48 protein-coding genes and 4 pseudogenes (1 of these 52 running past the window's edge) are annotated in these 53,559 nt (G+C 58.8%); 28 read left to right on the top strand and 24 right to left on the bottom strand.

Translation table 11 applies throughout. The annotated features are described in order from the left end of the window. The 4 genes and pseudogenes from HLH36_RS20295 to HLH36_RS15500 form a co-directional block, all read right to left on the bottom strand. On the bottom strand, positions 1-97 hold a 97-nt coding region (locus HLH36_RS20295), incomplete at its 3' end, for a helix-turn-helix domain-containing protein (protein WP_408871907.1). Positions 98-274: 177 nt separating this feature from the next. Next, a complete protein-coding gene (locus HLH36_RS20290) occupies positions 275-439 on the bottom strand; it encodes a transcriptional regulator domain-containing protein (protein ID WP_408871906.1) in 165 nt (54 codons plus the stop codon). A 310-nt stretch (positions 440-749) separates the two neighbouring features. After that, positions 750-1,430: pseudogene (locus HLH36_RS20195) on the bottom strand (DNA methyltransferase). Between the two features lie 220 nt (positions 1,431-1,650). Further along, positions 1,651-2,361: a DUF2726 domain-containing protein gene (locus tag HLH36_RS15500; RefSeq protein ID WP_338030470.1), complete on the bottom strand. Its 711-nt coding sequence runs from the start codon at positions 2,359-2,361 to the stop codon at positions 1,651-1,653. A 128-nt stretch (positions 2,362-2,489) separates the two neighbouring features. On the opposite strand from HLH36_RS15500, the gene HLH36_RS15495 reads away from it, so the two are divergent. From HLH36_RS15495 to HLH36_RS20330, 4 genes and pseudogenes are all read left to right on the top strand, one after another. Further along, positions 2,490-2,699 (top strand): hypothetical protein, encoded by a 210-nt coding sequence (locus HLH36_RS15495; RefSeq protein WP_246376923.1) that lies wholly within the window; start codon positions 2,490-2,492, stop codon positions 2,697-2,699. A 101-nt stretch (positions 2,700-2,800) separates the two neighbouring features. Continuing rightward, positions 2,801-3,124: a type II toxin-antitoxin system HigB family toxin gene (locus HLH36_RS15490; RefSeq protein WP_182987235.1), complete on the top strand. Its 324-nt coding sequence runs from the start codon at positions 2,801-2,803 to the stop codon at positions 3,122-3,124. Next, positions 3,114-3,494 (top strand): helix-turn-helix domain-containing protein, encoded by a 381-nt coding sequence (locus tag HLH36_RS15485; protein WP_025825656.1) that lies wholly within the window; start codon positions 3,114-3,116, stop codon positions 3,492-3,494. The genes HLH36_RS15490 and HLH36_RS15485 overlap by 11 nt, the downstream gene beginning before the upstream one ends. Positions 3,495-3,507: 13 nt before the next feature. After that, positions 3,508-3,825 (top strand): annotated as a pseudogene (locus HLH36_RS20330) (recombinase family protein); the annotation flags it as partial. 58 nt (positions 3,826-3,883) lie between these two features. Here the strand turns inward: HLH36_RS20330 and HLH36_RS20325 are convergent. After that, positions 3,884-4,174 carry a hypothetical protein gene (locus HLH36_RS20325; RefSeq protein ID WP_456305457.1) on the bottom strand — a complete coding sequence of 97 codons (291 nt, stop codon included), beginning with the start codon at positions 4,172-4,174 and terminating at the stop codon, positions 3,884-3,886. Here HLH36_RS20325 and HLH36_RS15480 point away from each other — a divergent pair. The 5 genes and pseudogenes from HLH36_RS15480 (at position 4,058) to HLH36_RS15465 (ending at position 10,284) form a co-directional block, all read left to right on the top strand. Next, positions 4,058-5,218, top strand: coding sequence for a recombinase family protein (locus HLH36_RS15480; RefSeq protein ID WP_456305456.1), 1,161 nt, complete (start codon positions 4,058-4,060; stop codon positions 5,216-5,218). The two genes, HLH36_RS20325 and HLH36_RS15480, sit on opposite strands and share 117 nt — an antisense overlap. A gap of 179 nt (positions 5,219-5,397) precedes the next feature. Beyond that, a pseudogene (locus tag HLH36_RS19875) lies at positions 5,398-5,642 on the top strand (IS701 family transposase); the annotation flags it as partial. Positions 5,643-5,958: 316 nt separating this feature from the next. Continuing rightward, positions 5,959-7,461, top strand: coding sequence for a S10 family peptidase (locus HLH36_RS15475; RefSeq protein ID WP_182987234.1), 1,503 nt, complete (start codon positions 5,959-5,961; stop codon positions 7,459-7,461). 193 nt (positions 7,462-7,654) lie between these two features. Then, a complete protein-coding gene (locus HLH36_RS15470) occupies positions 7,655-9,148 on the top strand; it encodes a S10 family peptidase (RefSeq protein WP_182987233.1) in 1,494 nt (497 codons plus the stop codon). Positions 9,149-9,327: 179 nt separating this feature from the next. Beyond that, the gene (locus HLH36_RS15465; protein WP_182987232.1) at positions 9,328-10,284 is read left to right on the top strand and encodes a LysR family transcriptional regulator; all 957 of its coding nucleotides are present in this window, start codon (positions 9,328-9,330) and stop codon (positions 10,282-10,284) included. Between the two features lie 111 nt (positions 10,285-10,395). On the opposite strand, the gene HLH36_RS15460 is transcribed toward HLH36_RS15465, so the two are convergent. The 13 genes from HLH36_RS15460 to HLH36_RS15400 form a co-directional block, all read right to left on the bottom strand. Continuing rightward, complete coding sequence (locus HLH36_RS15460) at positions 10,396-11,397, bottom strand: D-2-hydroxyacid dehydrogenase (protein ID WP_182987231.1); 1,002 nt, start codon at positions 11,395-11,397, stop codon at positions 10,396-10,398. 15 nt (positions 11,398-11,412) lie between these two features. Further along, positions 11,413-12,579, bottom strand: a complete 1,167-nt coding sequence (locus HLH36_RS15455) for an FAD-dependent oxidoreductase (RefSeq protein WP_182987230.1) — start codon at positions 12,577-12,579, stop codon at positions 11,413-11,415. A 24-nt stretch (positions 12,580-12,603) separates the two neighbouring features. Next, on the bottom strand, positions 12,604-13,569 hold the full coding sequence (locus HLH36_RS15450; protein ID WP_182987229.1) for an oligopeptide/dipeptide ABC transporter ATP-binding protein: 966 nt from the start codon (positions 13,567-13,569) through the stop codon (positions 12,604-12,606). Further along, the gene (locus HLH36_RS15445) at positions 13,566-14,549 is read right to left on the bottom strand and encodes an ABC transporter ATP-binding protein (RefSeq protein ID WP_182987228.1); all 984 of its coding nucleotides are present in this window, start codon (positions 14,547-14,549) and stop codon (positions 13,566-13,568) included. The genes HLH36_RS15450 and HLH36_RS15445 overlap by 4 nt, the downstream gene beginning before the upstream one ends. A gap of 128 nt (positions 14,550-14,677) precedes the next feature. Beyond that, on the bottom strand, positions 14,678-15,544 hold the full coding sequence (locus HLH36_RS15440; protein ID WP_275943811.1) for an ABC transporter permease: 867 nt from the start codon (positions 15,542-15,544) through the stop codon (positions 14,678-14,680). 2 nt (positions 15,545-15,546) lie between these two features. After that, positions 15,547-16,509 (bottom strand): ABC transporter permease, encoded by a 963-nt coding sequence (locus HLH36_RS15435; protein ID WP_182987226.1) that lies wholly within the window; start codon positions 16,507-16,509, stop codon positions 15,547-15,549. 5 nt (positions 16,510-16,514) lie between these two features. Continuing rightward, positions 16,515-18,047: a peptide ABC transporter substrate-binding protein gene (locus HLH36_RS15430; RefSeq protein ID WP_182987225.1), complete on the bottom strand. Its 1,533-nt coding sequence runs from the start codon at positions 18,045-18,047 to the stop codon at positions 16,515-16,517. Between the two features lie 300 nt (positions 18,048-18,347). Then, complete coding sequence (gene glnT / locus HLH36_RS15425; protein ID WP_182987224.1) at positions 18,348-19,712, bottom strand: type III glutamate--ammonia ligase; 1,365 nt, start codon at positions 19,710-19,712, stop codon at positions 18,348-18,350. A gap of 45 nt (positions 19,713-19,757) precedes the next feature. Further along, the gene (locus HLH36_RS15420; protein WP_220792876.1) at positions 19,758-20,540 is read right to left on the bottom strand and encodes a creatininase family protein; all 783 of its coding nucleotides are present in this window, start codon (positions 20,538-20,540) and stop codon (positions 19,758-19,760) included. After that, entirely contained in the window at positions 20,537-21,682 is a 1,146-nt protein-coding gene (locus tag HLH36_RS15415; RefSeq protein ID WP_182987223.1) for an aromatic ring-hydroxylating oxygenase subunit alpha, read from the bottom strand. Before HLH36_RS15415 ends, HLH36_RS15420 begins: the two co-directional genes overlap by 4 nt. 321 nt (positions 21,683-22,003) lie before the next feature. Continuing rightward, entirely contained in the window at positions 22,004-22,423 is a 420-nt protein-coding gene (locus HLH36_RS20285; RefSeq protein ID WP_408871905.1) for a c-type cytochrome, read from the bottom strand. Position 22,424: 1 nt separating this feature from the next. Next, positions 22,425-23,936 (bottom strand): flavin monoamine oxidase family protein, encoded by a 1,512-nt coding sequence (locus HLH36_RS15405; RefSeq protein WP_182987221.1) that lies wholly within the window; start codon positions 23,934-23,936, stop codon positions 22,425-22,427. A gap of 207 nt (positions 23,937-24,143) precedes the next feature. Next, positions 24,144-26,513, bottom strand: a complete 2,370-nt coding sequence (locus HLH36_RS15400; protein WP_182987220.1) for a TonB-dependent receptor — start codon at positions 26,511-26,513, stop codon at positions 24,144-24,146. A 342-nt stretch (positions 26,514-26,855) separates the two neighbouring features. Between HLH36_RS15400 and HLH36_RS15395 the strand changes: the two genes are divergently transcribed. After that, a complete protein-coding gene (locus HLH36_RS15395) occupies positions 26,856-28,976 on the top strand; it encodes a S9 family peptidase (protein WP_182987219.1) in 2,121 nt (706 codons plus the stop codon). A 282-nt stretch (positions 28,977-29,258) separates the two neighbouring features. After that, positions 29,259-30,437, top strand: a complete 1,179-nt coding sequence (locus HLH36_RS15390) for an amino acid aminotransferase (protein WP_182987218.1) — start codon at positions 29,259-29,261, stop codon at positions 30,435-30,437. A gap of 208 nt (positions 30,438-30,645) precedes the next feature. Here the strand turns inward: HLH36_RS15390 and HLH36_RS15385 are convergent, their stop codons facing one another. The 3 genes from HLH36_RS15385 to HLH36_RS15375 form a co-directional block, all read right to left on the bottom strand. Continuing rightward, positions 30,646-31,662: a zinc-binding dehydrogenase gene (locus tag HLH36_RS15385; RefSeq protein ID WP_182987217.1), complete on the bottom strand. Its 1,017-nt coding sequence runs from the start codon at positions 31,660-31,662 to the stop codon at positions 30,646-30,648. After that, positions 31,659-32,651, bottom strand: coding sequence for a major royal jelly family protein (locus HLH36_RS15380; protein WP_246376930.1), 993 nt, complete (start codon positions 32,649-32,651; stop codon positions 31,659-31,661). Before HLH36_RS15380 ends, HLH36_RS15385 begins: the two co-directional genes overlap by 4 nt. Before the next feature lie 74 nt (positions 32,652-32,725). Continuing rightward, positions 32,726-33,166, bottom strand: a complete 441-nt coding sequence (locus tag HLH36_RS15375; protein ID WP_182987215.1) for a cupin domain-containing protein — start codon at positions 33,164-33,166, stop codon at positions 32,726-32,728. A 286-nt stretch (positions 33,167-33,452) separates the two neighbouring features. On the opposite strand from HLH36_RS15375, the gene HLH36_RS15370 reads away from it, so the two are divergent. Continuing rightward, positions 33,453-33,869, top strand: coding sequence for an SRPBCC family protein (locus tag HLH36_RS15370; protein ID WP_182987214.1), 417 nt, complete (start codon positions 33,453-33,455; stop codon positions 33,867-33,869). Here HLH36_RS15370 and HLH36_RS15365 read toward each other — a convergent pair. Continuing rightward, positions 33,821-34,783: a LysR family transcriptional regulator gene (locus HLH36_RS15365; protein ID WP_182987213.1), complete on the bottom strand. Its 963-nt coding sequence runs from the start codon at positions 34,781-34,783 to the stop codon at positions 33,821-33,823. The genes HLH36_RS15370 and HLH36_RS15365 overlap by 49 nt on opposite strands. Before the next feature lie 122 nt (positions 34,784-34,905). Between HLH36_RS15365 and HLH36_RS15360 the strand changes: the two genes are divergently transcribed. From HLH36_RS15360 to HLH36_RS15345, 4 genes are all read left to right on the top strand, one after another. Beyond that, on the top strand, positions 34,906-35,895 hold the full coding sequence (locus tag HLH36_RS15360) for a TIGR03571 family LLM class oxidoreductase (RefSeq protein ID WP_246376918.1): 990 nt from the start codon (positions 34,906-34,908) through the stop codon (positions 35,893-35,895). 32 nt (positions 35,896-35,927) lie between these two features. Further along, entirely contained in the window at positions 35,928-37,040 is a 1,113-nt protein-coding gene (locus HLH36_RS15355; protein ID WP_182987211.1) for an alkene reductase, read from the top strand. Continuing rightward, on the top strand, positions 37,037-37,942 hold the full coding sequence (locus tag HLH36_RS15350; protein ID WP_182987210.1) for an NAD-dependent epimerase/dehydratase family protein: 906 nt from the start codon (positions 37,037-37,039) through the stop codon (positions 37,940-37,942). The genes HLH36_RS15355 and HLH36_RS15350 overlap by 4 nt, the downstream gene beginning before the upstream one ends. A 116-nt stretch (positions 37,943-38,058) precedes the next feature. Beyond that, positions 38,059-38,733, top strand: coding sequence for a GNAT family N-acetyltransferase (locus HLH36_RS15345; RefSeq protein ID WP_246376917.1), 675 nt, complete (start codon positions 38,059-38,061; stop codon positions 38,731-38,733). A gap of 90 nt (positions 38,734-38,823) precedes the next feature. Here the strand turns inward: HLH36_RS15345 and HLH36_RS15340 are convergent, their stop codons facing one another. Continuing rightward, positions 38,824-39,717 carry a LysR family transcriptional regulator gene (locus HLH36_RS15340; protein ID WP_182987208.1) on the bottom strand — a complete coding sequence of 298 codons (894 nt, stop codon included), beginning with the start codon at positions 39,715-39,717 and terminating at the stop codon, positions 38,824-38,826. Positions 39,718-39,830: 113 nt separating this feature from the next. Here HLH36_RS15340 and HLH36_RS15335 point away from each other — a divergent pair, with 113 nt between their 5' ends. Together HLH36_RS15335 and HLH36_RS15330 are read left to right on the top strand one after the other, a co-directional pair. Beyond that, on the top strand, positions 39,831-40,571 hold the full coding sequence (locus HLH36_RS15335) for an SDR family oxidoreductase (RefSeq protein WP_182987207.1): 741 nt from the start codon (positions 39,831-39,833) through the stop codon (positions 40,569-40,571). A 61-nt stretch (positions 40,572-40,632) separates the two neighbouring features. Beyond that, positions 40,633-41,526, top strand: coding sequence for an SDR family oxidoreductase (locus HLH36_RS15330; protein WP_182987206.1), 894 nt, complete (start codon positions 40,633-40,635; stop codon positions 41,524-41,526). 263 nt (positions 41,527-41,789) lie between these two features. Here the strand turns inward: HLH36_RS15330 and HLH36_RS15325 are convergent. Next, positions 41,790-42,029: pseudogene (locus HLH36_RS15325) on the bottom strand (integrase core domain-containing protein); the annotation flags it as partial. A 653-nt stretch (positions 42,030-42,682) separates the two neighbouring features. Here HLH36_RS15325 and HLH36_RS15320 point away from each other — a divergent pair. The 10 genes from HLH36_RS15320 to HLH36_RS15275 form a co-directional block, all read left to right on the top strand. Next, the gene (locus tag HLH36_RS15320) at positions 42,683-43,348 is read left to right on the top strand and encodes a GntR family transcriptional regulator (RefSeq protein ID WP_182987205.1); all 666 of its coding nucleotides are present in this window, start codon (positions 42,683-42,685) and stop codon (positions 43,346-43,348) included. A 578-nt stretch (positions 43,349-43,926) separates the two neighbouring features. Continuing rightward, a complete protein-coding gene (lhpH, locus tag HLH36_RS15315) occupies positions 43,927-44,934 on the top strand; it encodes a trans-3-hydroxy-L-proline dehydratase (RefSeq protein ID WP_182987204.1) in 1,008 nt (335 codons plus the stop codon). A gap of 136 nt (positions 44,935-45,070) precedes the next feature. After that, on the top strand, positions 45,071-45,892 hold the full coding sequence (locus HLH36_RS15310; RefSeq protein WP_246376916.1) for a transporter substrate-binding domain-containing protein: 822 nt from the start codon (positions 45,071-45,073) through the stop codon (positions 45,890-45,892). Between the two features lie 232 nt (positions 45,893-46,124). Next, positions 46,125-46,787: an amino acid ABC transporter permease gene (locus tag HLH36_RS15305; protein ID WP_182987203.1), complete on the top strand. Its 663-nt coding sequence runs from the start codon at positions 46,125-46,127 to the stop codon at positions 46,785-46,787. A 10-nt stretch (positions 46,788-46,797) separates the two neighbouring features. Next, positions 46,798-47,451 carry an amino acid ABC transporter permease gene (locus tag HLH36_RS15300; protein WP_182987202.1) on the top strand — a complete coding sequence of 218 codons (654 nt, stop codon included), beginning with the start codon at positions 46,798-46,800 and terminating at the stop codon, positions 47,449-47,451. Next, positions 47,448-48,170: an amino acid ABC transporter ATP-binding protein gene (locus tag HLH36_RS15295; protein WP_182987201.1), complete on the top strand. Its 723-nt coding sequence runs from the start codon at positions 47,448-47,450 to the stop codon at positions 48,168-48,170. The genes HLH36_RS15300 and HLH36_RS15295 overlap by 4 nt, the downstream gene beginning before the upstream one ends. 156 nt (positions 48,171-48,326) lie before the next feature. Next, on the top strand, positions 48,327-50,564 hold the full coding sequence (locus tag HLH36_RS15290) for a N,N-dimethylformamidase beta subunit family domain-containing protein (protein ID WP_182987200.1): 2,238 nt from the start codon (positions 48,327-48,329) through the stop codon (positions 50,562-50,564). Beyond that, entirely contained in the window at positions 50,512-51,606 is a 1,095-nt protein-coding gene (locus HLH36_RS15285) for an Ldh family oxidoreductase (protein WP_246376928.1), read from the top strand. Before HLH36_RS15290 ends, HLH36_RS15285 begins: the two co-directional genes overlap by 53 nt. A gap of 51 nt (positions 51,607-51,657) precedes the next feature. Next, positions 51,658-52,095 (top strand): GNAT family N-acetyltransferase, encoded by a 438-nt coding sequence (locus HLH36_RS15280; RefSeq protein ID WP_182987198.1) that lies wholly within the window; start codon positions 51,658-51,660, stop codon positions 52,093-52,095. A gap of 281 nt (positions 52,096-52,376) precedes the next feature. Then, positions 52,377-53,559 carry the start of a TonB-dependent receptor gene (locus tag HLH36_RS15275; protein WP_182987197.1) on the top strand. The gene runs 1,259 nt beyond the window's last position, so 1,183 of the gene's 2,442 nt are visible here — the first part of the coding sequence; the start codon lies at positions 52,377-52,379; its stop codon lies beyond the right edge, outside the window.

Raw genomic sequence — 53,559 nt, 5'->3', positions numbered from 1 at the left:
CGGCGAAGCGTCGCCGCCAGGTCGTGACCGTCACGCGGGTGACGCCGAGCCGCTTTGCGATCGCCAGGTTGCTGATGCCTTGGGCCGCCAACAACACGATCTCGGCCCGCAGGCCCGCATGGCATCAGCGCGGGACACCTTGCGTCGCCGCAGCCGCGACGCAAGCTCGGCCGCCTCAGCGTCCGACACATCGATTGCAACCGCCCTTGGTGTCGCCACGTCCCCGCCTCCTGCGCCATGAGGAACCCAGTGAATCACAGTCACATCCAAGTGACTAGTTATTGCTCGGCCAGGACACTAGCTTCGGAGCCGCAAGCGTTTTCGTTCGCTGGAACGCGCGACGATAATCGTCGTCACGTCGAAGATATTCCCAGGCCATGCCGGCAGCAGCAATGTCTTGTGCGTGTTCGTAAGCGGCCGGCGACTGCCAATCTGACATCGGCATCGCGTTACCTTTCCTCTTGCGCCTGCTTCTGGCAGCAGGAACATCAGGATGCGCAATGGGAAGATTTTGTGCAGACTGTGTTTGGAGATATGTCGATCTGGTAAAGCGATCGCACGACGTTATGGCGTTCGTCCGCGCGTGCCAGAATATTCCGCGAGCCGGGCACTCGCCCGGCGAGCGGCGCTTATTTTCCATCTTCCCGCTGCCGATCCGCGAAGTCGGATCGGCGCAAATTTGTGCGGACAGACAGGACAAGGAAGAGGGCACCGCAGAACCGAATTGTCGGCCCTGCGGCGTTCACTCCCTATGCCGCTATTTTCTTCGCCGCGTACCCGGCCAGTCGCCGGGCCGCCGTTGCCGCATGTTCGGCGTCCAGTTCCATCCCCAGCCAGTCGCGGCCAAGATGCTGCGCCGCCACCAGCGACGAACCCGAACCGGCAAACGGGTCCAGCACCAGGCCACCCACCGGGCAGAACGTATCCACCAGGGGCAGCAGCGCCGCCACGGGCTTCTGCGTCGGGTGCAGCTTGTTGCCCGAATACGGCATGTCGATCACATCCGGCACCGGCTGTCTGGGCCGCCTCACGCTCCCTTTTGCCTAAAGGTAGGCGCTTTCGTGTTCGTAGCGAAGAAAACCCGAAGACAAGGCGTAGGATTTGCGGAATACGATATGCCCGACCATGCGGAACCCGGCCGCTTTCCAGGCGTCGGCAAACAGGTCAATCTTGTTCCACCCGTAAAAACTTACGGCAAGACCGCCCCATTTCAGGACACGGTGCATCTGGTTGACCGCCGGACGGAGCCCGCGCGCATTGTCGTCGTTGCGAACCTTGCGCCCGTCCCTGCCCTGATAGTTCACCAGGTAAGGCGGATCGGTCAGAATGAAATCCACCGAATTGCGCGGCATTACCCGCATCAGTTCCACGCTGTCGCCGTTGAGAATGGTATTCCGGAAATCGGTTGCCGTGTTGGTGTTGCCAGTCATGGTCTTTGCCCTTTGTTCCGCGAGGAACAGCCCCCGCTGTTCCTCTGCCTCGCGGCGAGCAGCGGGGTAGCAACGGCAAGGGCGACCGATGGGGAGGGGTATCACCCGGTCTGCACGGAGCGCAGCGCAGGAAGATCGGGGACACCCGATCGGGCGGCGTCAGCCTGCTGACGCGCACCCTTGCCGGCGCGGGGGCGGAGCCCTTAGCCTGTTTTTACCTTTAATGCCGCCCCGGCGGCCTCGGAAATGGCAGCCATGATTTGCGCCCTGGCCATTTTTTTTCGGGGATTTCGAGCAGCGGAATACCAGCCTTCTGCAAGGCCAGACGCTTCACCGCCATGCGGTCATCCGCATCGCCGGACAGATCGTGGCCTGTGCCATGATATTCGATCACCAGAACTGGCAGTCCATAGCGATCGATCAGCAGGAAATCGACACGCTTGCCGCTATAGGAGCTGAAAGCCTGCTTCTGGCGCGGATCTTCCGGGTCGTAAGTCGTTCTGATGAACCCACCCATCGAAACCTCGAAGGCGAAACGCCAGTCGGGCTGATATGTCCTGATCCACTCGTCGAGCGCGTACAGCACCTGCACAGCCTCTTTATTAACGGGACGAACGGCCCGCAGACTGCACTGACTGATGAAGTGTAACTGGTTTTGCGTGTTGGACAGATCATTATCCTGAAAATATTGCCGCCGACGGTCTGCGTCCTTCTTCTGGTCGGCGGCCTGTGTTTCCAGCGTGGAAATCCGGCGGCGCAGCGACGAAAGTTCTGCATCGCGTCCAGCGATCTGAAGATCCAGAGCCTGAAGTCGCGCATTCCTCTCGGCAACCTGTCGCCCTGCCTGTGCCAGATCGGCCGTCGCACGACGCCCCCGGATGTAGAATCCGATGGCATATCCAATCGCCAGAAGAATGATCACCTTTTCCACGACCGATAAGCCTCCCTTTTCTGCGCGATCACCGCCGATTACCGCATGGACCGGCGCATGGTCTTCTCAAATCCCCTTGTCCTGTCATTCATCGTTCCTGTCGCCCGATGACCGGGAAGGTGAACAGGATGGCAGGCAGACCCGACAGAATCAGGATCGAGGTGTTCGGCCCCACCGAGGCGGTGGAAACAGCCGAAGACGCATTCCGTCCATCCAACGAAGCCATCCGGTCCCTCGCCCGCCTGATCGGCCGTCAGATGGCCCGCGAGCAGTTCGAGCGTGCCCGCGCGCTGGAGCGGAAACAGGCTCGACAGAACCGATCCGGTCCTCTGCGGTAGCCTCCCCTTCCCGGCTGCGTTTCCCCCGGTGAGAGCCCCCTCGCCGGGCAGTCGTGTATTTTTCTTGTGACCATTATGGTCTCGCGATATAAGGTCAGTCAATGAGGATCATTGCCCGTCGCACGCTGAGAGAGTTCGTCGACAGTCTGGCGGGCCAGAAGGACCAGCCGGCCGTGAAGGCGGCGCTGGACGCCTGGTTCGCCGAAGTCGGCAAGGCCGCCTGGACGAGCACCGCCGATGTGAAGCGGCTTTATGCCACGGCCAGCATCGTCAGCGCGGAACGGATCGTCTTCAACATCAAGGGCAATGCCTATCGCCTGATCGTGGCGGTCGATTTCGAGAAGAGCATCGTCTGGATCAAATGGATCGGCACGCACAAGGCGTATGACAGGATCGACGTGACGGAGGTGGAACATGACGGCTGATCTGAAACCCATCCGCAACGAGGCGGATTATGACGCGGCACTCGAAGAAGTCGGCCGGCTGTGGGGTGCCAAAAGCGGCACGCCGGACGGCGACCGGCTCGACGTACTGGCGACGCTGATCGACGCCTACGAAGCCAAGCACCATCCGATCGACCCGCCCGATCCGGTCGAGGCGATCCGCTTCCGCATGGAGCAGCAGGGCCTCACCCGCAAGGATCTGGAGCCGATGATCGGCCCGCGCAACCGGGTGGCGGACGTGCTGAACCGCAAGCGCGGCCTGTCGATCGACATGATCCGCCAGTTGCATGACGGCCTCGGCATCTCGGCCGAGGTGCTGATCCGGCCCAGCCGGATGGACAAGGTCGCCTGATAAGGAACATCCCATGACGCGCGCCGCCCTGTATGCCCGCTATTCCTCCGACAACCAGCGCGACGCCTCGATCGAGGACCAGTTCCGCATCTGCCGCGAACACGCCAAGCGCGAGAAATGGAAGGTCATTGGAGCCTACAAGGACGCGGGCATTTCCGGCGCCAGCATGATTCTGCGCCCCGGTATCCAGACCCTGTTACAGGATGCGCAGGCCGGACGCTTCGACATCGTGCTCGCCGAGGCGCTGGATCGCATCTCGCGCGACCAGGCCGACGTGGCCATACTGTTCAAGCACCTGAAATTCGCGGGCTTGCCGATCGTCACCCTGGCCGAGGGCGAGATAAGCGAACTGCATGTCGGCCTCAAGGGCACGATGAACGCCCTGTTCCTCAAAGACCTGGCAGCCAAGACGCATCGCGCGCCTGCGTGGCCGGGTCGAGGATGGCAAGTCCGGCGGCGGGCTGTGCTATGGCTATCGCGTCGTCCGGCAATTCGACGCAAAGGGCGAACAGATCCGGGGCGATCGCGAGATCGACGCGCAGCAGGCGGAGATCATCCGCCGCATCTTCCGCGACTTCGCCGCCGGCATCGGCCCGCGTGCTATCGCCAAAACCCTGAACGACCAGGGCATCGCTGGTCCCGAAGGCAAGCTGTGGAGCGACACCACCATCCGGGGCCATGTGAAGCGCCGCGCCGGCATCATCAACAACGAATTGTATATCGGTCGTCTGGTCTGGAACCGGCAGCGCTATGTGAAAGACCCGTCCACCGGCAAGCGCGTCTCACGCCTGAACCCGAAATCAGAATGGGTGGTGACAGACGTGCCCGAATTGCGGATCGTCGACGACGCATTGTGGCAGGCGACAAAGGCTCGTCAGAGCGTCATCGCCGAGAAATATGTCAACGTCACCGAGGCTGTTCGCGCCCACCATAAGCGCAACCGGCTTAATGGCACGCGTCGACCGAAATCGCTCCTGTCGGGTCTGCTGTTCTGCGGCCAGTGCGGTGGTCCCTACACGCTGCGAGGTTCCGACCGTTTCGCCTGCTCATCCCAAGTCACCAATGGTTCCTGCACCAACAGTCGCACAATCCCCCGTCCTGATCTGGAGCGCCGCGTGCTCTCCGGCCTCAAGGACCGGATGATGGCGCCGGAGATCGCGGCCGAGGCGATGCGCGCCTATGCCGAGGAAACCAACCGCCTCAATCGCGAGCGTCGGTCCAACACCGATGTCTGGCAGGTGGAACAGGTAAAGGTCGAGAAGCAGATCCGGGGCATCATCGAGGCCATCAAGGAGGGCATGTTCCATCCCAGCATGAAGGCGGAGATGGATACGCTCGAAGCCCGCAAGGCCGAGTTGGCATCCCTGCTCTCCGACGTCCCTGACGACGTGCTGGACATGCTGCCCAGTGCCTCGGCAATCTATGCCCGCAAGGTCGGCCGTCTGACCGACGCCCTCAACCGCCCCGAAGAACGGCTGGAAGCCGCCGAGGCGCTGCGGGCGCTGATCGAGAAGGTCGTGCTGACGCCCGGCCCGAACCGGGGCGAGATCGACGCGATTCTGTATGGGGAACTGGGAACGATCCTGACCTGGATCGAGCGGCAAGCCATTGGAAAAGCTAAAAAAAGAAACACTCCCGGAGTGGTACTCACGGGAGTGTCGGTATCGTTGGTTGCGGGGGCTCACAAGCACCGATTCCCACATTCACTTCAGACGGCAATATAATTATTTAATATCAATAAATTAGTCTTTCGAATCACGCCTAAGACGTGGCTTAAGTCTTCCAGAACGGCGCCCCGTGGATGAAACGGCCGTTCATGGGGCTACGCGCCGTCTGTATCCGGTCCGCACATCCCGATCGAAATATCATTGCACGTATGCAGCGCGCGCCAGGCATTGAGGTGATCGAGGGCACGTGTTGGAAGATCGAAGAGGGGTTCGAGACCGCCAAGAACGAATTCAGACTCGACCATAATGAAACCCATTCCTGACATGGCTCGCACTGCCACGTCTCGCTGGTCATGCTGGCTTATGCCATGATGGCTGGGGTACGGTCCAGGGCCGATGCCATAGAGCAAAAAAGAGCCAACTTCACAAATTCGGCGACACATCCGCTAGTCGATCCAGGCAATCCGTCTCCTCGTCGTGAAGATTACCCAAAACCGCGTCTCAATAGAGTATATTCTCCGATGGTCGTTCTTCGACGCGCTCATCGAGCCACAACCTACCCGCTCGCGCATCAGATCAACAGCGCAACTGTATTACCAACAATTCAACAGCCGCTTCTTCACGGTGAAAACGATGTCTATGACTGTACAGCCTACGTCAAGGCGCCCTGAACCCTTATCACTACCACTTGCAGTGTCTGTCACGCGAAGCTGATGCCCATCTGGTGATTGGATTCTGTGGTGAACTATTTGTTTCGATATCAAATCTTCAGTGTGCAAAGGATAGTAGTAAACAAAATGTTCGAGCGGACCATTCTGACATTTTTTTTGGCCACAGTGGTGCTGGCCCCTCGCCCGACAGCCGCAGCGCTGGCCGCCGAGGGGGGAACTTCAGTAACGACGTCTACACTGCAGCAAGCGGTCCTGCCACCAGGTAGAGCGATCGAGTCATCCATTCGGCTTGGCAGTGGCACCATCCAGTATAAGAGTGCCGTGCAGATGGTCCCGGTTCGGGACGAGAATGGTTCAATGATCGCACAGGTGGTGACAACCGTATACTTAGCTGCGAACAGAAAGCCATCCCAAAGACCCGTGACCTTCGTCTTCAACGGCGGACCGGGCGCCGCTTCCGTTTTTCTTAATTTTGGCGCACTTGGACCCCTGCGCATTCAATTCGGGGCCACAGGCGACACGCCATCGGATCGCATTGTCTTACGGGATAATCCAGGCACCTGGCTCGATTTCACGGATCTCGTGTTTGTGGACCCGGTCGGAACAGGCTATTCGCACTCCTTCCTGGGGCAAGAGGAAACTCAGAAAAAATTCTGGGGTAACGCCCAGGATGTTGAGTATCTCGCCCGAGTGATCGCCGACTGGCTAATCAGCAACAACCGACTGTCTTCCCCCAAATATCTGGCCGGCGAGAGCCATAGCGGATACCGCTTGCCGCGGATCACTCGACTGCTACAGACTAGGATCGGCATCGGCGTGAAGGGGTTGATCCTTATCTCGCCCATTCTGGACAGCGCGCAGGATTTCACAGGCGATCTCGCGCCAATGCCGTGGGTCGTGCATCTCCCTTCGATGGCTGCTGCGCATTTGGAGACTCTGGGCCAACTGGATGCCACGCATATGAGGCCCATCATAGACTATGCACTAGGCGACTATCTCGTGGGTCTCGTGAAGGGGCGAACTGATCCCGCAGCCATGGCCACGATGGCCGACAAAGTGTCTAGGCTGACCGGGCTAAATCGCACCTTTGTCGAGGAATCGGGAGCACGCATAGACCCACAGGTCTATGTTCGTGAGTTGCATCGACGAGCAGGACGCCTGGGCTCTGGGATGGACAGCAATCTTACCTTCGTCGACCCTTTTCCATATGCGTCGACCGGCGGAAACGATGACCCTTTGATCGAGGCTGTCGTGCCGCCTGCAACCAGCGCGATCGTCGATTTTTATCAGCGAAAACTCGGTTGGGAAGTCGATGCCGACTACCAGGCCTTGAGCCGTGACGCCAACAATGCCTGGGACGAGGGGCAGGAAACACAATTTGAGAGCTACACCGATCTGCGAAAGGCGGTTTCCCTCGATCCTGGCCTTAGGGTACTGATAGCCCATGGATGGGACGATCTGTCCTGTCCCTTTCTCGCTTCAGAGATGCTCATTGACCATCTTCCTGCGGGCGAGGATCCAGGGCAGGTGCGCGTCGTCGAATATCCAGGCGGTCACATGTTCTATAGTCGGCAGCAGAGCCTCATGGCTCTGCACCATGACGCAGCGGCTCTCTATGCTGCGCATTAGAGCATCTTCACCGAACACAGGTTCGGTGAAGATGCTCTAGAGCCATATCCGTTCACACTGGTTCACGGATATGGCTCTAGATCATTGTTTTATCAGGCATCTTTATCCGACCGAATGAGTCCATTCGATCGGATGATGCTCTAGCTTGCACCGGCACGAGCGCCCGGAACACCTTCTGAAGGCGAACCATACTATGCGTTTTTTTTCCATTATTGCGCTTGCCGGAGCATATCTATGCGCAAGCAGCGGTGGCGCATCCGCCGCGACCCCGGCCAAGCTGCCGGACACCGCGGTCAATCGGCAGCTTCTTCCCCCTTATGCCCAAGCACATCAATCGATCCGCTTCCGCGGGGAAACTCTCCGTTACACAGTGACGGTAGGCGCTCTCCCCGTTCGGGACGCAACTGGCCAACTCATCGCGCAGGTCGCCTACACCGCCTATTTGCGTGATTCAACCGACCCGGATGGACGACCGGTTACCTTTGCCTTGAACGGGGGACCCGGTGCCTCGTCGGCTTTTTTGAATTTCGGCGCGCTTGGCCCAAGGAGACTCCAATTTGGCGCGACGGGCGACAGGCCGTCCGATTCGATCGCGCTTCACGACAATCCCGGCACTTGGCTCGACATGTCGGATCTCGTATTCATTGACCCGGTTGGCACCGGCTATTCTCGATCTTTTCTGAATGATGCCGAAAGCCTCAAGGCATTTTACGGAACTGACGTAGATATTCGGTATTTATCACGGGCAGTTTACGACTGGCTGTCGCGGAGTAAGCGGATGGCGTCTCCCAAATACCTCGTTGGCGAGAGTTATGGCGGCTTCCGGGTGCCGCGCATGATTCGGCTTCTCCAGACCGAATTTGGCGTCGGGATCAACGGTGCCGTTTTGGTCTCCCCATTTCTCGACAGTGGCGCAGAATTCGATCCGACCTTTTCGCCGATGCCATGGGTGATCACGTTGCCCAGCATGGCGGCGGCCCGGCTCGAACGGGAGGGAGCGCTCGACAAAGCGCACATGCAACCGATCATCGACTATGCCCGGGGAGACTACCTGCGCGATCTGGTGAAGGGCCGGTCGGATCCAGAGGCGACCGAGCGGCGCATCGGTCATGTTACCGCCTTGACTGGGCTCGATCCAGCCTTCGTTCGCCGGGCCGGCGGGCGGATCGAAGTGGAGGCATTTCTCCGGGAGGCGACACGTGAACAGGGCAAGATCGCAAGTAGCGCGGACAGCAATTTTCTTATATTCGACCCTGCCCCCGATGCGCCGGATCTTCGCGCGGGCGACCCTCTTGTGGAAAGCGTATTGGCTCAGACAACGAGCGCAATGGTTGACTTTCTCTCCCGCGAGGTTGGCTGGCACGTTGGTGCCCCCTATTACACAATCAATTTCGATATCGAGGACCGTTTCCAATGGCGCGGCGAGCATGGCGAGCAGGTCGATAGCCAGGATCTCAGACGCGTCACAGCACTCAATCCGAAGTTGCACATTCTGATCGCCCACGGTTGGAACGATCTGTCGACACCATTCATGGCGTCTGCTCTTCTGGTAGATCAACTGCCTGCCGCAAGCGCGCGGGACCAGGTGCAGGTGAAAGAATATGTCGGCGGCCACATGTTCTACAACCGGATGCCGAGCCTTCTAGCATTTCACGACGATGCCGAGGTTCTCTACCGATTCAATTGAATTCAACAGCTCGATATGGTGCAGATTGAGTGGCCGGGCGGACCTTGATCGTCAAGATTCGAGACAGACCGCGTTAGGCGCGGAAAATAACTTCTTTTCCAGTATCCTGGCCTTTTTCCACACATGCACAGCGGTTAGTCTGCATTCGATGATGGTGAGACGGAGGCTCTAAGCGCACCATGGAATGGCTTAAGACTGACCTAAATCTGCTCAAAGTCTTCCACGCGGTTTTGACCGAGGGTAGCGTTAGTGGCGCCGCGCGCAAACTTCATCTGACACCGTCCGCAATCAGCCATCAACTTGGGCGCCTGCGCGCGAACACTGGCGACCCACTGTTTATCCGCGTTGGTCAGGGTATGGTGCCGACAGCTCGGGCGCTTGAGCTGTCGGGGCCATTGTCCACAATCGTCTCTGCGCTCTCGGAACCTGAGATGCGAGGCAACCAGGGAAATCTTAGCAGCATCAGGCGAAGCATCAGGATCGCCATGCCGCCGACGCTGGAGGCGGTGCTTCTTCCCCTTCTCTATTCCAGGCTCGGCGAGGTCGCGCCTGGGATCGATCTGGTGATCCTGCCTTTCGAGCGGCGGTCTTACAGCCGCGACCTCTTGCAGGGGATCATCGATTTCGTATTGTCCGTTGGTGGCGATTACGGGACAGAGTCCGGGATCACCCACGATCTTCTCTATTCCGACACGCTCACAAGCGTGGTCGGGCCTTCCTCACCGCTGCACGGACTACCCCTGCTCGATATCGAGTTGTGGCTCGACCAACCCCACATCTACAGTGTTCCCTGGCCACTGCAGGATAATTATCTGGACCAATGGCTGGCGCGCAACAAACGGCCTCGACGGATCGCGGTATCGCTCTCCCATTATGGCGCCATACCCCACCTTTTACAGTGTACCCGGCTCGTGGCGACATTGCCTGGAAGGCTTGCCTCGGTTTTGACTGCCACATGGCCAGAACTGCGCATGTTGCCGTTGCCAGCAGAGGTCGCATCAGGGCAAGTCTTTCTTGAGTTTGCCCAGAATTTCGCCGATCAACCGGCTCTTGCCGCGACGAGAGAGTTTATCGTAGACGTGGTTGGCAACGAATTGCGCACCCAGCCTCATATGCGCTCGGCCGCAACCACCTAAATTCCGCAGGTTCCGACAGTTGGGGGATCTGCTCCCTAATCCTCTTGTCTTTCAAGCGATGTGTAGTCATCCAACCGAGTCGTGACTCAAGAATCGCCAAGCGACGGACCTTCATAGATCCACAGCTCGAACGCTCCCGTTCCTCTGCGAGGGGACAAGCACGCGATTGCGCAGAGGCAGACCGTCACGGAAACGCATGATGTTTTCCTTGCAAAGCTCAATAAGACGATCGAGCGACCTGCCTCCCAAAGCAGCGATATGCGGCGTCAGGATAACGTTGTCCTGTAGCCAGAGTGGGCTGCTCGGGCAGAGTGGCTCATCTATCGCGACATCGAGGCCAGCACCGCCGATGGCGTTATTCCGAAGCGCATCGATTAAGGCCGACTGATCGATCAGACCGCCGCGTCCCACATTGATGAGGAGAGACGACGGCTTCATGATATGAAACCAGCTGGCATTCGCCATGCCGCGGGTTTCATCGTTCAGTGGCAAAGCTAGTACTAGAATATCGAGCTCCGGAAGGACAGAGCAGATTTGGTCCAATATGCAGACATGATCCACATGTTCAAGCGGTCGTGGACTCCGCACGACCCCAATCACCTCGGCACCAAAGGGCCGTAGGCGCGCCGCGATCCCCCGACCAATATCGCCAGCGCCGACGATTCCAACCTTCATGCCTTCAAGGCTACGAAGGTGCGGAATCACATGGCTGGCATCCCACCGCGCCCGCAGTCTTTCCCGTTCCATCAAAGGCACAGCACGGAGCAGACCAAGAATCAGCGCCATGGCATGTTCGGCGACCGTCGGCCCCCAGGCAGAACCTCCGTTGGTGAGCAGGACATGATCCGATAGCCCATGCTCGAGTACCGTCTCATAACCGGCCGAGGCAAATTGCAGCCAACGCACAGGCGAGGCGCCGGAAGCCAACCGTTCCGCGAGGCGGGCAGAATATCTCGCGCTGTTCAGCATCAGGGCTTCGCAGTCCAATGCGCGTTCCTCAAGCTCATCCTGCGTGTCGGCGACGACAAGCTCAATCCCGGCGATATCACTGCAGGCATCAATCAGTTCGGCGCCCTGTAATCCGCCCTTGCTTATTCCGATGCGCATCGTCATTCCCTTTACCGGAGATTACAGAGTCAAATCTGTCGAGCCAGCGATTACTGGTACCTCGATGTTCCAGGCCATGTCGATGGCCCGGCCAGCCGCTATCGGAGGAAGAGTCTCAGGATCCATTTCCCCGGTGATGGCGCGGGCGGTCAGCTCGCCCATCAGTGGTCCCAGCTTGAAACCGTGGCCCGAACAGGCACTGATGACCCAACCGCGAGGTCCCGTTGGGCGGACCTGAAACTCTTCGCGATCATGCACTGTGTAGAAGCAGGCTTTTCGCTCAAGGAGCGTATAGCTTTCGAAGTCGCGCAGTGCCGTACGCGCCGGCCCCCAGAGTCGTTCGAGGTCAAGATCCGTTGCGAAGCGATCATCATCCGGATTACCGCGTCGCGAGAAACTGTGATCGCCGATCTTGAGCCTGGTCCCGCAGCGAGGCGGAAGGGCGTAGAGCCCCCCCCCTGCCGCCGCATCAATCATCACGGGAGCCTTGCTCCAGGCTTCAGCGAGAGCAGGCGGAGGCGCTAAATAGAGGACTGCCTGCCGGGAAGGAAGAACGGCCGGGCGCAGATCAGACACCAGTCGATCTGCCCAAGCTCCGCCTGCCACGACGACGACGTCACCTTCATGAATTGTCGAGCCAATTCTAACGGTTCCCTTCACCGGATCGACCTCGTCGACACGGCAATGACTATGGAGACCAATCCCAAGGCCGCCAAGCAGAACCACTAAGTCGGTGAGGATCGGGATGGGAAATAGTATACCCGCCCCCCCGGTCTCGACAACGCGAACCAAGCCGTCCTCCCGTATCATCGGAAAGCGGGTCGACACCTCGTCCAACGCCACTTCGTGGTGGTCGATCGAGAGCTCATCGAGCGACCGCGCCACAACATCATACCAATCATCATCCTGCCGCAGGAACACGACAGTACCGCAGGGCTCGTAGTGTGATCGGCCCGTTGCTGCCCACAACCGCTCCCAAATCCGATAAGCTTCCGGCATGAGGCGCGTGTAGCCAGCCATTCTTCCATAAGCATGCCGGATGACCCGATGTTCATCGAACGAAGAACTGCGTGGGTTAGGCAGAGCGCCCTGTTCGAACAACTCAACGGCCATTCCCCTTTGCGCGCACGCCCAGGCGGCCGAAAGGCCGGCGATTCCGCCGCCTACGATTAATACCTTCTTAACCACCGATAATCCTTTTCCCGAGTGCGACTAGACGTCGACATTGTGGCAGGCGACCGCCGTCTCGTCCGGCAGGGTCCGGAGCGGAGGGACGTCAGTCAGGCACCGCGGTCCGACGAGCGGACAGCGCGAATGAAATGGGCACCCTCGGACCACCTCTGTGGGATCGGGCGACTCGCCCCTGACCGCCAAACGGGTCCTGACGCGTTCAACGCTCGGGTCCGGAACCGGGACGGCGGCCAGGAGGATTTGGCTGTAGGGATGGCGAGGCGCACGTAACAGCGTGGCAGCCGGCGCGATTTCGACCAACCGGCCGAAATACATGACCGCGATCCGCTGGCTGAGATGAGCGAGAACCGTCAGGTCATGAGAGATGATGAGGCTCGACAACCCAAGATCACGGCGTAGGTCACTGAAGAGATTGATGATCTGCGCTCGGGTTGAGCCATCAAGCGCCGATACCGGCTCGTCTGCGACGATGAAGTCTGCCTCGGTGCCAAGTGCTCGAGCGATGAGTACCCGCTGCTTCTGCCCCCCGCTCAGCTGATGCGGGAAGCGATCGGCATGGCAGCGCGGAAGACCGCACAAATCCATGATCCTTCCCACCCGCTGCGCGATGCGCGCGCGCGAGCCGTAGGCCTGGACATGAAGATGCTCTGTCAGGGTCTCAGCAACCGTCATACGCGGATTAAGAGCAGAGGTTGGGTTCTGGAAGACGAATTGTATTCGATGCCGAAGCCAACGTATCTCCTCTTGGTTTGCGCGGAGCATGTCCACCCCGTCGAACAGAAGCGTCCCCAGGTCCGGCTGGTACGCGCCCGCCAGACAACGTCCTAATGTGGACTTGCCCGATCCGCTCTCTCCAACAAGACCCACGGATTCTCCCTTGGCAATGTCGAGGTCAACCCTGTTGACAGCGCGCAGAATTGGGGCCTTGCGGGCGCGCCCGAGTTTGAAGTGTTTCTCGATACCCTGGGCGCTAAGCAGCGTCGTCATCGCGCATCGGCCCCGGCGGTATCGGTCGTCACCCAGCACGCGACTTCGTGACGGTCGCCAATACGCCGGGATGGTGGACGGGCCGAATGGCATCGATCGACGGCGACGTCGCAGCGTGGTGCAAACTGACATCCGACGAGAGCATGAGCGCCCGCGACATTTCCGGGAATGACGGGCAACGGTTCCCCCACTCCAATGTCGACCCGCGGTGCCGTATCCAGCAGCGCGCGGGTGTAAGGATGGGCAGGTAGTGCATAGATCGTCTCGGTTGGCCCGATCTCGACGATGGCTCCCGCATACATGACCGCGACACGATCCGCAGCACCGGCAATAACACCCAGATCGTGCGAGATCAGGATGACCGCCATACCAGACTCCGCGCTGACATCCAGCAGAAGATCCATGATCTGCGCCTGCACGGTTACGTCGAGGGCCGTCGTAGGTTCATCCGCCAACAGCATACGCGGCCTACAGGCGATTGCCATCGCGATCATCACGCGCTGGCACATGCCGCCGGAGAGCTCATGCGGGTAAGCCGCAAGACGCCGTTCAGGCGCAGCGATCCCGACGCGCTGGAACAGGCTCAGCGCCAGCGTTCGCGCGGCAGATCGAGAGAGCCGGCGGTGCGCCCGGATCATCTCCACGACTTGGGCGCCGACCGGTATGAGAGGGTGCAGGGCGGTCGTCGCGTCCTGGAAGATCATTGCAATCTCACCTCCACGGACAGACCGGATGGCCCTCGCATCCAGCGTGAGCAACGAGCGTCCGTCGAGCGCGAGGTGGTCGGCCGACACATGAACCCCGCCTCCCTCCAGCAACCGCATCAGAGCGAGTGCGACGCTGCTCTTACCGCATCCGCTCTCCCCCATGATCGCCAGGCGCTCTCCATCGGCGAGATCGAAGCTGACCCCATCGACGGCGCGAAAGGGGCCATCCTCACCATGAAAATCGACACAGAGGTTCCGAACCGACAGCAGCATTAGATCAGAAACCCCTGGATCGTGGCGAGCGGGCGTATCGGCCACAGGGATAGTCCGGCGTCGACCCATCGGAGTTCGACCCCTACATGTCACTATGCCTCGTGCGTTCCCGTCGCTTGGGTGGGCGCTCATCGGCTTTTCAATCGCACGTCGAGCATGTCGCGCAGTCCGTCGCCAATAAAGTTGAGACTAGTGACCGCAAGCGCGATGGCTGCCCCAGGAAAGACGGCCAGCCACGGATCGATCGCGAATTCACTTTGGGCATAGGTCAGCATATTGCCCCAGCTCGCCTGTGGTGGCTGGATCCCGTATCCTAGAAAACTGACATAACTTTCAAGAAGTATGGCGTTGGCGGTGTTGAGTGCTGCGGCCACAAGCATCGGAGTCATGCTGTTGGGCAGGATCTGCCGCATGATGATCCGAACGTTAGATGCCCCAGCCAGACGGGCGGCCTCAAGGAAATCGCGCTGTTTGAGCGAGCGGATCTGACCATGTGAGATCCGAGCGATCTCCATCCAGGACGTCAGCCCGATCAGTGCAGCCAGTGAGACACGAGAGGGTGGGACGAATACTGCGACGAAAAGCAGAAGAAAAATATTAGGAAAACACAAAAGCATATCGGTCAGTCTCATTAGGATCGCATCAATCCATCCACCACAATAGCCGGCGAACGCCCCCACGAGAAAACCCACGATCAGCGTCATAAGCATGGCCGACACACCGATGAGGAGTGACACGCGACTGGCGCTCAACAGCCTGCTCAGCACATCGCGCCCGAGGTCGTCTGTACCCAGGATGTGGTCCGCCGACAGAGGAAGGATGTAACGCTGCGCTACGTCGATCCGATCGGGATCGAAGGGAGAAATCCAGGGCGCGAACAATGCAGCAACTGTCATGGCTAGTAAGACCAGCAATCCCACAACGGCAAACCGGTGACGACTGAAGCGTCGCAAACCAGCTTGGACAGGCCGACGGGGCCTATGGGCAAAACCCATGCTCATGCTGATCTGCCCAGGCGAATGCGCGGATCTGCAAGCGCGGAAGCAATGTCTGCCAGAAGATTGCCCATGACCGCCAGCAGCGCACTCAGCATCAGCAGAGCCATCAGCACGGGATAGTCTCGATAGGAGAGCGCATTGACGAACAGAAGTCCCATGCCGGGCCATGCGAACACGGTCTCAGTCACTAGCGCGCCTCCTACCAGCATAGGTAGTTGCAGCCCGGCGAGCGCAATCAGAGGCAGCATCCCGCTGCGCAGCCCATGGCGGATTAGGATCCTCAACGGCGATAGGCCCTTTGCAAGCGCTGTCCGCATATAGTCCTGGCCGAGCACGTCCAGGATTGCGGCCCGGCTGTAACGGCTCCACTGGGCGGCAATTACCGTGGCCAGCACGCCGACGGGCAGGACCAGATGCGTGACATGACCGGCAATGTCCTCACCAGCTCCCAAGGTCGAACGGCCACCGACCGGAAGCCAACCTAGGCGTTCACCAAAGACGAAGATGGCCAGAAGACCGTACCAAAAGGTCGGCAGCGAGAGCGCCAGCATCGCCCAGAGTGTGACGAGATGATCGAACAGCGAATCTTTCCGGACGGCAGCGACCACCCCTATGCCGGTGCCGGCGAGCATGGCCAGTGCCATGCTGAGCCCCATTAGTTCGAAAGTCGCCGGCAATCGCTCGAACACCAGCTCGCGCACCGGCCTGCCGCCGAAGAAACTATACCCCCAGTTCCCGCGGAGCATGTCGGAGGCCCAGAACAGGTATTGCATGGCAACCGAACGATCGAGCCCAAACGCATGCTTCATCTGAACAAGATCCGCTGTGCTGACGCCGGGGCTGTTCGTATAGAAGGCCAGTGGACCGCCAGGCGCCAGATGCATCAGCGTGAAGCCGATGACTGACACACCGATCAGAAGCACCGCCGCCTGCACAAGTCGGGAGAGAATGAGACTGCCCATAAGGTCTAGCTCATCCTCCACTGTGCATTGTTCCAGCTATTGCAAGGTGTATAGGGATTGGGGACGAAGTTTTTCAGCTGCTTCGAGACGCCGAGAGCAGAGCGATAGGAAAATATCGGTATGAACGGAAGTTCCTCCAAGAGGATCTCCTGGATCCGCCAATAGATGCGGCGACGTTCTTCCTGATCAAGGGTTGCGAGCCCTTCGCGGCACAACTGATCCACCTCCGGATGGCTGAATTGTGAATAGTTCGCCCCACGCCCCGTTTTAGCCGGAATCAGATGACTGGCGACCCGTTCGCTATAATCTGGATCGGGATAAAACATCGGGTCCCAGCCGACGAGAACCATGTCAAATTCGGAGTTCGTGGTGTAGTCGCCGTAAACCACAGCACCAGGCATATTGTGAATCGCCATCTCCATGCCGATGTCCCGAAGATTCTGCTGAAGGAGAAGCTGGGCCTCCTCCCGGGATTTCTCGCCTGCTGCGGTCGAGCAGGTAAAGGTCAAACGTACGTCGCCCTTGGCACGTACGCCGTCGGATTGGATCAACCAGCCCGCCGCGTCGAGAAGCTGACGCGCTTTGTCTAGGTCGAAGGGCGGCGCCTTAAGCATGTGGTTGTAAGCCCAGTGACTGGTCGGGAGATAGCTCAGCGTTGCTTCCGGCAGCCCATAATAGAGCTGATCCACCCAGGCCGTCCGGTCGACTGCATAATGGATCGCATGGCGCACCTGTTTATCTGCAAATTGCGGGCGGCCTAGATTGAAATAAAGGAACTCGACATAGGGTGCCGGCGCCAGCACTACGTTAAACCTGCCGTCCGTGCGAGATCTCTCATACAGGTCCGCGGGAATGCCTTTTCCGTCCAATACAGTAACCGCACCCGTCTGCAGCTGCGCGAACAGGGTTTGCTGGTCAGGAATATATTTTTGGATGAGCCTGCCGATCGCAGGTTTGCCGCCATGATAGTCTAGGTTGGGCAGGAACGCGATATAATCGCCCGCAATGTGCTCCTGGAACCGAAAGGGACCGGTACCGATCGGCCGACTATTGAAGGGTGCGCGTGTCAGATCCGGCTCCATCGCCAACAGATGTTCGGGGATGATACTCGTCCGTTCCAAGGCGACCATATAGGCTGCGAATGGGCGGCTAAGCCTGATCCGCACCGTATGCTCGTCGAGCGCCGAAAGTGCCTCGACATTTGTTTGGCCGTTACGGCTGCGTACAGGGATGGCTGGGTTCATCAGGACTCGCAGCGTAAAAAGAACGTCGCGCGCGGTGAAGGGTTTGCCATCGTGCCAGCGGACGTCGCGACGCAGCTGAATCGTCCAGTCGAGGCCGTCGGAGCTAATACCGCCATTGCCCACAGTTGGGATCCTCTCCGCTAGATTCGGGACATACTGGCCTGAAGGATCAATCTTCCAGAGCGTGTCGAAGACCGAATACTCAACCGCGGTTTCCGGTCCTGCCTCCATATAGAGGAGCGGGTTGAAATTGACGGCCTCATGCAGGAAGGCATCGACACACTGGTCGGACAACGCCAGTTGGCCAGGAGCCAGGTGCCGATCACGGAACCGGTAAGAGAAGCCGCCGACCGCGAATGCCGCGATCGCCGCGCCACCGGCCGTGAGATGTAGAAGTGTCCGTCTTCCGTACCCCTGCCCAGACGCCTCACTTGCTGCCTCTGCTACGCCCCTTCTCTCTTTCCTCATTGTGAGCCCCCCACCGATGCAACGCTACGCACGCCAGGCAGCGATCGAATGTGCCGGCCGCTCCAGTGCCACTCATTGAACGAACATCTTTCAAGAGAGGGTAAGGTTTTAAGCATTGCCATGTCATCAGAAGAGGTGGCTGTACCGTTCGATCTCCCATGAGCTTACCGTTAGGTGATAGGCTTCCCACTCATCAAGCTTGTACTTGATGAACTCGTCGCGCAACTCCCTGCCCAACGCGGTTTCGACTAGGGGATCGGACGCGAAGGCGGCCACGGCCTCCTGAAGCGTCTGGGGCAGGAACTGGATGCCCCGGCTTTGACGAAGCTCCTCGGACATCTGGTAGAGGTTGTCCTCATTGGGCGATCCAGGATCGATTTTTTCGCGGATACCTTCCAGGCCAGCATGCAGCACCAGTGCCGCCGCCAGATAGGGATTGACGGCGCCATCGGCATTTCGGGATTCGCAGCGGCCGCCGCCGGCTGGAACGCGCACCGAATTTGTACGGTTGTTCGAACCATAGGAGTTGAAGACGGGAGCCCAGGAGAAGGTCGTCATATCGCCCTGGCGCACCAGCCTCTTGTAGCTGTTCACGGTTGGCGCGAACGCTGCGCACAGAGCTCGGCCATGACGCAGGATCCCACCGATGAAATAATAGCCGATCTCGGTCAGGCCAAGGCCTCTGGGATCATCTTTTGGATCGCAAGCGAAGAGGTTGGCGCCCGTTTCAAGATCCGACAGCGACATGTTGAAATGCGCGCCGGTGCCCGTCTTGCCGGCGAAAGGCTTCGGCATCATCGTCGCCACGAGACCCTGCTCCTTGGCGAAATGCTTCGCCATCATTCGAAAGAAGATAAGTCGATCACAGGTGGTGATGGCATCGCTATACTGGAAATCAAATTCGAACTGGCTGTTACCATCCTCATGGTCAAACGAATAGAGATTCCAGCCCAACTTGTTAATGGTACTGGCCATCTTGTCGACCCATTCGAAGCCACCGAGAAAGCTGGCGACGTCGTAGCATGGCTTCACGAGCTTATTGTCTGAATCGGGCACGTGTAACGACCCGTCGCTTCCCTTTCGAAGAAGATAGATTTCACATTCGATGCCAAGGTTGAACCCGAAACCGAAATCGGCTGCATTCTTTATCGCATTCTTCAGGGCGACACGCGTACTGAGTGGGTAAGGCTTCCCGCTGAACCCATTATCAGCTGGAATCCATGCGATCTTGGGCTCCCAGGGCAGTTGGACGATGCGATCAAGATCGGGAACAGAGGTAATTTCGTCGTCATGCGGCTGCTGGCCAAGCCCGTCGAGAGCGTAGCCTGTGTATCGCTCGGATCCGGCGGCCATCTGCGCAAGATGGTCGATGGGAACAATCTTCCCTTTCGGGCAGCCGTGAATGTCGACATAGGCACCGATGCAATATTCGACGCCCATCTGGCGGAGTTGCGCCTGCAGGCTGGAGACATCGACGGAAGCAGTGGTCATCGCAGCGGCAACCTTCCTTACATGGAAATGGGGGATGTCCGGACGTCAGAGCGTCGAAGGACGGGAATCTACCGGATTATAGGGGACATCAAGCGGCGGTGTTTCGACAAGCCCGCGCCGCACGATGTCGGTGAGATCTTCGATCATCCAGTCGAACAGAATCTGACCTCGCTCGAGACTGGAAATACTCGGCCTACCCGTGACACCGTTGCGGCTGGTACGGTTCACAGGATGGATAAAGACCGACGACGTGGTACGATCGGGATCATCGGCCATGCTGAAGAGTTCCGGACGCACGAGCGCGCTGGAGATCGCCTGCATGAGGGACGTCTCTGCTTCATTCGCATGCCAGTCCTCCGCATCGGCGCAGAACGCATCGCGCACACGCGTCGTCATCGTCGCGGTATTGACGATCGCGAGCATCAGGTCATTGTGTCGTGCTCGCAGGCGTTCGACCGCACAACGCAATGGCGCCGCATTGGTCACATGGGCATTTACAATAAACATTCGAAGGACCCCAGCCGAATGGGCCCAGTCCACGATCTGCTCGACAAGATCCATGAGGGTCTCTGGCAAAAGCGAGATCGTCCCCGGCCACTGGCGGCTATGTCCAAGCGAGCATCCGTAAGGAAGGACCGGAAGCATTGGCACGCCCGTCGCGGCAGACACCGCCGCGCACAGTTCCTCTGCGATCACGAAGTCCGTTCCGCAACCTAGATGCGGACCATGCTGTTCGGTAGCTCCCACCGGCAGTATGGCTGCCTCCATATTCCCGAGTACTTCGTCAATTTCGACAGACGTGGCGTTAGCCCAACGCATCGGTTTCATCCCCAACTCAAGGGTCGGCCTGCATCCTCGACCGATGCGAGCGCGCGGGCCATGTAGCGATAGAACAACCAGAGCGGTTCTTCATAACTTGAGAGGCGTCCCATATGCGGTTGCGTCGCACCAGACGCGTTCTGGACTTTTCGGCAGATATCCCAGTCCTCCGCCAGCACGTGCTCCATCCGCTTGACGCGGGCCTCGATGAGTGCGGCAGCGTCTTCGCTTTCGACTACACGCCTCGGAACCATGACGTGTGCGAAGACCTGCGAGCGACCCGGTGCAAGCGGGAGGGTCTGGAGAAGCGTGCCGCCCTCCGGTCTGGCCGTAAAGTGACCGTTGGGAAAGATCGTGGCGATCCTGGCATCGCCGGTAATTGCCCGCATCGGGCTACTCTCGTCCACTGGCCGGTCAGCAGCACTGCTGACGGTCAGCACATAGTCTTCGGAGCCCAGTTCTGTCCGAGACTTCTCGGCTGGGAACATTTTTCCAAGAGAATGCGCATGCGTTCCAAGATGGTGGTAGCATTCCATCGAGTTTTCAAGAAGGATTTTCCAATCGTATTCGACAACTCCGAAATCGACGGTCTTCGCCACGATAAAATCATCAATACCGCAATCAGTAAGCTCATCCGCCAAGGGCAGTAGACGCGGCGCCAAGGGGGCCGCGTCACCGGACAGATTGACGAAGACGAATCCGTTCCAGATCTCATGCGCGATGGGCCGCAACCCATGACGCCCACGATCGAAATCATCAAGTTCACGCATTAGAGGTGCAGCACGACACTCGCCCGCGAGGTCGAAGCTCCACGCATGGTAGGGACAGACCAGAACCTTCCTGCTACCCGCTCCCGACACCAACTCGGCGCCCCGGTGGGGACAGAGGCGGGAAAAGACATGAAACGCTCCATGCGCATCCCGCGTCATAATGAGTAGGTCGCCGACCAGGTCGATAGTTCTGTAGCTATTCGGCTCCGCCAATTGATCCTCTCGCCCAATCAAGACCCAGCCGCGACGGAACATATATTCGGCTTCAAGCGAAAAGAGGTCTGCAGAGCGATAACTCCTGGTTGGAATGGTGACCGCATGAGATCGCGGCGCCGCCGCTGCCTCGCGCAATCGACGAAGCAATTCATCGAGCTCAGTCATGACATTGCACCCGCCGGTCACTCCGGGGCGGCCATATTACATTCAATAATGTAAAGGTCTGATAGCTTGAACCTGTCCGCATGTTGCCCCATCCGATTTCTGCATCGCCTCAAGCGTAAAATGCTTGTGCATGATTGAGGTAATGACCTTTTGTCAGCGAGATGTGATGACCGATCACGAGTGCCGGCCAGCCTCGCATTTCGGAATAGAAAGACATCTCACACGGACATGTATGTACCGCCCGCAGACGACCTATGGGAACGTGTCAATATCCGACCCGGTCCCAATGCAGCGGCGGACTGCCACTGCATCGTTTGTCGTTCAATGAACCTGCGATCGAACTTCTCTAGGGAGTGTGCCTCCGCGCGCCTTGGCAAAGGTCGCCGGCATGATGGGCACCGCACGGTTTCCCCAGCTGCCGCGTATATAGTTGATTATCAAACCCATCTGTTCGTCAGTCAGACTGCTCCGGAAGCTTGGCATGCCTCCCCTGCCGTCCATTACAGTGCGGGCCACCGCCAGAGGATCGCCGACTACAAACGTGTTTCTGGCCAATGCTGGGAAAGCACCCACGATGCCGTTTCCGCCTGTCTGATGGCACGCCGAGCAATTTTGCGCGTAGAGCACAGCGCCCTCCTGATCCACCGGACCCGCGGCAATCGCGGCTACCGGAAGAAGGAGTATGCAGAGTGGCAGGACAGCAGCGCAGCGGCTACGCCTCGAATATCTCCGGATCGGCATATCAGAGGCTGTCGCTGGATGCGCGCTTGTGCAACGCGTCGATCTGCATCCAGGCGCTCTCGATAGCACCTGCCTGCCAGCCCCCGAGATAGCTGAGATGTTCGCCGGCAAGATAAATGCGGCGATCCGGCTGCAGAAGCTTGGGGTAATCACGGACGCGCGCTTCGTCGGACCATTCCGCCCAGCCACCCAAGCTATAGGGAACAAGATGCCACGCGACAGAGATCGCGGTCTCAAAACTGCTGCGATAGTCATGAAATATCTTCTCTCCGAAGGCGAGTGCCATTTCGGTACGTTGATCCGGCGCCAGGGCGCTAATCTTCGCGGCATTGCCACCTCCCTGATAATAGCCGAGCAGGATACCCTTCTGACTGAACCAGCCGTGCGAAGGCATCGAGATGAGGCTGATATCATCGTCGTCGGTGTAGACGTGGCCGCCATAAAGCCAGTCCTTTTCTTCCCAGAAACGTGACTTCATTTGGAGGCCAATCTTGCCAACGGGGTGGTAGGATGCACCGTTCATCGCGGCAGCGAAGGGCTCGGCAAAGCCATGATCGATCGTCTTGAGAACCGATAGCGGGATCGTGCAGACACACCAGTCTGCTGCGAGCATACTGCGCGCGCCAGTTGGGTCTATGAGGCTGACCTCGACCCCCTTGTCGGATTGTCGGATCTTCTCGACGCGTGTTTCGTAATGGATCTGCCCCGGCAACCGATCCACAAATGCTTTCGCAAGAGCATCCATGCCGCCGACAGGCTGGAACATCGTTCGCGGTGAATCCCAGTCCGGCACGGACGATAATGTTTTCCAGGCGTTCGAGTGCAGGATATCCAGCAGCCCATAGGGCGTCGACGGCGCGCCAGGATGCAAGCCTGCTCCGGGCTTAACGCGCCACCCTCGGCCGCTGGTTCCCGCATAATCGCGATCCACACCCGTCAAATAGCCTTCCGCTTCGAGATAGGCGAGAAAGAGTTCCTTGTCCGCTGCGTCGAAGGTCCGATCGAGCGACCCCGCCTGCACAACCTTCGCAAGAATCTCCGCGCTGCGTCCGCGGATATCCGCCTCGATTTCCATCTTGCGCACCGGACGGGACGCCAGCCGCCCCTTGCCGCGTGTGGAATAGATGTAACTGGCATCGTTATCATTGTTGACGAGCTCGACGGGTATGCCAAATGTTTTGATATAATGGAGCGTCGAGCGATGGTGATACGGAATCCGCCACGGGCCGTGATTGAAATACAGACCCTCGTCGAAGCGGCATCTTTGTGTAATGCCGCCCAACTCCGTCAACGCGAAACCGCGACGTGCTGTCTGGCAGCGGCCGCCCGCTATCGAGCGGGCTTCGACAATGCTGACCTGATAACCGGCCCGCTGCAATTCATAGGCCGCGGTGAGTCCTGCGAGACCAGCACCGAGAACCACGATTTTTTTTCCTCTGCCGCCATCCCGTAGAGGTGGGGGTATCGTGGCGGCCGATGCCATACCCATTCCCAGTGCCTCTAGTCCGGTCATCAACAAGCTGGTCCCGCCGATAGATGCAAGTGCCTCGAGAAAATGCCTTCGGGTTATCATTGATCGAAACATCTTTCCTTCTTGCGCGTTGCGCCTGGCCACTTGCCGCGCGGTCGTGGCGCCGCCTAAATGTTACCCTAAGTAACCGATCGCGTCTGCGCCCATGTGGAGCGATGCGTGGGAGCCCCGACACCATCCCCAAATACATCAAAGCTTCGCCGAGAGTGACATGCCGATCGTACGAGGCGTAATGAGCGTCAGCGCAAATGGACCCGCTGCCTGGATGGCATCTGCTCCAACATACCCTCGTTCATCACCGATATTTTTTGCAAAGACGGTGAGGCTGAAGCGCGAAAAATCGGCACCCATCCGTAAATCTACGGTCGTAAAAGAGGGAAGCGTAAGACGTGGTAGATCAGAAGTGGCGACGAAACTGGTATGCCGAGCACCAGTATAGGCAACGGATGCCGAGACGTACGGCTTGACGCCGGAACTCAGCGACCAGCGATAGGTGAAGGTTCCTGTCGCCGACCATTTCGCGACATAGGGAAGCGGGTCGCCCTTCAGAGTGTAGATAGCGGCGCCTGCGGTACTATTCTGAGCTATCTCCGCATCTGTATATGCCGTGGATCCGGCGATGGTGAGACCGGCAAGAGGACGGTAGAGGAAATCTACCTGCCCACCTTTGATATTGGCCTTACCTTGATTACTGTAGTAAGAGAACCCGGTCGTCGGGTCGGTCATGGAAGCCTGGATATTGCGCCAATCGATATAATAGGCAGAGAAGTTCGCCGTAAGATGGGCCCGCGGTATTTCGGATTTTAGACCCACTTCATAATTTCTCGTCTTGTCGGCGCCAAATTGTGCTTGGATCCCGGGCGGAGGCGACGTATTGGGACCACCAGCCCGGTAACCTGTCGATACGCGCCCATAAAGCATCATGCCACGATCAAGATGGAACCGCGGACTCACCGAGAATGTGAAGGGAGATCCCCTAGAGGAACCAGGCAACACGGCCCCTCCCAGCATGCCGGTATCGGTTTCGACAAACTTCTGCTCGTTGTGACTGATGCGACCGCCTGCCTGGATGTCGAACATACGACTGAACCGATAGGTCAGATTCACGAACGCAGCATATTCGGCATAAGTCTGGGGGATCGTCGCGACGAGCGCCGGATCCAGCGGAACAGCATTACCCGAGACGGCGTCCACCGGCACAACGCCTTGAGTCAGCTTTGTGCTTTCATAGGTGTAGAAAAGACCGGCGATATAGCTGATTGAATGATTTCCATTCGACGCCAGGCGAAGTTCCTGACTTATCTTTCTGACACGCGAACGTTCAGCGAATCGTACACCTACATTGCTACCTTCGTAGAGAAGCGGGATAAAGTACCCGAATTGCTGCGTATAATCCTGCGGAGCGAAAAAATCTGTATGCGTGTAACCAGTGAGTGAAGACAGAGTCGCAAAGCCAAAATCCTGGTCGAGTGCCAAATTATAGAATTGAACTTCCGAATGATAACCGTCTGTGCCCGGCAGCCGCCGGTGCTGATAGGGGCCAGTAAGCGGATCGAGATCAACGTCAGTATCGACGCGCGCGGTCGCATTACTCTCGTTTCCTTGGTAAAGCGCGCCAGCATGGAGCTTCAGACGATCGGTCAGGTGGGCGACCAGCGAGATCCGGCCACCATAAGCCCTACTATCATTGACATTGGTACGCCCCTGCGACGGATCATCGATGAAGCCGGCCTCCCGCCGATAGAAGCCACTTACGCGTATCGCCGCAACATTCTTGATAACGGGAAGCTCATATCCGGTTCGGAAAGAGAAGCCGGCATCTCCGTGGGCAACAGCGCTTCCATCCAGCTCGACATGCCCGCTGCTTTGAGTGAGACTTGGGCTTCTGGTCACATATTTTATCAAGCCGCCCATACTGCTTGCGCCATAGAGCGTCCCCTGGGGCCCTTGCAAGACTTCGATACTGGCAAGATCCGCCGGGTCCAGATCGGGGTGCAAATCGTTACCGAGACCGAGATAGGTGCTCGCGCCGAAGGGCACGTCATCAATCGTAAAGCCCACGAGCGGATTGCCGCTGGTACTGCTCACGCCTCTAATGGAAATGATCGAGCGGCCGGGAGCCCCCTGTTCCAGGGACACACCGGGCACCTGAAGAAGATAGTCCTTGAATGTTGTTCTGTTGCTAGAGATCAATTGCTCTGGGCTCAGGACAGCAATCGTCAAGGGCACATCCTGGATGCGCTCATTTCGTTTTTGAGCAGTAACCATAATCTGGGTGTCGGGTGCGGGTGCCATGGCGCCGGCTGCCAAAATACCCGAACCTTCGGAAATGGCGGGACGATGACCACGCCGATGCATCCGCACTGGTGCGGAGTTACCGGCGGATGAGGCGCCCGACGCTTCGACGATCTTCCTTAGATGGGCGCGCTTCTGCACCTGCGCTGGAGTAGAGACGCCGGGGGACAAGGAGTGCGAAGCTTCTGCGAATGCTGGCACGACAACACTGCCGACCAGTAATAGCGCCGTCGCACGACCCGCCTTCTTGAAGGTATGCGCCATATCTGCCCCTGTTGTTGACGAAGTCCGAACACTTGACGCCGGCACTTCGCTCTGACACATAAAATCGCTCCGTGTCCCGACGCACGACGCGCTGGCGCTTCCGTGGAACCTTGTTCGATATCGGAATGATCTTCTGCCCCAAGATTTAGCGCTGACCGGCGAGGGCCGGTAATGATGAAACGTCAGGGCCGTGTGACAGAAAATCACACGCTTCCGCTTTCTCTTCTCCGATATAGCATCATTTGGCGCTTTCGCGCGGCTACCACACCGGTACGGCCGCAGTAATCCAGATCGGAAGGAGATGACGTGATCAGATGGGTATGGGCTTGCGGATTTCTGGCCATGGTGAGTGCCGCCCAGGCGGAAGCTCCAGCATACCGTGCATTCAGCCCTAAAGATCTGTTCGATCTTCAGGCTGCAAGCGGTCCTGAGATCAGTCCCGACGGGCTACAGGTCGCTTATGTCCGCACGACATTCGACCTGCTTAGCGACAAGGGTCAGCGTTCGATATGGTTGGTGGATGTTGCGTCGGGTGAGACGCGCCCGATTGGTACCGGCGGAGAAGACGGCAATCCACGTTGGTCGCCCGATGGCTCTCGCCTCGCTTTCGTCGCCCCCGACGCCAACGGTCATCCACAAATCGAGATTTTCTGGTTAGCGAACGGCGCAAGACGGGCAATTACTAATGTCGCGGAAGCCCCCTCGGATATCGCCTGGTCCCCCGACGGCCGACAGATCGTCTTCTCAATGCTGGTTCCGCGCGCACCCGAACAAATCGGAACCCCGCTTTCGTCGCCTGAGGGTGCGAAATGGGCCGCACCGATGCGCATCATCACGGACGTCCAATATCTTCAAGACGGTAGTGGCTATGTGAAGCCTGGGCATCGTCACCTCTTCAGTGTTCCGGCCGATGGCGGCGCGGCCCGGCAGCTCACTGATGGAGACTTTGACGACCAGGGGCCAGTAAGCTTCACGCCCGATGGGAAGAGCCTGGTGTTCAGTTCTGCCCGCAAGAAGGATCGCGGGCTCAATCCCAGCGATACCGATATCTATCGCCTGTGGCCGGCAACAGGAGACCTTCACCAGCTCACCAACCGGGTCGGTCCCGACGACACGCCGGTCATTTCTCCGGATGGACGTGCGATTGCTTGGGCGGGATATGACGAGAAGCTCAGGAGCTATGAAAACTACCGGCTTTATGTGATGGACCTCGGCGCAGGCGCGCCGCGTCTTTTGAGCAGCGCTCTCGACCGGTCGACCGACCAACCACACTGGACGCCGGACGGGAAAGCGCTGCTCGTGACTGAGACCGATCATGGGGTAACGAAAGTGGTAAGGATCGGTCTGGATGAACAGGTTTCCATTCTGGCGTCTGGCCTCGCCAGCACCCAGATGGATCGCCCTTACAGCCAGGACGGACCGTATCCCGAACCCCGCTTCAGCATCGCGCGCACCGGTCAGATCGCGACGACTCAGGGAAACCCTGCATCGCCTCCCGATGTGGCCATCGTGGAGAAGGGTGAGCGCCCGCGCCTCCTGACCCACTTGAACCCAGATCTCCAGACGTCGATCCGTCTAGGCGATGTCCAGCATCTGGCCGTCACATCAGCTTATGACAAAAGATCGATCGATGCCTGGATGGTGACTCCGCCGAATTATGACCCCAAGCACAAATATCCTACGATATTGGAAATTCATGGCGGTCCAGCTGCAAGCTATGGCCCTTATTTCGGGTCCGAAGATCAGCTTTATGCCGCAGCGGGCTATATCGTTCTCTACGCGAACCCCAGAGGATCATCCTCCTACGGGATGGATTTCGCGATGAAGATCGATAAGAATTTCCCAAGCCACGACTATGATGACCTGATGAGCGTTATCGACACGGCGATCGCCAGCGGGCATGTTGATCCGAACAATCTCTTCGTGACCGGAGGATCGGGCGGTGGCGTGCTCACTAGTTGGATTGTCGGCAAGACCCGTCGATTTCGTGCTGCCGTAGCTCAAAAGCCAGGGATCAATTGGTCGAGCGAACTCCTTTTGACGGATGGCTATGGGCTGATGACCCAGTTGTTCGCGAGAAAGATGCCCTGGGACGACCCCCAGACACTATGGAATCAGTCGCCGCTTTCGCTTGTCGGCCATGTGACGACCCCGACCATGCTCATGGTTGGTGAAGAGGACCACCGTACGCCGCCGAGCGAAGCCGAACAATATTACGCAGCGTTGCAACTGCGCGGTGTTCCCACTGCGTTGGCGCTTGTCCCAGGCGCGGGCCATGACAGCCTGGCCGCACGCCCGTCCCAACAAGCGGCAGAGGTATCGGCAATCCTGGCGTGGTTTAATCGGTACCGGACGGATAGACCGGCGGGAACGGGTGTCTCCCACGCTGCGACAACGGATACAACTCTCGAACCTCTAACGAAGTCCGGCATGCCGGGTGCCCACGAGGGGAAACAAATGTGAAACGAACGAAACTATTCGTCGTTCCATGCGCCGTTGGTCTCGCATCTGCCCCGTCGATGGCCCAGATCGTCATATCCTGCTTTTTGCGCCTCTAACCGCTGACGATTCAACAGGTCACTTTGCCCCACAAGAATATCAGGGTTTCCGATCGTAGGGCGGCCAGATATTCCTGAGTGGCGCTCACCCGATGCTGATGAAATGTCACTGCCGAATGCCCGGCGAGCGAGGGCATGTTAGTGCGGCTCGTTTACCTCGTCGTTAGCCACCTGAAAGGACGTCTTGATGTTCGCCGGCTTATCGCATGCGCCCGAGGACCCAATCCTGGGGATGAGTACTCTCTTCGCTAGCGACCGCGACAAGGGAAAGATCGACCTCGGGATCGGCGTCTACAAGGATGAAGATGGTTCAGTTGCCGTCCTTCCATCGGTCAAGTCTGCTGAGCGATGGTTGCTGGAGACTCAGCAAACCAAGACCTATCTCTCCTCGGGCGGGAATAGCGGCTTCACCCGCACCATTCAGAGCCTGATATTGGGCGGGCAACGAATGGCGGAGCGGAGCAGGACAATCCAGACACCAGGCGGAAGTGGGGCGCTTCGTCTCGCGGCCGATTTCCTGAGGCGCTTGAGGCCGAATGCCCGGGTTTTCCTGCCCGATCCGACTTGGGCCAATCATGTGCCCATCTTCTCAGATGCTGGTGTCCCCGTCGTCCGTTTCCCTTACTATGACGAGCAGCATGCCAAAATTCGCTTCGACGCGATGATGGACGCCTTGCGGGAGATGCGCCGCGGGGACCTGTTGTTACTCCATGGCTGCTGCCATAATCCGACCGGCGCCGATCTTGATTCAGCGCAATGGGGCGCTATCCGCGATCTTCTTGCGAGGAGCGGTGCCACCCCGTTCATCGACCTCGCCTATCTCGGATTCGCCGAGGGGCTTGAAGAGGATGCCGCTCCGGTACGGGCGCTCGCCCATGGTCTGCCCGAACTCCTGATTGCCAGTTCCTGCTCAAAGAACTTTGGCCTTTACCGCGAGCGTGTCGGTGCGCTTACGATCGTCGCCACCAATGGCCCAGATGCTGATAATACCCTCGGCCATCTGCTCTGCATCGCACGATCGAACTGGTCGATGCCGCCCGATCATGGCGCATCAATCGTCGCACATATTTTGTCGACCAAGGGGTTGGACTTGCAATGGCAAGCAGAACTTGCCACGATGCGTCGACGCGTGAACCACATGCGGTCCACGCTATCCGATCATCTGACCGACATGGGTTATCCGCGTTTCGCGTTTATTGCGCGCCAGCGCGGCATGTTCGCGATGCTCGGCTTCTCCCGGGAACAGGTCGAGCGCCTTCGGTCAGAAAGCCATATTCATATTACAGGATCCGGGCGTTTCAATGTCGCGGGTCTGACCGACGCAAATGTAGAGCGGGTCGCAGCCGCTATCGCAATCGCATTTTGAATCACAAAATTGTCGATTTATAAATAATCAGGATTATTCAAAATGACTTTTGGATAGTCATCCAGACTTCATCGATATTTCCCCCAAATCTTGGCTGCGCGGCCAATCTTTGTCTCTCGCACAGTCCGCCGCAATGGTCACTTTGAGGCGCGGGGACGAATCGCCGTCTGATGAGCGTAAGACCAAGGTGAAAGATCAGATACGCGCGTCAGATCAGAATATTCGCGGCAATCTTTCCGTGCAACCGACCGGCCTGGAATTCCGATAGCGCAGTCGGTAGCTCGGCGAACGCCACGGCATGAACCGGAGGCAGCATCAATGTGCCGCATACGACATCGCCCATCAATGACGCGCCTGCCCGCCGCCATTCCAGCCAGTCCGCATGCGTCGCTTGCTGATGGATGGCATTCAGCGCCACCTCATGCAGCGACAACGCCGTCGTGAAGGGAGGGCAAGGTGGCGAATCCAGCCGATCCTGTATACAAACCAGGTGGCCATTATACCCGACCATTGGCGCGAGGCTCCGGGCATGATCGCCGCTGACGGTGTCGAACACCGCATGCAGCCGTCGGGGACCGAGAGTTTCCTGCAATTGCCTCTGCCATCCCGTCGCCCGATAGTCGAACACACCCGCAACACCCAGCGCCAGCAGCCGCTCATGATGACGGGGCGACGCCGTGACCCAGACGCGCCAGTTCCGGCGTAATGCAAACTGCGTCAGGATCAGCGCCACTGTGCCGCCCGCGCCGGTGACCAGCACATCCTGCCCGCCGCCGTTCCGCTCCGGCGCGGGCACTTTGGAGATCGCCTGCCATGCGGTCAGGCCCGGGCAAGGCAGGCTGGCCGCGATGTCATCCGTGACCTCGTCCGGCACCGGAATTGCGCAGCCCGCGGTCAGGATTGTATAGGCCGCAAAACTGCCGTCGCGTGTCAGATCCTGATGATAGGCCACACGCATGCCAATCGGCAGATGGACGCCAGCGCCAACCGCCGCGATCCGTCCAACACCATCGACGCCCGGGACATGACCGGGCTGCCAGGCCGGATGCCCGGTCGCGATCATTTTCCAGTCCACCGGATTGAAAGCGCTGACCGCATTGGTAACGACGACCTCACCCGCCGCCGGCGCGCGCCACGGCCTGGCCACGCGCTGCAAAAGCATGGGCGATCCTGGCCGGTCCCATGCCCAGGCGTCATAGAGTCCGGGCGTTTCGATCGCTGTCATGAGCGTCCGCCCTCACTCATTGGGGCGTCGACGCGCAGACGCAGCACGTAGTACGGCGGAGCACTCTCATCCACGCCATGATTCAGGGTGGCCAACCGGTGGATCTGGTTGGCGGTCACATAGAGCCAGCGCCCTTCTACATCCAGTTCGACACCGTCCGGCCAGCCCAGCCGGTCCGGATCCTGCACGAGCATTGCATAACCATCCGGCGACGCACGGCCGACGGCGTGGTTTTCGATGTCCGTGATGTAGATATTGCCGGCGGCATCCACATCGAAGCCGTCGCAATGAGGCTTGTCGCACCAGTGATGCAATGCGGCGCCGAGGACGGCATCATCCATCTCATCGGCCAAAACCGCCGTCTCGATCCGATATACGCTTGTCCCGGAGAGCGCGCCGACATAGACCCAGCGCCCGACCGGATCGAGGGCGATCGGATTGAAGCCATGGCGAAACTCCGCCAGCGTACCGTCCTCCAACCGCCTCGCCAGGGGTTTGCCATTGATTACAACCGGCTGGTCGCCAGGCATCAGTGCGGGATGGGATTCCAGCATGCGTCGGGACAGACCCGTGTCCAGGTCGACGACGATGATGGCGGGAAAATCGCTGACACCAGCGGCGTTCATGGTCATGTCGGCGATGTAAATGCGGCGCCGTCGCCAATCGATGACGAAATCCTGCGCAAAGGAACTGGGCCGCAACACATTCTGCGGCAATACGATCACCTTGTGCAGGCGATCCGCGCGATCGTCCCATGCCACCAGCTTCGGCTGGTGGTCGGCATCACCCATGTCGAGCATCCAGATCCGGTCCTCCCGATCGGCGCGAATGCCGATGACGCCCGCCATGCCGCGGCCATCGGGGCGCGGACGGCCAGCCCAGACCGCATCGGGATAGGGGCGATGCGACCCGTCCGGCCGGATGGCGCGCACCGCGTATTCGGGCTGCCCGATCGCGGACATCGAGACCAGCACCCGGCCATCGCGCATCACCGTCGGATTACCCGGCCGCTCGTCATGAAAGACGGCCAGCGTCTCCAGGGCGTCACGCGGAAGCAGCGCATTCATGGAATTTCCTCCACGAAGCTTTCCGGCGTGCCGCTCTCTGGATCGACGAAGATGATGTCCTTCGGGTCACGACGGGGGGTATCGACCGAGACCATGAACATAGGATGTTCGAGGATTTCGGGCATGCCGTGGATCGTGTTCTTCTTGAAGAACAGCATGCCACCCGGCCCGACTTCGAAGGGCGTCCGATCCCCCATGAAGAACCGCGCGCGGCCGGACAGCACGATCAGATACTCGTCACAGGTTGCATGGTAATGCGCGGGAGTCGGTTTATAGACCCGGAACACCCGCGAACTCGCCTCGTCCTCGTCGGTCAGGCGATGATCGAGCAGCAGCGTTTCGGCATGATCCGGAAATGATTTCACGATGGCATCGAGATCGAATACGGCGTGGGGCGCCGCTTCCACCAGTTTTCGACGATTCCCTGTCTCGGTCATTCCGGCCTCCCCTCATATCGACGTCACAGCCGCAACGTCTTCCAGGCAAAGCCGATAGCGCCATAAGGGAATGACGCGAATACGCTCGTCAGGCACAAGATTTTGGAAAAAAAGGAACAGACACCTCAGCACGTCGACGGAAAGCCGCCGGATGACCATCGAGACGCACTGGCACAGAGCGCGACAGACCTGTGAATGAGAGGCACAGGAGTTGTGCCGACGCATGTCCTGTCCTCGTTTTCGGGCGCCCGGCAGACTATCCGACCACTTGCAGAGGAAACGCCACATGGCCGGCATCACACGCAGCATCGAGATCGACCGACCCGCCGGCACGGTCTGGGACCTGATCGGCAATTTTGACAGCCTGCCGCTCTGGCTGGACCAGATCGCAACCAGCGTGCTGGAGGAGGACGGCCGGGTCCGGCGACTGACCACAACGAGCGGCGCCGTTATCATCGAACGTCTGCTCCACTTCGACGACGCGGCACAGAGCGTCACCTACGCCCATGTCGAGGCCCCGGACCCCGTCCGCGATTATGTGGCCACCATGACGGTCAACGCTCTCGGTCCCGACCGTGCGAGAGCCACCTGGCACAGTACATTCATCCCGGTCGGTATCAGCGAGGAACAGGCCATTGCCCTGTTCGCCACGATCTACGAAGGCGGATTATCAGCCTTGAAAACCAGGCTGGAAGCAGCCTGACACCCTTGCGTGGCCTCCTGGAGAAAGGCCTGCAACCGTGGTACCACGAAATCGAGGAACAGGCGGATACGCTGCGGCACACGCTGCCCGCCGAGATAGAGCGAGTGGATATCCTCGGTCTCCCCGTGCCCGGCCTCGGGCAGCACCTCGACCAGCCGACCGGCCCGGATATCGCTGCTGACATGAAAATCGGCCAGACGGGCCAGTCCGACGCCCGCGAGCGCCATGCGACAGACGCTCTCCCCGTTATTGGCCAGCAGCGTGCCGCTTACGGCCCGGTCCACGATCCGCCCCCCTTCGCGCAAGGGCCAGACAGGGGCCGCGCGGCGGAAATTGAACCCCAGACAATTATGGCCTTCCAGGTCCTCGATCGTTTGCGGGGTACCGTGACGTTTCAGATAGTCCGGGGACGCCACGATCATCCGCCGCGCACTGCCCAGCTTGCGCGCGACCAGTCCGGAATCAGGCAGAGGACCGACGCGGAACGCAATATCGGTGCGGTCCAGATAGAGATCGACGATTTCATCCGACAGCGACAGGTCGATGATAATCTTCGGATAGGCCTGCCAGAATGCGGGCAGCAATGGCTCAATCCCCAGCACGCCGAAGGCAACCGAGGCATTGATCCGCACCGTGCCGCCGGCGTTATGCGCACCATGGGCCAGTTCGGCCTCAATCGCATCCAGCTCCGTGAGCAGTGATACGCTGCGTTCATAATAGAGGCGGCCTTCATCCGTCAGGGACAGGCGCCGCGTGGACCGCTCGACCAGCCGCACACCCAGCCGCTCCTCCATCCGGGCAATCCCCTTGCTGACGGTGGACGGCGTCATCTGCATCTGCCGTGCCGCCTCGGAAAAGCTGCCGGCCTCAACGACGCGCGCAAACACCATCATCTCACCCGCCCTGTTATCCATGCCACCTGATCCTGTTCGTGAATTCCAGTCACAGATGATGTGCATCGGGAATAAATTATCAAGGGGGATCGTTCCGGCCATAGTGCATCCCGGTATCGCAACGGGACATTGGGACCATGGCCATGACTTCCCCTTCAGCACTGGACAGGATCCGCATTCCCGGTCGGCTGACGCTCGGGATCGAACTGCCGCTGGATAATGACTGGTCGCCCGACGGCGAAGCCCGCCGCATCGCCGATAGTCGCCCGCGTGGCGTGCCTGATCTGCGGCATTATCCGGACCTCGTCCGCCAGATCGACCGCAGCGGTTTCGCCGCGATCTGGATGCGTGATGTGCCGGTGTTCGACAGTGTCCGTATGGGCGACGCCGGGTCGGTTTATGACGTGTTCACCAATCTCGGCTTTCTGGCAGGGATCACGACAAACGTGGCGCTGGGCACGGCTGCCGTCGTGCTGCCGATCCGTCACCCGATGATGATCGCCAAGGCTGCGGCCAGTGCCGACGCTCTGTCCAGCGGACGGCTGATCCTGGGCGTGGCCTCGGGCGACCGGCCCGTGGAGTATCCGCTGCTGGGCCTCGATTTCGAACGGCGGGGCGACGCATTCCGTGAAGCCGTCGCCTATATGCGCGCGGCGTGGACGGATGGCGGCCTGCCGGTCGGGCCGGGCCGCCGCGACCCGGCGCTGGACCTGCTCCCCCGTCCGGCTCAGGCGACGATTCCGCTGATCGCGGCCGGTCGGGCGCAGCAGAGCGAGGCCTGGCTGGGGGCGAACATGGACGGACAGTTCGTCTATCCGGGCGATCTGGCACGGATGGCCAGGGATGCCGGGCAATGGCGCGCGGTCAGCAGCCCCGGCGCCCCCTTCGTCAGCGCCTTCCATCTCGACCTGTCCGACAGGCCTGATGAGGCGCCGACACCATTCCGCTTTGGCGGGCGGATGGGCCGCAACGTGTTCCTCGCGCACCTGGCCGCGCTGGAACGGATCGGCGTGGACCATCTGGCGGTGCTGCTCCGCCGGTCCCGTCGTCCGGTAGCCGAGGTGGTGGATGAACTGGCCCGCGAGGTGCTGCCCGCGCTCCGCACGCGGCAATCCGCGATGGAACCGGCCTGATGCCCGATCAATTTCCCAAAGGATCTCAATCGATGAAGACTTTGTTCGAACCGTTCATGATGGGCGGCCATATGTTGCGCAACCGGATTGCGATGGCGCCGATGACGCGCGCGCGCAACCCTGACGGTGTGCCCAATGCGCTGAACGCACTTTATTACAGCCAGCGCGCGGCGGCCGGCCTGCTGATCACCGAGGGCACGCCCATTTCGGACACCGCCGAGGGCTTCCTCTCCATCCCCGGCCTGTATCGCGCGGACCAGGTCGCAGGCTGGCGCAAGGTCACCGATGCCGTGCATGACGCGGGCAGCGTGATCTTCACCCAGCTCTGGCATGTGGGGCGCGTCAGCCATGTTTCGAACCAGCCGGGCGGCGTAGCCCCTGTCAGTTCGACCGCGCGGATCGCCCGCAACAGCCAGGCCTGGGGGCTGACGGAAAACGGCACGCCGGGCGCGGTGGACGTCTCGAAACCCCGCGCACTCTCGACCGACGAAGTGCGCGGCGTGATCGCGGATTTCGCGCAAGCCGCCGCCAATGCCGTCGCGGCCGGGTTCGATGGTGTCGAACTGCACGGCGCGAACGGCTATCTGATCGAACAGTTCCTGAACCCGACCGTCAATGACCGCACCGACGCCTATCGCGGCGACACGCTGGAAGGGCGCACCCGCTTCGTGCTGGAGGCGATCGATGCGGTGATCGCGCGCATCGGCGCGGAAAAGACCGCCATCCGGCTCTCTCCTTACGGGGGCCTGTTCGATATGCAGCCCTATCCCGAAATCGAGGACACCTATCTGTTCCTCGCCGACGCATTCAGCAAGCGCGGTCTCGCCTATGTCCACCTGATGGATCAGAAGTCGCGCGGCAGTGTGGCGATCCCGCCCGACTTCTTCGGCAGGTTCCGCGCGCGCTACAACGGGGTTCTGATCCTGGCCGGGGGCATGACCCGCGATCGCGCCGAAAGACTGATCGACGAAGGGCTGATCGACATCGCGGCTTTCGGTGAGCCGTTCATCGCCAATCCCGATCTGGTCGAACGTCTGGAAAACAACTGGCCGCTCGCTCCGGCCGACCGCGCCCTCCACTATGGCGGCGGCGCGCACGGCTACACCGATTACCCCACCCATTCCGAAGAAAGCATTGTGGCATGAAGATTTTTGTTACAGGCGCCAGCGGCTATATCGGCGGCTCTGTCGCCGCCCTGCTGGCCAGCAAGGGTCATGCGGTGCGCGGCCTCATCCGTTCTCCCGCCAAGGCGGAAAGCGTTCGCGCCAAGGGGATCGAGCCGGTCATCGGCACGCTGGACGACGCGGCGTTGCTGCGTGCCGAGGCGGCAGCCGCCGACGCCGTCATCAACGCGGCCGACAGCGATCACCAAGGCGCAGTGGAAGCCCTGCTGGCCGGTCTTGCCGGCACGGGCAAGCCTTTCATCCATACCAGCGGCACCAGTCTGGTGGGCGATGAAGCCATGGGCGAACCGTCCGAGGCCATCTTCACCGAGGAAACACCCGTCAAGCCCGAGCCGGACAAGAAGCATCGCGTCGCACTCAATCGGCTGATCATGGAGGCGGCACCTGGCGTGCGCACCATCGTATTGTGCAACAGTCTGATCTACGGGGACACACTTGGCGCACCCGCGCAGAGCGTGCAGATTCCGCCTCTCGTGGCACAGGCGCAGGAAAGTGGCATTGCCCGCTATATCGGCCGGGGCCTCAATATCTGGTCGAACGTCCACATCGCCGACATGGCCGATCTCTACTTGCTGGCGCTGGAAAAGGCTCCGGCCGGCAGCTTCTATTATGTCGAGAACGGCGAAGCCGCGTTCGGCGACCTGGTGCGCGCCATTGCAAAGGCTCTTGGCCTTGGCGAAGCTCAGAGCTGGCCGGCAGAGGAGGCCATCGCCCGCTGGGGACGCGAACTGGCCGTCTTCGCGCTGGGTTCCAACAGTCGCGTCCGTGCGGGCAAGGCACGAAGTGAACTGGGCTGGGCTCCCACCCACACTTCCGTCCTTGAGTGGGTGAAAACGGGACTGAACCAGCAAGGCCAGATCTGACTGTCCGGTTGGCACTGGGCAATGGGCAGGCAGGTCGGCACCATATGGACACATGGTGCCGACCTGCCTGCTGCGATAGGAAGACAGGAAACAGCCACGCGATGTCTGGACAGACGATGACAACAGATCTGACAAACTGGGTCGGTGTGCCCAGACCTACCCGCCATGTCATGGAGGGGCGCTATACGCGACTGGAGCCGCTCGATCCGGCGTGTCATGAGGCCGATCTGCTGCGCTCGGCGCAGGAACCGGGGGCCGATGACCGGTTCCGCTACCTGTTCGAGACGACACCCGCTGACGCCGCGAGCTTCCATGCCTGGATCGAGAAGGCGGCAACATCCGAGGATCCCCTGTTCTTCGCCGTGATCGACAAGGCGACCGGCCGCGCCGAGGGACGCCAGGCCCTGATGCGGATCGATTCAGCGCATGGCGTCATCGAGATCGGCAGCATTCTGTGGGGGCCGGCGATCGCACGCACCCGCGTCACCACGGAGGCGCTGTACCTGTTCGCATCCTATGTCTTCGACACGCTCGGCTATCGCCGGTTCGAGTGGAAGTGCAACGATCTGAACGGACCATCCAAACGAGCAGCCGAACGGTTCGGCTTCCGGTTTGAAGGAATCTTTCGGAACCATATGGTGGCCAAGGGTCAGAATCGTGACACGGCCTGGTTCGCAATGACCGATACCGACTGGCCGGATATCAAAGCCGCACTTGAGGCGTGGCTCAAGCCAGGGAATTTCGATCCTGCCGGACAACAGATCGCAAAGCTGGCCGCAGTCAGGACATAAGTGCGAGCCGGACGACAAGTTTTCACAATGGATGGCGCCGACCAGGGACGTAAAGAATGGCTCCCCACGATCAGCCAGCACATTCGGCCGTCACAATGTCATTTTCGGAAACAGGCCGGCGACCCAGTCGATGAACACACGCACCCGTGGCGATAGCTGCCGGTTACGCGGGTAGAGCAGCGAGACTGGCGTCGGCGACGGAGGAAAATCGGGGAGAACGGATATCAATGTGCCGCGCGCCAGGTCCTGTGCGACATGGTAGCGCGGCACCTGGATCAATCCGAACCCTAACCTGGCGGCAGCCACGAAACTTTCCGCGCCATTCACCGCCACCGGGCTCGGCAATGTGACCATGCGCAGACTGCCGCCAACCATGAATTCCAGCGGCAGCAGCCCGCCGGTCGCCGACGACCGAAACCCGACCATGCGATGCCCGTCCAGCGCATCGATATCCTGAGGTAAGCCGAACCGCTCGACATAGGACGGGGCCGCACAAGTCACTTCCTCCAGCATCGTCACCCGTCGCGCCACCATGTCGCTGTCCTGCAAATCGCCGACGCGCAGCACGCAATCGATCCCCTCGCGGATCAGATCCACCAGCCGGTCGCCTTCGCTGATGGTCAGTTCGATCTCGGGATAGGTCGCCAGGAAGTCCGGCAGGCGTGGCAGCACGAAATGGCGGGCCAGCGTGCCATGCACATCGACCCGCAACATGCCGCGCGGCTTCGCGCCGCCGAAGCCGGCCTCGGCATCCTCCAGGTCGGCAATGAGCGCAAGACAGCGACGATGATAGGCCTCGCCATCCAGCGTCGGACTCACATGCCGCGTGGTGCGTTGCAGCAGCCGGACGCCCAGCCGCGCTTCAAGCTGCTTGACCGCGTCCGTCACCGTCGAGCGCGGGAGCCCGAGGTCGCCCGCTGCGAGCGTGAAGCTCCGCCGCTCCACCACCCGCGTGAACACCCGCATGGCATCAAATCGGTCCATCAGATTGTTCGTATTATCCGGTTTATGATGCCGGATTATGCATGATTATCCGCATCAAGAAAAGGTTCATGGTCCTTCTATCCCCAGCGGATCGCCCAAACAGGAGACCAACCATGACCCAGAACACCCACAAAGTCGCCCTTGTCACCGGCGCGTCGCGCGGCATCGGCGCTGCCATCGCCGAGCGTCTGGCGCGGGATGGCTTCACCGTCATCATCAATTATTCCGGCAACGCCGCCCCGGCCGAAGCCCTGGCGCGCAGGATCGAGGAACAGGGCGGCCGCGCGATCACCGCCCAGGCCGATGTCAGCGATGCCCAGGCCGTGCGCGGCATGTTCGATGCGGCGGAGACCGCGTTCGGCGGCGTCGATGTGCTGGTCAACAACGCCGGCATCATGACGCTCTCGCCCATCGCCGACACCGATGACGCCACCTTCGACCGCCAGGTCGCGGTCAACCTCAAGGGCACGTTCAACACGCTGCGCGAGGCGGCGAAACGTCTGCACGACGGCGGGCGGATCATCAATTTCTCGTCCAGCGTCACGGGGCTCCTGCAACCGGGTTACGGCGTCTATGCCGCCACCAAGGCCGCCGTCGAGGCCCTGACCTCCATCCTGACCAAGGAACTGCGGGGCCGCGCCATCACCGTCAATGCGGTGGCCCCCGGCCCGACCGCGACCGACCTGTTCCTGAACGGAAAGTCGCCGGAACTCATCGACCGTCTGTCGAAGCTGGCGCCGCTGGAGCGCCTGGGCCAGCCCGAGGATATCGCCGCCAGCGTCGCCTTCCTCGCCGGGCCCGACGGCGCGTGGATCAACGGCCAGACGCTGCGTGCCAATGGCGGCGTCATCTGAACCAGCCCCCGGCGTCCGGTGCGATGCCGGACGCCTCCTCTTCCATGAAGGACTGCGTGTCATGAAACAGATCATCGTCATCACCGGGGCCTCCAGCGGCTTCGGCGCGCTCGCGGCCCGTGCCCTCGCTCATGCCGGGCATACCGTCTACGCTTCCATGCGCGAGACCACCGGGCGCAATGCGCCGCAGGTCGCCGAGGTTGCACGCTATGCCGCCGAACACGGCGTGGATTTGCGGAGCGTCGAACTCGATGTCGCGAACAGCGAGTCCGTCGACGCGGGGATCGCGCGGATCATCGCCGAGGCCGGACGCTTGGACGTCGTCATCCACAATGCCGGGCACATGTCGTTCGGTCCGGCGGAAGCCTTTACGCCGGAACAATTCGCCCAGCTTTACGACATCAACGTGCTCAGCACCCAGCGCGTCAATCGCGCGGCACTGCCTTACCTGCGCAAGCAGGGACGCGGGCTTGTGGTCTGGGTATCCTCGAGCAGCGCACGCGGCGGCACGCCGCCCTATCTCTCGCCCTATTTCGCGGCGAAGGCGGCGATGGACTCGCTCGCGGTCAGCTATGCCGGGGAGCTGGCACGGTGGGGTATCGAGACCTCGATTGTCGTGCCGGGCGCGTTTACGAAGGGCACCAACCATTTCGCCCATTCCGGCGCACCCGCCGACACGGCGCGCGCGGCCGAATATGACGAAGGCCCCTATGCCGGCCTGGCGGAGCAATCGCTGAAGGGACTTGCCTCTCTGGAACCGGTGGACGCGGATGTCGGCACCGTGGCCGAGGCGATCGTCCGTGTCGTCGATCTGCCATTCGGCAGACGCCCGTTCCGCGTCCACATCGATCCGTCGCAGGACGGCTGTGAGATCGTCAACGGCGTCGCCGATCGGGTGCGGGCCGAGATGTTCCGACGGATCGGACTGGAAGACCTGCTTTCGCCGAAGATCTGATCTTTCTGCCCTCTCGCAATATCGATCCGTATTGAGTGCCTCGCTGCGGATCGACATCCGGTAACCGTCGGGTATCCGTTTATACCCTTCGACTGTTGTGGTGATAAGCGTTCGTGGCAGGAAACAGGCGGTTCAGCTGCCTACTCCCTCCGGTTAACAGAGGTGCGCCCTTCCTTCAGATGGGCTTGAGCCTAGAATAAGCTATCACCCAGTGCTGCCATTCCGCCAATTTTTCGCTGCTGCTGACCGACACCGTTGCCGGGTTAACCCGGCAACGGTGTCGGAGCAGATCCATGATATGCCCCATCGGACGTGCGCCCAGTGAGCGCCGAGTGCGGGCGCCGCGCACTATAATGACCAATCCATTTTGCCAACCAGGTCGGGAACTCCGAACCGGTCTCGAAAGCGACGAGATGCACGGATTCCTATTTCGATGACCGCCAGAGGCGTTCGATGAAGACATTGTCCGGCCATCGACCGCACCCATCCATGCTGATGCGGATCTACCCACGCACGGGTCCCCTATGTTGGAAGATCTGCTTGGTCTGATCCCTTCTGGCCAGGCAACCGTCTAATCGGCATAATGCTGATAAGTCCACGGGGATGTGGGCGGTCCATCAGAATCGTGACTCCCAATCACAAGCCAGATTTTCGCCCGGCCTTCCTCCGCAACTCGGCCTACATTTCGGCGCCATCTATCCACAATGCCGCGCCGGCTTCTCTTACTGGCGAATGGAGAACGGCCGGCACTGGATACTGGATACGGCTTCGATGAGAATCGAAAACGAAACCGATGCGTTCACGGAACACGAAATCTCACAATCCTCCGAAGGAGCCGCCCTCAATATTCTACATTCCGCAACGTCAGACATCTCCATCCAACGCAAGCGGAAGCGTTCCGGAAAGTACAGTGAATTCATATAATCCATCCTCAGCCAAATGTGATACCCTTGATTGCCGCTGGACAACCATTAGCCAATGAGGCACATTAAATATCGTATACGTTGTATGTTCCTTCGAGCTACGCGCTGCTGGCAACCACCCGCAACGTCACGAATAAGGTCCCGTTCCGTTACCGCATTGCGCCAACGTGTTGTAATGTGATATTGGATACGATATTTTATTCGACACTTCGACCCCGGACTTGGAGATATCGTTGCCACTCAATCCCGCAGATCTCCCGTCTCTTGGCTCTGCGCCAACAGCATCCGAGATCATCGTCAAACATATCCGCGAGGCGATAGTCAGCGGAGCATTTGATGAAGGCGAATTCATCCGCCAGGACGACGTCGCAAAACTGTTCGACGTCAGTAAAATTCCAGTGCGAGAAGCTCTAAAAAGATTAGAGGCTGAAGGTCTTGTCGAATTTCATCGGAATCGTGGCGCGGTCGTCGCAAGCATCTCAGAGCCGGAAATCGCGCAGATTTTCGAGGTTAGGGCAATACTAGAATCAAACGCGATCAAACTCTCCGTGCCTAAAATGACTCCCAATACTCTCAAGAGAGCGAAAGAATATTGTGATGCTTTTGCGCAAGAGACGAATGTGGCACGCTGGTCCGAACTTAATTGGCAGTTTCATTCATGCCTCTACGAGGACGCAGATCGGCCGTTCCTCCTGAACCTTATTCGCTCCGTCAATGACCGAATTGAGCGTTACCTAAGAATTCAACTTACTCTTTGTGGTGGAACTGGGCCTGACGAAAGAGAACATCGCCAGATACTGGCAGCTTGCAAAAAAGGGGATGCCGATAAAGCAGCCGAAATACTACATCAGCACATAACTAAAACTTGCGAATCGCTTTTGATGAATCTTCGGAAGTAAAGTCGAAGATTTATATCGTTAAGGTCCACTCTGTGACGTAAGAGCACCGCCAGGTCCGCTCGTCACCATGCCGTAATAATGCACCCCCCCCAAAAAAAAGCGGATACCGGTCTGCATTCAGCCGCTCCGTAACAAACCGCCGAATTCCCATCGCCGCCCATCCAGACGGGCCGGCCGCCGGCAAGACGGCAGCCGAGCAGCCTCTACCGGCCCTCGCGCAATTATCATGGTGCCTTGGTCTTCTTTCCACGAAGACCGCAGCCGCGCACCCAGATCACACCCATCTTCCCGCAATACAGCTACATCCGGGCGCCGGATATGCTGATCGCGCCTTTCATCCGACAACCGAAGGCGGGTTCAGCGAACCTGGCCCGACGGCATGCGGCAATGATCGCCCTCGCGTCTATTTTTCTGGTTGACGCTATTCACGAACATCGTATACGAGATTCGATACGAACCCGCGTCATCGTCCAGCAGGTGCGTGATGCGTTCGGGAAAAGTGCGCGAGAGCAAAGGCCGGGCCTGGTCAACCGCGCATTCCTGACGGCATTCATTACGGGTGGTTGTGGAGATAGAAGATGCAGTATGAAAGATCGCTGGCAACTGTAGAACTGCATACCTGCGGCGAAACGTTCCGACTCGTGACACAGGGCCTCCCGAAGATTCCGGGCAACACGATCGTCGAACGCCGCGCCTGGCTGGAGCAGAATGCGGATCAATATCGGCGTGCCGTAATGCTTGAGCCGCGCGGACACAAAGACCTCTATGGCGGCTATCTGACGGAACCTGTCAGCCCTGATGCCGATTTTGGCGTGATTTTCCTGAATAATATGGGCTACAGTCCCCATTGCGGGCACGGCGTCATCGCACTTGCAACCGCCGCTGTCGAACTGGGCTGGATCGAGCGACAATCCCCGACGACACGCGTCGGCATTGACGCCCCTTGCGGATTCATCGAAGCTTTCGTCGAATGGGATGGAAAACGCACGGGGGCCGTGCGCTTCGTGAATGTGCCATCCTTTATCTTCAAGCGCGACGTCACGGTCGTCACCCCGACTTTCGGAAAGGTAACGGGTGATATCGCCTACGGTGGGGCAACCTATTTCTATGTCGACGGGCGCCCTCACGAGATCGCCATCCGTGAGAAAGATGTACAGAAGATCATGCAATTCGGGAATGAAATCAAAGCCGCGGTGAATGCTGAAATGTCGGTCGTTCACCCCGAGATCCCCGAGTTCAACGATGTTTACGGCGTCATGGTCTACGGCGACCCTCGTCACGAAGGCTCCACCCAAGCAAACTGCTGCGTCTATGCCGACAGGGCGATCGACCGATCGCCGACAGGATCGGGTACTGCGGGGCGCGTCGCACAGCTGTACCTTCGCAAAGAACTTTCAGAATCCGATACCCTGGTAAACGAGTCCATCATCGGGACGGTGTTCAAAGGGCGCATCCTCAGCGAGACAAAAGTCGGCGAATTCGACGCGGTCGTCCCCGAAATCAGCGGAAACGCCTATATCTGCGGCTTTGCAAACTGGATCATCGATGAAGAAGACCCGCTTACCTACGGCTTTCTTGTACAATAATTTGAGTTATTCGTTCGGCGCCTGTTAAACTCGGAATAAGACGCGGCCTCATCGTAGAACATGTCCGCCACAGGTCCTACGATGATACCGCTCATATCTCGGGTTTCAATCTCACCGGCAGGAAGGGAACAGAAAATTGCGCCTCATTATGGTTATCTTTGCTACAGCATTTGTAGCCTCGGGAACTTCAATAGCCCACGCAGACCAGCTGGATGATATCATTTCGTCTGGCAAACTGCGCTGCGCGGTTGAACTTGATTTTCCACCGAATGGGGCGCGCGACAAGGACAACAAGCCCATTGGCTTCGACGTCGATTATTGCAACGATTTGGCAAAAGCACTGGGCGTTGAGCCTGAAATTGTCGATACTCCGGATCCGGACCGTATCCCCGCGGTTCTATCAGGACGCGCGGATGTGGGCATCGCCGTCGCGTCCGACACGCTTGAGCGGGCACGAACAATCGGCTTCTCCATCCCCTATTTCGTCTTCAAGACGATTATTCTTGCCCGCGAAGACTCCGGCATCGCAAGTGCCGAGACCATGAAAGGCCATGCGGTCGGCGGGCCGGCAGGGGCCTACGAGACACTCGCACTCGAAAAGACCGTTCATGGGTTTGGGGACCCTGGAAGCAAGATCCTAACCTTCCAATCCCAATCGGATACGTTCCTTGCCCTCGGCGAAAAAAAGATCGACGCAACATACACGACACCCGTCATAGCGACCAACCTGATTCGATCGGGAAAATACCCCGGCCTTAAGATCGTCGGCGACGCGCCGGTAGCGCCCGATTACTGCGCATTCCTGATCGCGCGTCAGGAACAGGGACTACTCAATTACGTAAATCTGTTCCTGAACCGGCAGGTTCGTTCAGGCCGATATGCCGAGCTCTACGCGAAATGGGTGGGTACCGAAGGTGGGCCTGCTCCCAGTCTCACAGTCCCGGGAACCTACCGTTAGCCTGTCAACGTCAAATCGGGCATCCGATCAAGCGATTGGATTCCCGCTGGATGGTATCAACTGGTCCATCGCTCGGCAAATTCAATCCGGGCATTACGCCAGCCTCAATACGAGTCTGGCCGGCAAATAGGCGGGTGCTGCCCAGACGGCGATGATCGTGGAGTTCCGTCGCTCAGTGAAATGACGAGTTCCTGAAACAAGAAATCAGGTGCGCGCATGACGAGGTAATCTTATGTCCTACACCTTCCAGTGGCGTCCGGTTCTGCGATCACTTCCCGAAATGCTATGGGGTGCGTCAGTCACCTTGGAAATCGCGATCATGGCAATGTCGGTCGGGACTGCCTTGGCGATCCTGCTGGCACTTGCAAAACGATCCAATCTAAAAATCCTATCGCGCCTGGCCGGCATCTGGATCGAAGTCGCGCGAAATACCCCTGCCCTATTCCAGATTTACTGGATCTATTTCGGACTAGGTTCACTCGGGATCGGTATCGAACCTTACTCCGCACTTGTATTTGGCATTACGTTCAACAATGCTGGTTACCTCGCTGAAACGTTTAGGGGCGGCTTTTCCGCTGTTCCGGAAGCCCAGATACGCGCTGCCCGCTCGCTGGGAATGGGAGCGGTCCCGACATTGTGGCATATCGTCTTACCCCAGATGCTGCGTGTGACCTTCCCCGCCCTCACGAATCAGATGGTGTGGTCGATCCTGATGACATCCCTGGGGGCCGTAGTCGGACTTACCAGCGACTTGACCGGGGTGACGCAGCAACTGAATGTCGTAACATATCGTACATTCGAATATTTTTTTGTATCTGCATGTCTATACTATGTAATGTCAAAAATATGCACAATATTCGCTCGTCTACTCGCTTGGCGCTTGTTTCGCTACTGAGGACTGGACAATGTTCTTTGACTCCTCGTTATCCTGGAACGATATCCTTTTCCTGTTGGATGGTGCGATCGTTACCATCGCCATCACGTTGGCATCCGTCGCACTGGGAACGATCCTCGGCGTGCTGTTCGGCCTCGTGCGCGCCGGCGCGCTGTGGTGGATCAGCTGGCCACTCGGCGGCGCTCTGGATATCTTCCGATCCGTGCCACTGTTGATTCAATTGGTATTGTTCAACTCGTTCAACAGCATGTTCCGACTCCACTGGTCGCCCTACGTCATAGCCTGCATCTGTCTCGGAATTTATACCGCAGCCTTCTGCACCGAACTCGTCAGGAGCGGCGTATTGGCAGTGCCGCCGGCGACTCGTCGCGCAGCCCGATCGCTTGGCATGAGTTGGTGGCAAGAGGTCGTGTCGATCACCCTGCCGATGGCAACCAGGATAGTCTTTCCGAGCTGGATCGGGCTGTCCCTCGGGGTCATGAAGGATACATCGCTTGTTCTCTGGATTGGCATCATCGAACTTCTTCGCAGCTCCCAGATTATCACAAGCCGAGTGCAGGAGCCGCTCCTGATCCTGACAATTACGGGTCTGATTTATTTCCTGATGAGCTTCCCCATTGCGAGGCTCGGGGCACACCTTGAGAGACGGTGGCAAATACAATGATCCAAATAGAAGACGTACATAAACACTTCGGCCCATTACATGTTCTCAAGGGTGTGAGCCTGAGCGTGGAAAAGGGTGAAGTCCTCTCGATGATCGGTGGATCCGGCTCTGGCAAGTCGACGATGCTGATGTGCATCAACGGGCTTGAGGCGATTGAAAAGGGGCGTATCAGCGTCGATGGTGTCGAGGTCCACGCGAAAAGTACTGATATCAACAGGCTCCGACGAAAGATTGGCATCGTATTCCAGCAGTGGAACGCCTTTCCACATTTGACTGTCCTCGAAAACGTCATGCTGGCTCCGCGAAAGGTTCTAAGAAAATCTCGGCATGAAGCTGAGGAAATTGCGATCGAGCAACTTCGACATGTGGGCCTTGGTGAAAAGCTCAAGAGCTTTCCGTCCCGCTTATCGGGTGGACAACAGCAGAGAATGGCTATTGCACGCGCACTGGCCATGTCACCAGATTATATGTTGTTCGATGAAGTGACGTCTGCGCTCGACCCGCAACTGGTGGGAGAAGTGCTCGATACGCTCCGCATGTTGTCCCACGAAGGAATGACCATGATCGTGGTAACGCATGAAATGCGCTTTGCACGCGAGGTATCCGACCGCGTCGCATTTTTCTGCAAAGGTCAGATTCATGAATTGGGCACACCCGATCAGATCTTCGAGAGCCCGGAAAGACCGGAAACAATAGATTTCCTGCGGTCGGCGATTTGACGGCAACACGAGTCACGGATCTCGCTTCCGACCGAGACTTAGGTCCAGGGAATCGGGAGCCCTGGCGTGCCAGAATGAAGAGGCTTGGCACGGTGACATCGGTCTTCGTGTAGTGAGTCGCCGACCTCCTATTATCGTCTCATCGATTGGTGATACATGCTTGCTCAACATAACATTCTTCCGGCGGTAATTGGCTACGTGACCCCGCTCAGCGCGAAGGCGGGAGAACGACTTGAGTTCAAGATATCATCCCTCGAAGACCGAAATATTGTCGCAAAGGTTGTCAAGATAGATTGCTGCGATCCCAATCCACTTGGGCCTGGCTTAAAATACGCAGACGTGGACTTTGGCCTGGAGCCAGAGTATTCGGCAAAAGAGCAGAAGATCCATATGGGATCCTGCGCGATTGGCCCCATTCCGAAGATCGCCGAATCGCGAAGCCTGACGATTGAGCTTGTCGTCCGGCCGACCCTAGCCACTCCTGAAATCCAGACCATAGTTTCTCTGCAGAATCTCGATGGCTCGAAGGGCATCGCCCTAGTCGTGAAGAGCGGATGTCTCTTTCTGGAGGCGCTGCACTCGACTCACGAAGGCGAGGAGCTCGATCTCGAACTGCGCACGCATGAATGGACCAGGCTGAAGGTGACATTTCACGAGCATGGTATCTCCACCGCAATATGTGTCGTCGGGTCCCCAAAATATTCTGAGGTATTTAAGCCACTTCGTGGCATTCCTGAAATGCTCGGGCACGTCGATCATATCTGCTTTGCGGCGGCCTGGATCGGCCATCCCGAAGCCTGCTTCAATGGCTCGATTGAGGGACCGCGTCTCTACAGGAATTCACGTTCAGACCCATTTTCTGCAAACGACATTATAGCCAGCTGGACTTTTGAGAATTCGGACAACAGTGAGTGGGTGGAGGACGATGTGAATCGCACTCACCGCCTGTCGTTGATCAACTTGCCGATGCGCGCCGTGCGATCATCGGGTTGGACCGGCCTCAATATGGATTGGAAGCATGCGCGCACAGAATATGCGGCCATCACCTTTCATTCGGACGATCTGAGTGACTGCAAATGGGACACGACAATCTCCGTTGAAGTACCAGCTGATGTTCCATCCGGCGTATACGGTCTCATGATCGACAACCATGTTGGAACAGATACGATTCCTTTCTATATTCTTCCAGCCTCTGATGCCGCTCGCCAGAGAATAGTGTTTCTTGCACCGACCTTCACTTACATGGCATACGCAAACCACGCGCGAGGCAATTTTTCCGGTCCACTGGAAGCTCGGGTGAAAGAGTGGGGTGGGTATCCTCACAATCCGGATGTCGTCGGAGCATACGGCTATTCGACCTACAACCGCCATCCGGACGGGTCGGGTATTACGCTGTCATCGCGATTGCGCCCCCTCCTGACGATGCGGCCGCAATATCTCGTCTACCACGACGAAAACGGCTCGGGGCTGCGTGGCTTTCCGGCGGACTCGCATCTAACTGACTGGTTGAAAGCCAAGGGTTTTGCGTTCGACGTTCTGACGGACGAAGATCTGGACCGTGAAGGCGTGCATGCACTTTCACCCTACGACATCGTTCTGACCGGTTCACACCCTGAATATCACACGCGCCGGACCATCAATGCTCTCATCGCCTACAGGGAGGGCGGTGGTAAACTGATGTATCTGGGCGGGAACGGGTTTTATTGGAAAATCGGCCGGGACGCGTCCCAGCCTCATGTCATCGAGGTTCGTCGGGCAGAAGGCGGCATGCGCGTGTGGGCAAGCCAGCCCGGCGAATATTACAATCAACTCGATGGCGAATACGGCGGGTTGTGGCGTCGAAATGGCATCCCCCCGCAGAAAGTTGCGGGGGTCGGCTTTACAGCCGAAGGCGCCTTCGAAGGGACTTATTACGTCCGGACTCGGGAATCATGCCAGAGCGGCCTGGCATTCCTGTTTGCCGGCATTCCGTCCGATCAAAGAATAGGCGACTTTGGTCTTTCAGGTGGTGGTGCAGCCGGCTTTGAGATCGATCAAGCCGCATCCGATCTTGGAACGCCGGATTTCGTGACGGTGGTCGCTACGTCCGAAGGGCATGGGCCAAGTTTTGTAACCACATTCGAGGAGTTGCTTCTGCCTAGCGTGATTGACGGAAGTCGGCGGCCACACGGTGGCATACGCTCCAACATCGTCTATGGCATCGCGCCAAATGGCGGCGGCTTATTCTCGGTCGGTTCCATTACGTTCTGCGGCAGCCTTTCGCATAACGGCTATCAGAATAATGTTTCCCAGCTTCTTGAGAATTGCCTGCGCAAATTCCTCGAGGCATCGCGTGGTGAAAATGCTGCGCCGGCGCATCCAGGACAATCAACCTCAAGCTCAGATGGTACCTAAAGCAATGACCGCTGAACGCACTGAGATCCATATCGCATTCGAAGCCCTTGAATTGCTTCTCAAGGAAATCTTCATTCATAACGGGGTATCGTGCTCCACCGCCGACATTTTGGCCGCGAATTGCGCGGGCTGCGAACGTGACGGCGCTATCAGCCACGGCATATTTCGCATTCCTGGCTATTTGGCATCTCTGAAGACCGGCTGGGTGGATGGGCATGCGGTGGCCGAAGTCAGTTCGGTCAGCCCATCGTTCATTCGCATAGACGCGCGAAACGGATTTGCGCAGGCGGCATTGGCCGCCGCCGCGAAGGACATCGATACCGCTGTCGCACGCACGGGTATCGCCGTTGTCGCCACCCGAAATTCCCATCATTTCAGTGCGCTTTGGCCCGATGTCGAACCATTCGCGCGCCGTGGCCTCTTGGCCATCACTTTCGTCAATGGCCTGGCTAATGTCGTACCACATGGTGGCCATACCCCGGTCTACGGCACAAACCCCGTTGCTTTCGCGACGCCGATTGCCGGTGCAGATCCCCTCGTCGTGGATCAGGCGACAAGCGTAATGGCCAATGGCGAAGTCCGGCTGCACGCGCTTGCCAACCGGCCACTTCCGCCGGGTACGGGCGTCGATCGTGCCGGCAACCCGTCAACCGATCCCCATCAGGTTCTGGAGGGCGGGGCGCTGAACACCTTTGGTGGGTATAAAGGGTCGTCAATAGCGCTCATGGTTGAACTGATGGCGGGCGCCTTGACTGGAGGCCAATTGTCGTTCGAAAACGATTTTGGCGATTGCATCGGTGCGCAGACACCAAAAGCCGGACAATTACTAATCGTCATCGACCCCGACCGCGGAGGCAATTTCGGTTTCAGCCGCCGCGTCGCTCTGCTGTGCGATCGGCTTCGCGAAGCAGGCCAAGAGCGCCTGCCGGGCAAACGGCGATATGAGAGCCGTTTGAACGCAAGCCAGCTTGGCATTCCCATTTTGGAGGAAGATCTCCGTTACCTGGAGACCCTGGCCGATCACAACGCATTCGTGTCGTGATCACGCCGCAGCTCTCAACCAATTCCCGCGATCCTGCTTTCGGAGGCACGAATGAACAGCATCTCACACGATGGAAACCGTATCGAGCTTCGTCGTTCGTTGACCGATTCGCACATTGATCAATTGGTGGCGCTATTTCAGGGCGAATGGTGGACGAAGGGACGAATCAGGTCCGATGTCGAAAAAATCTTACAGTCTGGGGGGCCGATATTCGCATTCATAGATCCGGGTGACGACGAGCTTATCGCGTTTGCGCGTGTCCTGACCGATGGCGTGTACAAGGCGATAATTTTTGACATCATCGTCAAAAGTACCTGGCGTAATACGGGACTCGGCGGTCTGCTAATGGAAACAGTGATGAACGATTCCTCCATCGTCAACGTCACGCACCGGGAACTCTACTGCCTTGAGGAAATGGTTCCCTTCTATGAAAAGTGGGGATTCACGTCATCGTTGTCAGGACTACATTTTATGAGAAAGACCTCATGATTTCCGATTTGCGAGAATTTTCTGTAACCCGATCTATCGCTCAGTCGGAGGCGATCTGAGCATCATGCCACGATGACCACATATCTAGAAAAAGTAATACAAAAGCGAGAAAAATGAAGAAAATGTCTCCGAATCGGGTTGCAAATCGCGCCCACACATCATAACGATTCCAAAACGGACGCCTGTGACTAATCTTCCACCAACAGGATCAATGCTCCGTTAGCGGCGAAATCATAAATATATAGCTACAATAACAACCCGAAACAGAGGCGGAATGCCATATGAATAAGAGAATTGTATTTTGCAATATCTTGCTGGCAACAACGATGATGTCCGGCCACATCGACCACGGTGCGATGGCGGCGACGAAGGACACATCTATCGGAGTCGCACCAAAGCACGGCGCGCCAACGGCGCCTGCCGCGCATCGCGGGACTACACCCGACAGCCCGGCCCAAGCCCGAGCGCCCGAAGAAGTAGGCGTTGTTGCCCGACATATTGCCCGTGGCGCGCAAGTGACAATGGGTCAGACCATGATTTCACAGAATCCACCGGGATCCAATCCGCTAAAGGCCCTGGGGAACCTACCTGGCGTCATCTTCCAGTCCAACGACCCGCAGGGCGTCGATACCTGGTCGGCGCAAATCTATATGCATGGGTTCCAGCAGGAGGAACTTGGCGTGACACTCGATGGTGTGCCACTAGGCGCGATGACCTACCGCAACTATAATGGTCTTAGCCCGATTTTGGCTGTTTCTTCGGAAAACGTGGAACGGATCGATGTCTCGCAGGGAGCTGGCGCTGAATCGGTGGCTGCCACGAACAACCTTGGCGGTTCGCTCGAATACCACAGCTTTGATCCAAGTGAAAAATTCGGCGGCTCCGTACTGCAGGGCTTCGGCAGCTATTCCGCTTTCCACACTTTCGCCCGCGTCGATAGCGGTGCCTTGAATCACAGCGGTACACGCTTCTACGTGTCCTATATGCGGAACGACACAAATAGGTGGAAGGGCGCGGGCGATCAGTTCTATCAGCAACTTAACGCGAAGTTCCTCCAGCCGATCGGTAATGACAGTAGTATCTCGGCTTATTTCGATTGGGGCGATCTGCACCAATTCAACTACCAGGACGTGTCGCCCGACATGCTCAAGCATCTCGGCTGGATGGCCGACGATTACTATAACGGGCATGCCAGCGGCTACATTGCTGCCTACAATGCGGCTCTGGCGACGCAGGGGTTGCCAGGTGGCGCATTCCCAGCGAACTTTGCCGGCCTGGGCGATCCGGCGGATGCCTCCTATTATGACGGAGCGACGAACGAAGACGATAAGTTAGGATATATCAAAGCCGATTTCGCCTTGACCGATTCCTTGCGCTGGACGACGACGGCCTATGGCCACGGCGAGACCAACCAAACGACTTGGGCCACCCCCTTTGCCTCGTCGCCCAACGGCGCGCCGTTGA

This window comes from Gluconacetobacter aggeris (genome assembly GCF_014174395.1).
Classification (GTDB): domain Bacteria; phylum Pseudomonadota; class Alphaproteobacteria; order Acetobacterales; family Acetobacteraceae; genus Gluconacetobacter; species Gluconacetobacter aggeris.
This window is presented reverse-complemented; position numbering and strand designations above follow the sequence as displayed.

Excerpts from the sequence above, each read along its gene's own strand:
- HLH36_RS20290 (WP_408871906.1), bottom strand. The coding sequence starts at position 439 with ATGTCAGATTGGCAGTCGCCGGCCGCTTACGAACACGCACAAGACATT.
- HLH36_RS15495 (WP_246376923.1), top strand. The coding sequence starts at position 2,490 with ATGGCAGGCAGACCCGACAGAATCAGGATCGAGGTGTTCGGCCCCACC.
- HLH36_RS15490 (WP_182987235.1), top strand. The coding sequence starts at position 2,801 with ATGAGGATCATTGCCCGTCGCACGCTGAGAGAGTTCGTCGACAGTCTG.
- HLH36_RS15485 (WP_025825656.1), top strand. The coding sequence starts at position 3,114 with ATGACGGCTGATCTGAAACCCATCCGCAACGAGGCGGATTATGACGCG.
- HLH36_RS20325 (WP_456305457.1), bottom strand. The coding sequence starts at position 4,174 with ATGGCCCCGGATGGTGGTGTCGCTCCACAGCTTGCCTTCGGGACCAGC.
- HLH36_RS15475 (WP_182987234.1), top strand. The coding sequence starts at position 5,959 with ATGTTCGAGCGGACCATTCTGACATTTTTTTTGGCCACAGTGGTGCTG.
- HLH36_RS15470 (WP_182987233.1), top strand. The coding sequence starts at position 7,655 with ATGCGTTTTTTTTCCATTATTGCGCTTGCCGGAGCATATCTATGCGCA.
- HLH36_RS15465 (WP_182987232.1), top strand. The coding sequence starts at position 9,328 with ATGGAATGGCTTAAGACTGACCTAAATCTGCTCAAAGTCTTCCACGCG.
- HLH36_RS15460 (WP_182987231.1), bottom strand. The coding sequence starts at position 11,397 with ATGACGATGCGCATCGGAATAAGCAAGGGCGGATTACAGGGCGCCGAA.
- HLH36_RS15450 (WP_182987229.1), bottom strand. The coding sequence starts at position 13,569 with ATGACGACGCTGCTTAGCGCCCAGGGTATCGAGAAACACTTCAAACTC.
- HLH36_RS15445 (WP_182987228.1), bottom strand. The coding sequence starts at position 14,549 with ATGCTGCTGTCGGTTCGGAACCTCTGTGTCGATTTTCATGGTGAGGAT.
- HLH36_RS15440 (WP_275943811.1), bottom strand. The coding sequence starts at position 15,544 with ATGGGTTTTGCCCATAGGCCCCGTCGGCCTGTCCAAGCTGGTTTGCGA.
- HLH36_RS15435 (WP_182987226.1), bottom strand. The coding sequence starts at position 16,509 with ATGGGCAGTCTCATTCTCTCCCGACTTGTGCAGGCGGCGGTGCTTCTG.
- glnT (WP_182987224.1), bottom strand. The coding sequence starts at position 19,712 with ATGACCACTGCTTCCGTCGATGTCTCCAGCCTGCAGGCGCAACTCCGC.
- HLH36_RS15420 (WP_220792876.1), bottom strand. The coding sequence starts at position 20,540 with ATGAAACCGATGCGTTGGGCTAACGCCACGTCTGTCGAAATTGACGAA.
- HLH36_RS15415 (WP_182987223.1), bottom strand. The coding sequence starts at position 21,682 with ATGACTGAGCTCGATGAATTGCTTCGTCGATTGCGCGAGGCAGCGGCG.
- HLH36_RS20285 (WP_408871905.1), bottom strand. The coding sequence starts at position 22,423 with ATGCCGATCCGGAGATATTCGAGGCGTAGCCGCTGCGCTGCTGTCCTG.
- HLH36_RS15405 (WP_182987221.1), bottom strand. The coding sequence starts at position 23,936 with ATGACCGGACTAGAGGCACTGGGAATGGGTATGGCATCGGCCGCCACG.
- HLH36_RS15400 (WP_182987220.1), bottom strand. The coding sequence starts at position 26,513 with ATGGCGCATACCTTCAAGAAGGCGGGTCGTGCGACGGCGCTATTACTG.
- HLH36_RS15395 (WP_182987219.1), top strand. The coding sequence starts at position 26,856 with ATGGTGAGTGCCGCCCAGGCGGAAGCTCCAGCATACCGTGCATTCAGC.
- HLH36_RS15390 (WP_182987218.1), top strand. The coding sequence starts at position 29,259 with ATGTTCGCCGGCTTATCGCATGCGCCCGAGGACCCAATCCTGGGGATG.
- HLH36_RS15385 (WP_182987217.1), bottom strand. The coding sequence starts at position 31,662 with ATGACAGCGATCGAAACGCCCGGACTCTATGACGCCTGGGCATGGGAC.
- HLH36_RS15380 (WP_246376930.1), bottom strand. The coding sequence starts at position 32,651 with ATGCGCGATGGCCGGGTGCTGGTCTCGATGTCCGCGATCGGGCAGCCC.
- HLH36_RS15375 (WP_182987215.1), bottom strand. The coding sequence starts at position 33,166 with ATGACCGAGACAGGGAATCGTCGAAAACTGGTGGAAGCGGCGCCCCAC.
- HLH36_RS15370 (WP_182987214.1), top strand. The coding sequence starts at position 33,453 with ATGGCCGGCATCACACGCAGCATCGAGATCGACCGACCCGCCGGCACG.
- HLH36_RS15365 (WP_182987213.1), bottom strand. The coding sequence starts at position 34,783 with ATGGATAACAGGGCGGGTGAGATGATGGTGTTTGCGCGCGTCGTTGAG.
- HLH36_RS15360 (WP_246376918.1), top strand. The coding sequence starts at position 34,906 with ATGACTTCCCCTTCAGCACTGGACAGGATCCGCATTCCCGGTCGGCTG.
- HLH36_RS15355 (WP_182987211.1), top strand. The coding sequence starts at position 35,928 with ATGAAGACTTTGTTCGAACCGTTCATGATGGGCGGCCATATGTTGCGC.
- HLH36_RS15350 (WP_182987210.1), top strand. The coding sequence starts at position 37,037 with ATGAAGATTTTTGTTACAGGCGCCAGCGGCTATATCGGCGGCTCTGTC.
- HLH36_RS15345 (WP_246376917.1), top strand. The coding sequence starts at position 38,059 with ATGACAACAGATCTGACAAACTGGGTCGGTGTGCCCAGACCTACCCGC.
- HLH36_RS15340 (WP_182987208.1), bottom strand. The coding sequence starts at position 39,717 with ATGGACCGATTTGATGCCATGCGGGTGTTCACGCGGGTGGTGGAGCGG.
- HLH36_RS15335 (WP_182987207.1), top strand. The coding sequence starts at position 39,831 with ATGACCCAGAACACCCACAAAGTCGCCCTTGTCACCGGCGCGTCGCGC.
- HLH36_RS15330 (WP_182987206.1), top strand. The coding sequence starts at position 40,633 with ATGAAACAGATCATCGTCATCACCGGGGCCTCCAGCGGCTTCGGCGCG.
- lhpH (WP_182987204.1), top strand. The coding sequence starts at position 43,927 with ATGCAGTATGAAAGATCGCTGGCAACTGTAGAACTGCATACCTGCGGC.
- HLH36_RS15305 (WP_182987203.1), top strand. The coding sequence starts at position 46,125 with ATGTCCTACACCTTCCAGTGGCGTCCGGTTCTGCGATCACTTCCCGAA.
- HLH36_RS15300 (WP_182987202.1), top strand. The coding sequence starts at position 46,798 with ATGTTCTTTGACTCCTCGTTATCCTGGAACGATATCCTTTTCCTGTTG.
- HLH36_RS15295 (WP_182987201.1), top strand. The coding sequence starts at position 47,448 with ATGATCCAAATAGAAGACGTACATAAACACTTCGGCCCATTACATGTT.
- HLH36_RS15290 (WP_182987200.1), top strand. The coding sequence starts at position 48,327 with ATGCTTGCTCAACATAACATTCTTCCGGCGGTAATTGGCTACGTGACC.
- HLH36_RS15285 (WP_246376928.1), top strand. The coding sequence starts at position 50,512 with ATGCTGCGCCGGCGCATCCAGGACAATCAACCTCAAGCTCAGATGGTA.
- HLH36_RS15280 (WP_182987198.1), top strand. The coding sequence starts at position 51,658 with ATGAACAGCATCTCACACGATGGAAACCGTATCGAGCTTCGTCGTTCG.